Origin of the sequence: Azospirillum sp. B21, from assembly GCF_008364825.1 — a bacterium.
Classification (GTDB): domain Bacteria; phylum Pseudomonadota; class Alphaproteobacteria; order Azospirillales; family Azospirillaceae; genus Azospirillum.
In genome coordinates this window covers 1-57,053 of sequence record NZ_VTTO01000023.1, presented here as the reverse complement: position 1 = coordinate 57,053, position 57,053 = coordinate 1, and the positions used below count along the sequence as shown (strand labels likewise).

The 57,053-nt window shown below is 66.7% G+C and carries 48 protein-coding genes and 1 pseudogene (1 of these 49 running past the window's edge); 11 read left to right on the top strand and 38 right to left on the bottom strand.

Features of this window, described 5'->3' with window-relative positions; all coding sequences use genetic code 11:
* On the bottom strand, positions 1 to 1,045 hold the 5' portion of the coding sequence (locus tag FZ983_RS30325) for a PLP-dependent aminotransferase family protein (RefSeq protein WP_149228280.1). 446 nt of this gene lie to the left of the window's left edge; the window shows 1,045 of its 1,491 coding nt (coding positions 1-1,045); it begins with the start codon at positions 1,043 to 1,045; the stop codon falls past the left edge of the window.
* Between the two features lie 120 nt (positions 1,046 to 1,165).
* Between FZ983_RS30325 and FZ983_RS30320 the strand changes: the two genes are divergently transcribed.
* Positions 1,166 to 1,825, top strand: coding sequence for a pyridoxamine 5'-phosphate oxidase family protein (locus FZ983_RS30320; RefSeq protein WP_149228279.1), 660 nt, complete (start codon positions 1,166 to 1,168; stop codon positions 1,823 to 1,825).
* Positions 1,826 to 1,948: 123 nt separating this feature from the next.
* Here FZ983_RS30320 and FZ983_RS30315 read toward each other — a convergent pair whose 3' ends face one another.
* From FZ983_RS30315 to FZ983_RS30285, 7 genes are all read right to left on the bottom strand, one after another.
* Positions 1,949 to 2,545 carry an OmpA family protein gene (locus tag FZ983_RS30315; RefSeq protein ID WP_149228278.1) on the bottom strand — a complete coding sequence of 199 codons (597 nt, stop codon included), beginning with the start codon at positions 2,543 to 2,545 and terminating at the stop codon, positions 1,949 to 1,951.
* Between the two features lie 170 nt (positions 2,546 to 2,715).
* Positions 2,716 to 3,252 (bottom strand): gamma carbonic anhydrase family protein, encoded by a 537-nt coding sequence (locus tag FZ983_RS30310; RefSeq protein WP_149228277.1) that lies wholly within the window; start codon positions 3,250 to 3,252, stop codon positions 2,716 to 2,718.
* A gap of 166 nt (positions 3,253 to 3,418) precedes the next feature.
* A complete protein-coding gene (gene argC / locus FZ983_RS30305; RefSeq protein WP_149228276.1) occupies positions 3,419 to 4,495 on the bottom strand; it encodes an N-acetyl-gamma-glutamyl-phosphate reductase in 1,077 nt (358 codons plus the stop codon).
* Positions 4,496 to 4,618: 123 nt separating this feature from the next.
* A complete protein-coding gene (rpsI, locus tag FZ983_RS30300) occupies positions 4,619 to 5,107 on the bottom strand; it encodes a 30S ribosomal protein S9 (protein ID WP_014187881.1) in 489 nt (162 codons plus the stop codon).
* Between the two features lie 2 nt (positions 5,108 to 5,109).
* Positions 5,110 to 5,574, bottom strand: a complete 465-nt coding sequence (gene rplM, locus FZ983_RS30295; RefSeq protein ID WP_149228275.1) for a 50S ribosomal protein L13 — start codon at positions 5,572 to 5,574, stop codon at positions 5,110 to 5,112.
* Between the two features lie 182 nt (positions 5,575 to 5,756).
* On the bottom strand, positions 5,757 to 6,281 hold the full coding sequence (locus FZ983_RS30290) for a PaaI family thioesterase (protein ID WP_247884044.1): 525 nt from the start codon (positions 6,279 to 6,281) through the stop codon (positions 5,757 to 5,759).
* 88 nt (positions 6,282 to 6,369) lie between these two features.
* A complete protein-coding gene (locus tag FZ983_RS30285) occupies positions 6,370 to 7,143 on the bottom strand; it encodes a glycine zipper 2TM domain-containing protein (RefSeq protein ID WP_149228274.1) in 774 nt (257 codons plus the stop codon).
* A 187-nt stretch (positions 7,144 to 7,330) separates the two neighbouring features.
* Here FZ983_RS30285 and FZ983_RS34405 point away from each other — a divergent pair, with 187 nt between their 5' ends.
* A complete protein-coding gene (locus tag FZ983_RS34405) occupies positions 7,331 to 7,498 on the top strand; it encodes a hypothetical protein (protein WP_188092579.1) in 168 nt (55 codons plus the stop codon).
* Between the two features lie 96 nt (positions 7,499 to 7,594).
* Here FZ983_RS34405 and FZ983_RS30280 read toward each other — a convergent pair whose 3' ends face one another.
* Entirely contained in the window at positions 7,595 to 8,116 is a 522-nt protein-coding gene (locus tag FZ983_RS30280; protein WP_149228273.1) for a ferritin-like domain-containing protein, read from the bottom strand.
* A gap of 242 nt (positions 8,117 to 8,358) precedes the next feature.
* On the opposite strand from FZ983_RS30280, the gene FZ983_RS30275 reads away from it, so the two are divergent.
* On the top strand, positions 8,359 to 9,330 hold the full coding sequence (locus FZ983_RS30275) for a formylglycine-generating enzyme family protein (protein WP_149228272.1): 972 nt from the start codon (positions 8,359 to 8,361) through the stop codon (positions 9,328 to 9,330).
* Between the two features lie 22 nt (positions 9,331 to 9,352).
* Here the strand turns inward: FZ983_RS30275 and FZ983_RS30270 are convergent, their stop codons facing one another.
* Positions 9,353 to 10,252, bottom strand: coding sequence for a LysR family transcriptional regulator (locus FZ983_RS30270; protein WP_149228271.1), 900 nt, complete (start codon positions 10,250 to 10,252; stop codon positions 9,353 to 9,355).
* Between the two features lie 108 nt (positions 10,253 to 10,360).
* Between FZ983_RS30270 and FZ983_RS30265 the strand changes: the two genes are divergently transcribed.
* From FZ983_RS30265 to FZ983_RS30255, 3 genes are all read left to right on the top strand, one after another.
* Positions 10,361 to 10,993: a glutathione S-transferase gene (locus FZ983_RS30265; protein ID WP_149228270.1), complete on the top strand. Its 633-nt coding sequence runs from the start codon at positions 10,361 to 10,363 to the stop codon at positions 10,991 to 10,993.
* A 36-nt stretch (positions 10,994 to 11,029) separates the two neighbouring features.
* Complete coding sequence (locus tag FZ983_RS30260) at positions 11,030 to 11,926, top strand: pyridoxamine 5'-phosphate oxidase family protein (RefSeq protein WP_149228269.1); 897 nt, start codon at positions 11,030 to 11,032, stop codon at positions 11,924 to 11,926.
* 83 nt (positions 11,927 to 12,009) lie between these two features.
* On the top strand, positions 12,010 to 12,891 hold the full coding sequence (locus FZ983_RS30255) for an HAD family acid phosphatase (RefSeq protein WP_149228268.1): 882 nt from the start codon (positions 12,010 to 12,012) through the stop codon (positions 12,889 to 12,891).
* A gap of 39 nt (positions 12,892 to 12,930) precedes the next feature.
* On the opposite strand, the gene FZ983_RS34400 is transcribed toward FZ983_RS30255, so the two are convergent.
* From FZ983_RS34400 to urtA, 7 genes are all read right to left on the bottom strand, one after another.
* Entirely contained in the window at positions 12,931 to 13,083 is a 153-nt protein-coding gene (locus FZ983_RS34400; RefSeq protein WP_188092578.1) for a hypothetical protein, read from the bottom strand.
* A gap of 187 nt (positions 13,084 to 13,270) precedes the next feature.
* A complete protein-coding gene (locus FZ983_RS30250) occupies positions 13,271 to 13,666 on the bottom strand; it encodes a hypothetical protein (protein WP_149228267.1) in 396 nt (131 codons plus the stop codon).
* Between the two features lie 112 nt (positions 13,667 to 13,778).
* On the bottom strand, positions 13,779 to 14,474 hold the full coding sequence (gene urtE, locus FZ983_RS30245) for an urea ABC transporter ATP-binding subunit UrtE (protein ID WP_149228307.1): 696 nt from the start codon (positions 14,472 to 14,474) through the stop codon (positions 13,779 to 13,781).
* A gap of 14 nt (positions 14,475 to 14,488) precedes the next feature.
* A complete protein-coding gene (urtD, locus tag FZ983_RS30240; protein WP_149228266.1) occupies positions 14,489 to 15,235 on the bottom strand; it encodes an urea ABC transporter ATP-binding protein UrtD in 747 nt (248 codons plus the stop codon).
* Between the two features lie 3 nt (positions 15,236 to 15,238).
* Positions 15,239 to 16,402 (bottom strand): urea ABC transporter permease subunit UrtC, encoded by a 1,164-nt coding sequence (gene urtC / locus FZ983_RS30235; RefSeq protein WP_149228265.1) that lies wholly within the window; start codon positions 16,400 to 16,402, stop codon positions 15,239 to 15,241.
* A gap of 3 nt (positions 16,403 to 16,405) precedes the next feature.
* Positions 16,406 to 18,043: an urea ABC transporter permease subunit UrtB gene (gene urtB / locus FZ983_RS30230; RefSeq protein WP_149228264.1), complete on the bottom strand. Its 1,638-nt coding sequence runs from the start codon at positions 18,041 to 18,043 to the stop codon at positions 16,406 to 16,408.
* Between the two features lie 191 nt (positions 18,044 to 18,234).
* A complete protein-coding gene (gene urtA / locus FZ983_RS30225) occupies positions 18,235 to 19,542 on the bottom strand; it encodes an urea ABC transporter substrate-binding protein (RefSeq protein ID WP_149228263.1) in 1,308 nt (435 codons plus the stop codon).
* Positions 19,543 to 19,897: 355 nt separating this feature from the next.
* Between urtA and FZ983_RS30220 the strand changes: the two genes are divergently transcribed.
* Entirely contained in the window at positions 19,898 to 21,403 is a 1,506-nt protein-coding gene (locus tag FZ983_RS30220) for a L,D-transpeptidase family protein (protein ID WP_149228262.1), read from the top strand.
* 199 nt (positions 21,404 to 21,602) lie between these two features.
* Here FZ983_RS30220 and FZ983_RS30215 read toward each other — a convergent pair whose 3' ends face one another.
* From FZ983_RS30215 to FZ983_RS30160, 12 genes are all read right to left on the bottom strand, one after another.
* Complete coding sequence (locus FZ983_RS30215) at positions 21,603 to 21,830, bottom strand: formate dehydrogenase subunit delta (protein ID WP_012975453.1); 228 nt, start codon at positions 21,828 to 21,830, stop codon at positions 21,603 to 21,605.
* A gap of 23 nt (positions 21,831 to 21,853) precedes the next feature.
* Positions 21,854 to 22,681 (bottom strand): formate dehydrogenase accessory sulfurtransferase FdhD, encoded by an 828-nt coding sequence (fdhD, locus tag FZ983_RS30210; protein ID WP_149228261.1) that lies wholly within the window; start codon positions 22,679 to 22,681, stop codon positions 21,854 to 21,856.
* A 20-nt stretch (positions 22,682 to 22,701) separates the two neighbouring features.
* Positions 22,702 to 25,557 (bottom strand): formate dehydrogenase subunit alpha, encoded by a 2,856-nt coding sequence (gene fdhF, locus FZ983_RS30205; protein ID WP_149228260.1) that lies wholly within the window; start codon positions 25,555 to 25,557, stop codon positions 22,702 to 22,704.
* Between the two features lie 23 nt (positions 25,558 to 25,580).
* Positions 25,581 to 27,161 (bottom strand): NADH-quinone oxidoreductase subunit NuoF, encoded by a 1,581-nt coding sequence (locus tag FZ983_RS30200; RefSeq protein ID WP_149228259.1) that lies wholly within the window; start codon positions 27,159 to 27,161, stop codon positions 25,581 to 25,583.
* Positions 27,158 to 27,706 (bottom strand): formate dehydrogenase subunit gamma, encoded by a 549-nt coding sequence (locus tag FZ983_RS30195; RefSeq protein WP_149228258.1) that lies wholly within the window; start codon positions 27,704 to 27,706, stop codon positions 27,158 to 27,160. The genes FZ983_RS30200 and FZ983_RS30195 overlap by 4 nt, the downstream gene beginning before the upstream one ends.
* 182 nt (positions 27,707 to 27,888) lie before the next feature.
* A complete protein-coding gene (locus tag FZ983_RS30190) occupies positions 27,889 to 28,839 on the bottom strand; it encodes a LysR family transcriptional regulator (RefSeq protein WP_149228257.1) in 951 nt (316 codons plus the stop codon).
* 2 nt (positions 28,840 to 28,841) lie between these two features.
* The gene (locus tag FZ983_RS30185; RefSeq protein ID WP_149228256.1) at positions 28,842 to 29,747 is read right to left on the bottom strand and encodes an SMP-30/gluconolactonase/LRE family protein; all 906 of its coding nucleotides are present in this window, start codon (positions 29,745 to 29,747) and stop codon (positions 28,842 to 28,844) included.
* Between the two features lie 179 nt (positions 29,748 to 29,926).
* A complete protein-coding gene (locus FZ983_RS30180; RefSeq protein WP_149228255.1) occupies positions 29,927 to 30,622 on the bottom strand; it encodes a hypothetical protein in 696 nt (231 codons plus the stop codon).
* A gap of 168 nt (positions 30,623 to 30,790) precedes the next feature.
* The gene (locus FZ983_RS30175; protein ID WP_149228254.1) at positions 30,791 to 32,713 is read right to left on the bottom strand and encodes an AAA family ATPase; all 1,923 of its coding nucleotides are present in this window, start codon (positions 32,711 to 32,713) and stop codon (positions 30,791 to 30,793) included.
* Positions 32,658 to 33,215, bottom strand: coding sequence for an ABC-three component system middle component 5 (locus FZ983_RS30170; RefSeq protein ID WP_149228253.1), 558 nt, complete (start codon positions 33,213 to 33,215; stop codon positions 32,658 to 32,660). Before FZ983_RS30170 ends, FZ983_RS30175 begins: the two co-directional genes overlap by 56 nt.
* The gene (locus FZ983_RS30165) at positions 33,212 to 33,868 is read right to left on the bottom strand and encodes an ABC-three component system protein (RefSeq protein WP_149228252.1); all 657 of its coding nucleotides are present in this window, start codon (positions 33,866 to 33,868) and stop codon (positions 33,212 to 33,214) included. The genes FZ983_RS30170 and FZ983_RS30165 overlap by 4 nt, the downstream gene beginning before the upstream one ends.
* A 618-nt stretch (positions 33,869 to 34,486) precedes the next feature.
* A complete protein-coding gene (locus FZ983_RS30160; RefSeq protein WP_149228251.1) occupies positions 34,487 to 37,654 on the bottom strand; it encodes a response regulator in 3,168 nt (1,055 codons plus the stop codon).
* A gap of 239 nt (positions 37,655 to 37,893) precedes the next feature.
* On the opposite strand from FZ983_RS30160, the gene FZ983_RS30155 reads away from it, so the two are divergent.
* On the top strand, positions 37,894 to 39,882 hold the full coding sequence (locus FZ983_RS30155; protein ID WP_247884043.1) for a HAMP domain-containing sensor histidine kinase: 1,989 nt from the start codon (positions 37,894 to 37,896) through the stop codon (positions 39,880 to 39,882).
* Between the two features lie 171 nt (positions 39,883 to 40,053).
* Complete coding sequence (locus tag FZ983_RS30150; protein WP_149228250.1) at positions 40,054 to 40,638, top strand: hypothetical protein; 585 nt, start codon at positions 40,054 to 40,056, stop codon at positions 40,636 to 40,638.
* An 88-nt stretch (positions 40,639 to 40,726) separates the two neighbouring features.
* Here the strand turns inward: FZ983_RS30150 and FZ983_RS30145 are convergent, their stop codons facing one another.
* From FZ983_RS30145 to FZ983_RS30130, 4 genes are all read right to left on the bottom strand, one after another.
* Positions 40,727 to 42,280: an ABC transporter substrate-binding protein gene (locus FZ983_RS30145; protein ID WP_149228249.1), complete on the bottom strand. Its 1,554-nt coding sequence runs from the start codon at positions 42,278 to 42,280 to the stop codon at positions 40,727 to 40,729.
* A 158-nt stretch (positions 42,281 to 42,438) separates the two neighbouring features.
* Positions 42,439 to 43,293, bottom strand: a complete 855-nt coding sequence (locus tag FZ983_RS30140; protein WP_149228248.1) for a ParB/RepB/Spo0J family partition protein — start codon at positions 43,291 to 43,293, stop codon at positions 42,439 to 42,441.
* Positions 43,283 to 44,305, bottom strand: a complete 1,023-nt coding sequence (locus tag FZ983_RS30135; RefSeq protein ID WP_149228247.1) for an AAA family ATPase — start codon at positions 44,303 to 44,305, stop codon at positions 43,283 to 43,285. The genes FZ983_RS30140 and FZ983_RS30135 overlap by 11 nt, the downstream gene beginning before the upstream one ends.
* Positions 44,306 to 44,398: 93 nt before the next feature.
* Positions 44,399 to 45,346, bottom strand: coding sequence for a replication initiator protein A (locus FZ983_RS30130; RefSeq protein WP_149228246.1), 948 nt, complete (start codon positions 45,344 to 45,346; stop codon positions 44,399 to 44,401).
* 1,064 nt (positions 45,347 to 46,410) lie between these two features.
* Between FZ983_RS30130 and FZ983_RS30125 the strand changes: the two genes are divergently transcribed.
* Positions 46,411 to 47,205, top strand: a complete 795-nt coding sequence (locus FZ983_RS30125) for a helix-turn-helix domain-containing protein (RefSeq protein WP_247884042.1) — start codon at positions 46,411 to 46,413, stop codon at positions 47,203 to 47,205.
* Between the two features lie 34 nt (positions 47,206 to 47,239).
* Here FZ983_RS30125 and FZ983_RS30120 read toward each other — a convergent pair whose 3' ends face one another.
* The 3 genes from FZ983_RS30120 to FZ983_RS30110 all read right to left on the bottom strand — a co-directional run bounded on the left by FZ983_RS30120 (position 47,240) and on the right by FZ983_RS30110 (position 50,073).
* Complete coding sequence (locus FZ983_RS30120) at positions 47,240 to 47,596, bottom strand: hypothetical protein (protein ID WP_149228245.1); 357 nt, start codon at positions 47,594 to 47,596, stop codon at positions 47,240 to 47,242.
* Between the two features lie 156 nt (positions 47,597 to 47,752).
* Complete coding sequence (locus tag FZ983_RS30115; protein WP_149228244.1) at positions 47,753 to 48,040, bottom strand: DUF2218 domain-containing protein; 288 nt, start codon at positions 48,038 to 48,040, stop codon at positions 47,753 to 47,755.
* Between the two features lie 35 nt (positions 48,041 to 48,075).
* Positions 48,076 to 50,073 carry a TonB-dependent receptor gene (locus FZ983_RS30110; protein ID WP_149228243.1) on the bottom strand — a complete coding sequence of 666 codons (1,998 nt, stop codon included), beginning with the start codon at positions 50,071 to 50,073 and terminating at the stop codon, positions 48,076 to 48,078.
* Positions 50,074 to 50,282: 209 nt separating this feature from the next.
* Between FZ983_RS30110 and FZ983_RS30105 the strand changes: the two genes are divergently transcribed.
* Positions 50,283 to 51,314, top strand: a complete 1,032-nt coding sequence (locus FZ983_RS30105) for an AraC family transcriptional regulator (protein WP_149228242.1) — start codon at positions 50,283 to 50,285, stop codon at positions 51,312 to 51,314.
* 217 nt (positions 51,315 to 51,531) lie between these two features.
* Here the strand turns inward: FZ983_RS30105 and FZ983_RS30100 are convergent, their stop codons facing one another.
* Complete coding sequence (locus tag FZ983_RS30100; RefSeq protein WP_149228241.1) at positions 51,532 to 56,361, bottom strand: NAD-glutamate dehydrogenase domain-containing protein; 4,830 nt, start codon at positions 56,359 to 56,361, stop codon at positions 51,532 to 51,534.
* Between the two features lie 498 nt (positions 56,362 to 56,859).
* A pseudogene (locus FZ983_RS30095) lies at positions 56,860 to 57,053 on the bottom strand (aldolase/citrate lyase family protein); the annotation flags it as partial.

Here is a 57,053-nt window from a genome sequence, read left to right as displayed (position 1 = left end):
CCACGACATAGCCGAGCCGCAGCGCCGGGAACATCACCTTGCTGAAGCTGCCGACATAGATGACCCGGCCGGCACCGTCCAACCCCTGGAGGGCGGCCAGCGGCGGGCCGGCATAGCGGAACTCGCTGTCGTAATCGTCCTCGACGATCCAGGCGTCGCGGGCCGCCGCCCAGTCCAGCAGGCGCAGGCGCCGCGCAAGGCTCATGGTCACGCCCAAGGGGAATTGGTGGGAGGGGGTGACCAGCGCCAGCCGGGCGTCGGCCCCGCGGGCCATGCCGGCGGCGACGTCGATGCCCTCCCCGTCCACCGGCACCTGGACCAGCCGCGCCCCGGCCCCCAGCAGGGCGGCGCGGTTGCCGGGCCAGCCCGGCTCCTCCACCCAGGCCTCGTCGCCGGGGTCGAGAAGCAGTTGCGCCAGCAGCGCAAGCCCCTGCTGCGCGCCGGAGACGATGACGACCTGCTCCGGCTCGCAACGGACGGCGCGGACGGCGCGCAGATAGGCGGCGATCTCCGCCCGCAGCGGAGCGTGGCCCAGCGGGTCCGGCTCGGTCGCCAGCGCCCGTCCGCCCTGGCGCCAGCAGCGTCCGAGAAGCTGCGCCCACAGGGCGAAGGGAAAGACGCCGAGATCCGGCGTGCCGAGCGCGAAGGGCCGCCCCACCCGATCACGCGCGATGGCCGGCGCCTCGGCCAACACACGGCCGCGGACGGACAGGCCGACACCCCGGCGGACTTCGTCGCGGGCGGGAATGCTGCCGGGCGCCGCATCGGGAAGCGAGGCGGCGACGAAGGTGCCGACCCCCACCCGCCCGGTGACGTAACCCTCCGCCAGCAGCGTGTCGTAGGCGGTCACCACCGTGTTGCGTGACAGCCCCCAGTCGGCGGCGAGCGCCCGGCTGGGTGGCAGTCGCTCCCCCGGACGCAGGCGGCCATCCAGCACCGCCTGACGCAGCGCGCGGTAGAGTTGGCGGTGCAACGGCTCCGCTCCGTCACGGTCGAGCGCCACCGGCCCGAGGCTAGACAGAACCGGAACTGCCGACCTGGCCATGACGGTCTTCCCTGGGGCGAGTGGATTGGTCCCTATGAAATCGACATTCCGGACCTTTCGGCAGAACCATTTTGCCGGTCATTCTCGGCCATCGCAACAGTTCCGGCCTTGAGCACGACAATGACCAGCCTTCCCGCCGATTCCTCCCCCGCTTTGGCTCAGACCCCGCGCACCCGGCCGATTCGGCTGGGCGACCGGGGCAGCCATGACGTCGCCCTGATCCACGCGATCATCGACGAGGCGCCGATCTGCCACGTCGGCTTCGTCGACGACGCCATCAAGGGCCACGGCACCCCCTCCCCCATGGTGATCCCGACGGTTCCGTGGCGCGTGGGGGACGAACTGATGATCCACGGCGCGTCCTCCAGCCGGATGATCCGGCGGCTGCAGGAGGGGGGCGAGGCCTGCATCACCCTGTCGCTGATCGACGGCTGGGTGCTGGCGCGCTCGGCCTTCCATCACTCCGTCAATTACCGCTCGGTCATGCTTTTCGGCCGGCCGCGGCTGGTGATGGAGGAGGCGGAGAAGCGCGCGGCCCTGGATGCCCTGATGGAGAAGATCGAACCCGGCCGCAGCGCCAAGGTGCGGGCGCCCAATGCACAGGAGCTGAAGGCCACATCCGTGCTGGCCTTCCCGATCGCCGAGGCGTCGGCCAAGCGGCGCTCCGGCCCGCCAAGCGACGATCCGGAGGATATGGCCCACCCGGTGTGGGCGGGCGTGGTGCCCTTGCGGCTGACGGCCGGGGAGCCGGAACAGGACCCGGCCCAAACAGGAGCCTGAGAGCAGGCTGGAACGGAAAAAGGCCGCGACGGGGAAACCCCGTCGCGGCCTTTTTCTTGCGGATTCTTCCGCTGGCGAAAAGGCCGTTCCGAAACCCCCGGAGCGGCCCCCTCCCATCCGTCCTTAGGACGACGGAGCGTTCAGCAGGCGCGGCAGGATCTGCGCACGACGGTTGGACGGCTCACGCACGTTCGGGCCGGTCTGGACCAGCAGCTGGCTCTCGCCCTTGCCTTCGGTCGTGATGTTGGCAGTCTGGATGCCCTTGGCGACCAGAGCCTTCTTGACCGCGTCGGCACGACGCAGCGACAGCTTCTGGTTGTAGGCCGGCGAGCCCGACGTGTCGGTGTGGCCGACGACGTGGATCTTGGCGCCACCGTTCTTCAGGATGGCCGACACCGCGTCACCGATCACGCGATCGGCGGCCGGGGTGATGGTCGACTTATCCCAGTCGAAGAACACCAGATATTCGCTCTGGACCGCAGCGACGGCGGCCGGAGCCGGAGCAGCGGCGGCCGGCGGGCACGGATAGCTGCCCTGATGGATGACGTAGCCGCCGTCACCGGTGCGGGCGGCGACGTTGCCCCAGCCGATGACCGGGTTGCACCACTCGGTGCCCTTGCCGACCAGGCTCGCGTCCTGGGCATTGGCGGCCGCCGACAGACCGAAAGCGACGATGGCGGCCGGGATGGCAGCCAGACCCGCGCGAACAATAGTCTTCATTGTCTTCACTCCCTTCCAGAACCCTTCCCCATCAGAGTGCCTGCGGGGGATGAACCTATCAACCGAAGCATCCGCCCATGTGCAAGCGCGGCAGCGACCATCCCAACATGTGGTGTGCGGTGGTGTTCCGACACCTCAGCCGATTGGCCGAACCGTACCTGTTCTTGGACCTATGCTCCACTTCCATAGCAGCTTTTCCGGTAGGATTCCGCCAAATCCGTGTAACGGTGGCTGAGAACCGGAAAAACCGCGAGATCGCGCTCCGTCAGCTCGCGAACCGGTCTAGCAGGGCTGCCGGCCCACAAGAATCCGGACGTCACCCGCTTTCCGGGCGTCACCAGAGCACCGGCGGCGACCATCGCCCGCGACTCGACATAGGCCCCATCCAGGATGCAGGCCTTCATGCCGATGAAGCAGCCGTCTTCCAGCGTGCAGGCGTGCAGCAACGCCATATGGCCGACGGTGATGTCGTCTCCGATGTAGGTGCCCTGCCCTTCAGAGGCCACGTGGATCACGGTGCCGTCCTGAATGTTGGTGCGAGCGCCGATTCGGACCTCGTTGACGTCTCCACGCACGGTGCAGCCGTACCAGATGCTGCTGTTCGCCCCGATCACGACATCACCGATCACCGCCGCCGTTTCCGCGATGAACGCGGTCGGGTCGATGGTGGGCAGAATGCCGTTGAAGGCGCGGACAAGGCCGGTCATCAGGTCGTACCGAAGTCGTGCATGACGGGCGGGATTGAAACACCGTAAGGCTTAAGGCACCACCTGATTTCGCATTGACAGGGCAAAGCAAATCCCGATTGGTGCCTCCGTGCAACAGTGCGGACAGGGGGCCACAACGCTGTCACAGCCCCCTCGTGCGGAGTTGTTACGGGAAAAGCGGCGCCTGATCGATGCCGGTGGTCTCACCCAGACCCATCATGACGTTCATGTTCTGGATGGCCTGGCCCGAGGCGCCCTTCACCAGATTGTCGATCACCGACACGATGATGGCACCGCGCGGGGTGCGGTCGGCGACCACGCCGATCAGATTGTGGTTGGACGCGCGGACATGACGCGTCGCCGGAACCACGCCGGCGGGCGTCACCCCGACGAAGGGTTCGTCGGCATAGCGGGCGGCCAGCGTTGCGCGCAGGTCGTCGGCGGTGACGCCATCGGCCATGCGGACATAGATCGTCGCCATCATGCCGCGGTTCATCGGCACCAGATGCGGGGTGAAGGAGACGGTGACCGGCCGGCCGGCGGCCAGCCGCAGCTCCTGCTCGATCTCCGGCATGTGGCGGTGGTGGCCGACGCCATAGGCGTTGAAGCCCTCCGACACCTCGGTGAACAGGTTGGCCTGCTTGGCGTCGCGGCCGGCCCCCGACACGCCGGACTTGGCGTCGATGATGATGCCGCCCGGCTCGATCTGGTTCTCCAGCAGCAGGGGCAGCAGGGGCAGCAGCGAGCAGGTCGGGTAGCAGCCCGGATTCGCCACCACCCGTGCCTTGCGCACGCCCTGACGGTTGAATTCGGTCAGGCCGTAGGCGACCTCCTTCTGCAGGTCGACGGCGCGGTGCTCATGCCCGTACCAGGTGGCGTATTCGGCCGGGTCGCTCAGACGGAAATCGGCGGACAGATCGACCACCTTCAGCCCGCTGGGCAGGCCGGCGATCACCTCCTGCGTGGTGCCGTGCGGCAGGGCGCAGAAGATGAAGTCCAGGCCGTCCCACTTCAGCTGCTCGATCTTCACCAGATCGGGCAGGCCATAGCCGCCCAGATGCGGGAACACCTCCGCCATCGGCTTGCCGGCCTGTCGTTCGGCGGTCAGGGCGGCGATCTCGACGTTCGGGTGGCGCAGCAGCATGCGCACCAGTTCGGCGCCGGTGTAACCGGAAGCGCCCAGGATGCCGACGCGGATTTTCGAACCGCCGGGAGTGCTGCCCGGAATGCTGATCGAGGCCATGGAGGCGATGTCCTTCGCTTGACGGGAGGAACGCTTGATTGGTGATACCGGGACAAAAAGAAAGGGGCGCCCCTTTCGGGACGCCCCTCGCTTGTACCGTAAAGCCGCGGGCCCGTGTAGGGATTAGCGCTTCGAGAACTGGAAGCTGCGGCGGGCCTTGGCGCGGCCGTACTTCTTACGCTCGACCGTACGGGCGTCGCGGGTCAGGAAGCCGGCGGCCTTCAGCGGCGGGCGCAGGGCCGGCTCGAAGTAGGTCAGCGCCTTGGAGATGCCGTGACGGACGGCACCGGCCTGGCCCGACAGACCACCACCGGCGACGGTGGCGACGACGTCGAACTGGTCCAGACGCTCGGTCACGCCGAACGGCTGGGCGATCATCATGCGCAGCACCGGACGGGCGAAGTAGACCGACTGGTCGCGGCCGTTCACGGTGACCTTGCCGGTGCCCGGCTTGATCCACACGCGGGCGACGGCGTCCTTGCGCTTGCCGGTGGCGTAGGCGCGGCCCTGGGCGTCCAGCTTCGGAGCGGCCAGCTCTTCGGTGACGGTCGCGGTGGCGGCGGCGCCCGTCAGATCCTTAAGGCTGGAGAGGGTGGTGGTGACCTGAGCCATGCTTACGCGCTCCGCTTATTCTTCGGGTTCAGGGCGCCGATGTCGAGGGCGACCGGCTGCTGCGCATCGTGCGGATGCGTGGCGCCCTTGTAGACCTTGAGATGGGTCATCTGCTGACGGCCGAGCGGACCGCGCGGAACCATACGCTCCACGGCCTTCTCGATCACACGCTCCGGATACTTGCCGTCCAGGATCTGGCCCTTGGAACGGCCCTTGATCCCGCCCGGATAGCCGGTGTGCCAGTAGAAGATGTCGGCTTCGCGCTTGTTGCCGGTCAGCTTCACCTTCTCAGCATTGATCACGACGACATGGTCGCCGCAATCCATGTGCGGGGTGTAGGTCGGCTTGTTCTTGCCACGCAGGATGTTCGCCAGGATGCTGGCGAGCCGGCCGAGAACGAGGCCGTCGGCGTCGACGACGTACCACTTCTTCTCGATATCGGTCGGCTTCAGATTGAAGGTCTTCATCGCCACACTCGTTTCTTCGAATACGGATCGGCAGGCCGCCGAATCCGGGGCGCCGAAGCGGACGGCTTTCTAAGGGCAGCGGCATACCTCTGTCAACCGAAAAATTTCCCTTTTAAATCAGCATGTTGCCGTCACGGTAATTAGATACCGCTTCAGCAAACCCATTGATAGCAAACAGATTTTTATGAGGCCCCATCCACACGGTAATGAGATACCGCAACGGTGACGGGATCGTGCGGGGGGATGGAGTAGGTGCCGGTGACATGCGCGACCGGCTCCGGATCGCCTTCGGAGAACAGCAGGATCTCGCCATAGGCCAGCCGCTTGCCCAGCTTCAGGACGCGCGCCTCGGCGATGATGGCGACGGGAGGCGGGCGGCGCAGGAAGTTGATGGTCATGCTGGTGGTCACCGCCAGTTCCACCCGCCCGATCAGGCTCAGCACCGCGCCATAGAGCGCAACGTCGGCCAGCCCGAACATGGCAGGGCCGGTGACGGTGCCGCCGGGCCGGACGAAATCGTCCTTGTAAGGCAGCCGCAGGCGGATCGTGCCGGCGCCGAGGCTGTCGACGACGATGCCGAAGTTGCCGACAAGGGGAACCCCCTCGCGGATCAGCTCCTCCAACTCCTCCCTGGTCATTGCCGGAATGGGGGCGGGAGCGGCGGGCGGAGTGGGGGCGGCGCTGTGTGCGGAATCGACGGCGGACATGGACCCTCGGCCGGTGATCTTACGGTTGGATCACCGGACTGTGCGCCATCCCGTCCATTCGGACAAGTATGGAGCTACAAGCATGGAGCTACTCGGCCGGCTTCGACTCTGCCGAAACGGGAGCCGGAAGAGGGTCGGAGGGCGGGGCCGAAACCACAGGCGCCGGGGCATTGCCGGCAGGGGCGTTGTCGGTAGGAGCGTTGTCGGTGGGTGCGGTCAGGCGAATGGGGCCGCCGCCGCTGGACGGCGCGGGCCCGGCGGCGGATTCGGACGCGGCGGATGCGGGGGGCGGGGCGAGCGGCACCGCCCTGATGTCCGATTTCGGCGTTTCCGGCTTCGGGGGCTCCACCGCGGCCTCCGTCTTGGCCGAATCGGCTTTGACGGCCGCGGACTCTGCGGGCGACGAATAGTCTGGCACGATGCGGGCCTGGCTGCCGGTGATGACCAGAACCTTCTGGCCGATGGGCAGTGGCTGCGGTTCCTTCTGGGTCAGCGACAGCAGGTCGCCGTTGGATTTGCGGACGATGTATTCCCAGCCGGTGGTGTCGCCGGCGATATGCTCCATCGCCGTGCCCAGCAGTCCGCCGATCGCCGTGCCGCCGACGGTGCCCAGCGCGGCGTTCATGCCGCCGGAGCCGACCTGCGCCCCCAGGATGCCGCCGGCCGCCCCGCCGCTGACGGCGCCGACCGTGCCGTTGGCGCTGATCGCCACCTGACGGAATCCGACCACGACCGCCGGCTCCACCTTGTTGGCCTGCTGGACCGCGCTGGAGGAGTAGGTGTTGGGGGAATAGTCGGAGGTGCAGCCCGCAAGAGCGCCGGCCGCGGCGACGAACAGGCAAAGGGAAACCGATCTGAGCACGGGGGATCCATCCGTTTTGAGACCCGCCCTGTCTCTTACGGCAAAGCAAGCCTGCTCGTCACCGGGCAAAATCCGGACAAGGCCGGAAGGCTGCATTGCGGTGCCGCGATGTCCGGTGACGGATCGTCGGCAACGGCTGCGCCCCTGCGCTGTTGGGAAGGCATCGTCACAACCGGGAGCAACCACGATGAACGATGCATCCAAGCAGGAAAAACCGGAAAGCGATCAGGCCAAGGCCGGCAAGCCGTCCACTGCGGGCACCGACCAGGACCGTGACAAGACGCTGACCGAGAAAGCGGAGGAACAGGCCGGCGGCGCCAACAAGAAGACCCCCGGCCCGATCTACGACGTCTGAATTCCGCCCGGTGTCACGGACGGGATGCAACGGAAAACGGCCGGGGAAGAGCCTGTCTTCCCCGGCCGCCTCATTGCGGGCGGATCGGGTCCGGCGTCAGCGGCCGGCGGTCTGGTCGGCAGCTTTCAGCGACAGGTATTTCAGGGTCAGGGTCGGCACATTCTCGATCACCCAGGAGGCCATCGCCTCCTCCTCGCGCAGCGAGGTCTGCAGAAGCGGGACGGCGAAGGCGAAGTTGCCGGCATCCGCCACCGTCAGCAACGACCGGTAGCTCGCCACCTCGAAATTCTCGAAGGCATAGTTGGCGAAGGAGTTCTTGAGGATTTCGTCCTCGGCGAAGCTGTGGCCCAGCGCGGCCAGATTGCCCATGATCGACAGGGCGGTGTCCTTCAGGCCCGAATGGCTTTCCTGCAACTGGTCCAGAATCTGGTCGAGACGGGTGATCTGCGCCTCGGTCTCGCCGCGGTGCATGCGCAGATGGTCGGAGACTTCCGGGTAATTCACCAGACGGTCAAGCTGGCGGTCCATCAGCGCAAGCGCCTGCTGTTCGACCGCATGGGCGTTGCGCAGACCGGTGACGAACAGCGCGCGCGTGAGATCCGCGGGATAGGCGGCCATGAGTATGCTCCTGTGGTGTCAAAGTTCCGTTGAACGTCTGCCCGCACCAACAGGGCGGCCACGCTTTCGACGCCCCACCGCTTTCGACCTACCCCGATGGCACAGGCGGACGGTCCCTCGGCTGCCGGACCGGGCGGGAGGTGCCCCGACCAGGACACGGACGCACGGTTGCCGGGAACGGGTTGCACCGGGGAAATGACGGGATGACCCACTGCACCTCTCTTGCAAAAGACATCCGCACCATGAGATGCGCCCTGCCCGGTTCGCTGGGCGCCGTGGCCCTCTTGATCCTTCTGCTGGCCGGGCTGACCGCCTGGCGCCGGGCCGAACCGGAGGATCTGACCGGATGGCGCGACGAGCGGCTGGCTGCTTTTCAAGGCTGGCAGGCTGCCGGCCCGGCGCGCGAGATCTGGGACCATCCCGACGCGCCGGTGTTGGTGACGGTGCCGGCCGGCAGCTACCTGCAGGGTGCGCCGGAGACGGAGGCGGAACGCTTTCCGGAGGAGTCGCCGCAACGGACGGTGTCGATCCGGCACCCGTTCGCGCTCGGCAAATATCCGGTCACCCGCGGCGAGTACGCCCGCTTCGTCGAAGACAGCGGTTACCGGTCACGGACCATTTGCCGCGGCTACACCGGCGAGACCGAGCTGCTGCCGCGCTGGCATTTTTCCTGGCGCCGGCCTGGATTCGACCAGACGGACCGCGACCCGGCCGTCTGCATCAGCTGGCACGACGCCCAGGCCTATGTGGACTGGCTCAGCCGCCGGACCGGCCACGCCTATCGCCTGCCGACGGGAGAGGAATGGGAGTATGCGGCCCGTGCCGGCACCCGGACCGCCCGCTGGTGGGGCGACGACCCTGCGACGGGATGCGACGCGGCAAACGGCGCCGACCTGAGCGCCAAGGACCGCTTCACCGATTGGGAGGTGGCGAACTGCCGCGACGGCGCCCTGTTCACCGCCCCCGTCGGCAGCTATCGGCCCAACGGCTTCGGCCTTTACGACATGCTGGGCAATGTCTGGCAATGGGTGGAGGATTGCGCGGCGGACGGATCCGCGGATTCCGAAGAGGCCGGGCGAAATTGCCCGCGTCGGACGATGCGTGGTGGGTCATGGCACAGCCACCCGCGCTATGTCCGCTCCGCCGTGCGGCGGGTGGATGGGGCGGAGAGCGGATATGCCGCCTACGGATTCCGCGTCGTCCGCGAGCCTTGATCCTCCGGCCAAAGCCCTGCGCTCAGCTTCGCAGCACGGTGAGCGTCGACAGCCCTTGCACCGCATGATCGAGGAAGGCGCGCACCCGGCCGGGCATCAGCCGGGCCGTCGGCACCACGACATGGACCGGCAGTGGCGCCGGTTCGGCATGCGGCATCAGGCGCACAAGGGTTCCGGCGGCGATGTCGTCGGCCGCCTGGTAGGACAGCGGCCGGGCGATGCCATGCCCGTCCCGCGCGGCGAGCAGGGCCGGCTCGATGTGGCTGACCGCCAGCCGCGGGGTGACCCGCACCACCCGCTCCCGCCCGTCGACCAGAAAGCGCCAGTCCGGCGGACCGGGACGGGCGGTCGACAGGATGATGTCGTGGCCGGCCAGATCCTCCGGCATCGAGAGCGTGCCGCGACGCTCCAGATAGCCGGGGCTGGCGACCAGATAGCGCGCGACCTGCCCCACCCGCCGGGCGACGAGGCCGGAGTCGGGCAGCGGACCGATGCGGATGGCGACGTCCAACTCCTCCTCGATCAGGTCGAGATTGCCGTCGGACAGCACCAGCTCGACCCGGATGTCGGGGAAGGCTCGCATGAAGTCGAGGACCAGCGGCGTCACATGCTTGCGCCCGAACATCACCGGAGCGGTGACGCGCAACCGCCCGCGCAACGGCCGGTCGGTGCCGGTGGCGGCCAGCGCCTCGTCATAGTCGGCCAGCAGCCGGCGCGCCTGCTCCGCCAGCCGACGCCCGGCGTCGGTGGGGGCGAGGTTGCGGGTGGTCCGCTCGATCAGCCGCAGGCCCAGCCGCTCCTCCAGCCCCGACAGGGCGCGGGTGACGGCGGGCGCCGACCGCCGCAGCCGCTTGGCCGCCCCGGCGAGGCTGCCGGCCTCCAGGATCGCGACGAAGATCGCCAGTTCGTCCAGCCGGTCCACGATTATTCCGTTTTCCGAAAGAGTGCCTTTTGATCAAAGCGCATTCCTGCGCCGGGATGCAAGTGGTTGGCTATGGGCATCCGCGATCCGAGAGAGAGGAGCCCTGTCATGAGCATCAGCACCCAACCCGCCATCACGCTCTACGGCACGCCGCTGTCGGGCCATGCCCACCGGGTGGAGGCATTCCTGAACATCCTCGGCCTGCCATACCGTTACGTCGATGCGAATGCCGAGGTGCGGAAATCGGAGACCTTCCTCGCCCTGAATCCCTTCGGGCAGATCCCGGTGCTGGTCGACGGCGACCTCGTCCTGCCGGACTCCGTCGCAATCCTCGTCTATCTCGCCGACCGCTACGACGGTTCCGGCCATTGGAAACCGAAGGCGCCGGAAGAGGCGGCGCAGGTGCAGCGCTGGCTGTCGATCGCATCCGGCGACCTGCGCTTCGGGCCAGCGCTGGCGCGCATCCTGACGCTGTGGGGCGGGGCCGGTTCGCTGACCGATGCACAGAGAATTGCGGAGCGCGTCCTGCGCTTCATGGACGGTCATCTGGCCGGCCGCGACTGGCTGGCGGCGGAGCGGCCGACCATCGCCGACATCGCCTGCTACGCCTATGTCGCCCGCGCCCCGGAAGGGCACATCCCGCTCGATCCCTATCCGGCGGTCCGCCGCTGGCTGGAGCGGGTGGAGGCGATCCCGGCTCTGACCCCGATGCCCCAGAGCGCCATCCCGCAATCCGCCTGAACGCCTTCCCGCCATTCCGAACAAAGGAGCACGGCCATGGACCAGGACCGCATCCCCGATCCCTTCCATACCGGCGAGCGGGAGGCGCAGGCGCGGGCCGGGTTCCGCGTGCCGTCGGCGCCGATCCGCGACCGGCTGATCCCCCAGCACCAGGAGTTCTATCCGCTGCTGCCCTGGCTGCTGGTCGCCGCACGGGACGAGGCCGGCGACCCGTCAGCCGGCGTGCTGACCGGCGCCCCCGGCTTCGTCGCCGCGGCCGATCCGCGGACGCTGTGGGTGCGGCCGGAGGTTGGCGCGTGGCAACCCTGGCCGGCCGGGCCGGCGGTCGGGGAGCCGGTGGCGGCGCTGGGAATCGACCTCGGCACCCGCCGCCGCAACCGGGTGAACGGCCGGGTGGCGGCGCGCGACGGGCAGGCCTTTGCGATAGGGGTGGAGGAGAGCTTCGGCAACTGCCCGCAATACATCCATGTGCGCCGGGTGGAGGCCGCACCCCCCTCCCCCGCCGGAGCGGTGGAAGCACTGTCCGGATTGGACGGAGAGGCACGGCGCCTGATCGGTGCGGCGGACACCGCCTTCATCGCATCCACCTCGTCAGCGGGGAAGGATGGCCGGCTGGACGTGTCGCACCGGGGTGGGCCGGCCGGCTTCATCCGCATCGACGGCGACCGGCTGATCGTGCCGGACTATGCCGGCAACCGCTATTTCAACACGCTGGGCAACATGGTGCTGAACCCGCGCGCCGGGTTGCTGCTGGTCGATGTCGCCAGCGGCGACGTGCTGCACCTGACCGGGGCGGCCGGCATCGATTGGCAGCCCGACCCCGAACTCCCCCACGCACAGCGAAGCTGGAGCCTGCATGTAGAGCGCGGGTGGCGGCGGAAGGCCGCGATCCCGCTGCGTTGGAGCGAACAGGAGCGTACCGGGACACCCTGACGCAAGCGTCACTGGACCATCGCCAAGCACCCGAAACTGTGCTTCGATGACGGTTCCATGACACTTGATGGATGGGTGTGTCGATGCGCAAATCCGCCTGTTCCGGGCGCTGGTCGCTGCTGCCCGGTGCGGTTGTCCTCTCCCTTCTCGCCGGTCCAGCCCTTGCCGCCGATCCGGCTCCACAGGGCCCGGTGCCCCAGAACGACCTGCTGAACGCCGAGCTGTGGATGCAGCGGTCGGTCGAATACAAGGCCAACGCGCTGGCGGTCTATGCGCTGGGCAGGATCCAGCTGGACAAGGCGCTGGCCGACAAGACTTGGACCGCGGCGACCGAGCAGGCCGGCAATTACCAGGATCTGCCGCCGGCCGTGGTGCTGGACCTGGACGAGACGGCGATGGACAACTCCGCCTACCAGACCGGCCTCGTGACCACCGGCACCGACTTCTCGCCCAAGACCTGGGACGCCTGGGTGAAGGCGGAAAAGGCGACGGCGGTGCCGGGCGCGGTGGAGTTCACCCAGTATGCCGAGTCGAAGGGCGTCAAGGTCTTCTACGTCACCAACCGCAGTGCCGACCAGGAAGAACCGACCCGCCGCAACGCGCAGGCGCTGGGCTTCCCGATGGGCGGCAACGTCGATACCTTCCTGATGTCCAAGGAAAAGCCCGACTGGGGTTCGGCCAAGAGCACGCGGCGCGCGGCCATCGCCAAGGATTACCGGATCGTCCTGCTGTTCGGCGACAATTTCGGCGACTTCTCCGACGCCTACAACGGCAGCGACGCGGAGCGGCTGAAAGCTTACGAGGCGGCGAAGGAGCATTTCGGACGCGACTGGCTGATGCTGGCCAATCCCGGCTACGGCTCGTTCGAGAGCGCGCCCTACGGTCACAATTTCAAACTCTCGGCCGACGAAAAGCGGGCCAAGAAAATCGGTGCGCTGGAACCCTGGGTGGCGCAGACCCAGTAAGCACGTAAGGTAGGGGGTGCGCCGGTCTGAGATGAACTCTCAGAAGATCAGGCGCACCGCCTGCACGATCACCACCCACGGGGCGCCGATCATCACCGTCCACACGGCCAGACGCGGCAAACCGCGCATCTTGCGGATTTTTGGCTCGGCGGACGGGGCGGCTTCGAAAGAGGTGGCGTTGTAGATCGACATGGCCTGCTGCTCCATGAGCAAGATGACGGTGACGCCATCATGCGGTTTCGATCCTTAACGACCTTTAAAGAGCACTGCCCGCCAAGTCGACGTTTGCGCATTACCTCGACCGGATAAGTATGCTCCCGACGAACACGGCGTCCCGGCGCTGAGCGACCGTCGCCGTGACGCCGCGATGGAACGGACGTTACGGCTTCGCCACGTGCCAGACGTTGTTCACCCCGTCACCGGTGGTGTCGCCGGGCTTGGCGTCCTTGGCCCAGGTGTAGAGCGGCTTGCCGTCGTAGGCCCATTGCCGGGATCCGTCGTCGCGGGTGACGACGGTGTATTTGCCCATCGGCTTGGCGGAGGCGGGAGCCATCAGCGGCGGCCAGTTCGTCGCGCAAGGCCCATTGCAGGCCGACTTGCCCGCCGTATCCTTGTCGAAGACGTAGAGCGTCATGCCCTTCGCATCGGTCAGGACGGGACCCATCGCGGTCTTCCCCATCATGGCCGGTTCTTTTTCCTGAGCGAAGGCCGGGGCGGCGAACAGGACGGCCCCCAGGCCGACGGCGGCGACGCTAGCACGGATTGCGAACTTCATTGCGCAGTTCCTCCCGAAACAAGCCCGCCGGACGGCAGGCCCGATGGACCAAGGACGCAATGGAAGGCCGAATATTCCGCAGTTCACCGGCCGAAGATCGCGGCCATCGGCATTATACCGTCAGGTACTTGCGCACCTCCTGCTCGTCCAGGCCGTTGCGCGGACCGGACAGCATCACCTCGCCGCGCTCCATCACCACCCAGTCGTCGGCAAGGTCGCGGGCGAAGTCGAAATACTGCTCCACCAGCAGGATCGCCATGGTGCCCTTGTCGCGCAGGTAGGAGATGGCGCGGCCGATGTCCTTGATGATGGATGGCTGGATACCCTCGGTCGGCTCGTCCAGAACCAGCAGGCGCGGGCGCGTCACCAGGGCGCGGCCGATGGCGAGCTGCTGCTGCTGACCGCCGGACAGGTCGCCGCCGCGGCGCTCCAGCATGGATTTCAACACCGGGAACAGCTCGAACACCTCGTCGGGGATGGAGCGTTGCGACCGCGGCAGCGGAGCGTAGCCGGTCAGCAGGTTTTCCCGCACCGTCAACAGCGGGAAGATCTCGCGCCCTTGCGGCACATAGGCGATGCCGCGGCGCGCCCGGTCGGCCGGCGCCATCTTCGTCACGTCGGCGCCGTCCCAGCCGATGGAACCGCCGGACACCGGCTTCAGCCCGACGATGGCGCGCAGCAGGCTGGATTTGCCGACACCGTTGCGGCCGACCAGACAGGTGACCTTGCCGATTTCGGCCTTCATGGAAACGCCGCGCAGGGCCTGTGCGGCGCCGTAATGCAGATCGAGGGAACGAATATCCAGCATCATGGTGGCTCCCGTCAGCGGCCGAGATAGGTGTCGATGACTTGGGCGTTGGCGCTGACCGAGTCCAGCGAGCCTTCGGCCAGGACGGAGCCCTCGGCCAGCACCGTCACCTTGACGCCGAGAGCGCGGACGAAACTCATGTCATGCTCCACCACGATCACCGAATGCTTGCCGGCGATGCTGCACAGCAGCTCGGCCGTCTGTTCGGTCTCGGCATCGGTCATGCCGGCCACCGGCTCGTCCACCAGCAGCAGCTTGGGGTCCTGGGCCAGCAGCATGCCGATCTCCAGCCACTGCTTCTGCCCGTGCGACAGGCTGCCGGCCTGACGGCTGCGCAAGGGCGACAGGCGGGTGATGTCGAGGATCTCCTCGATCCGGCTGCGGTCGTCGCGGCTGATGGCGTAGGTCAGCGTCTTCAGCGGCCGGCGCGGCGCCTTCAGCGCCAGTTCCAGGTTGTCCCACACCGTGTGCGGTTCGAAGACGGTGGGGCGCTGGAACTTGCGGCCGATGCCGAGATTGGCGATGGCGGCCTCGCGCAGGCGGGTCAGGTCGGTCTGGCCCTCGAACAGGATGGTGCCGGTGTCGGGGCGGGTCTTGCCGGTGATGACATCCATCATGGTGGTCTTGCCGGCGCCGTTGGGGCCGATGATCGCCCGCATCTCGCCCGGCATCATCACCAGCGACAGACTGTTCAGCGCCTTGAAGCCGTCGAAGCTGACCGATACGCCGTCAAGATAGAGAAGGGTCGATTCCGCGCTCATGGGTCAGGCTCCCTTCTGGCCAGCGGTCTGGTTTGCAGGTTGGGCGTTGGGAAGGGGCGAGGCCTTGTTGCGGCGGGGAAGCTTCGCGGTCAGCTGGCCCCACAGCCCCAGCAGGCCCTTGGGCAGGAACAGGGTGACCGCCACGAACAGGCCGCCGAGCGCGAACAGCCACAGTTCCGGCAGGGCGCCGGTGAAATAGCTCTTGCCCATGTTGACCAGCACCGCGCCGAGGATGCCACCGGCCAGCGTACCGCGCCCGCCGACCGCGACCCAGATCACCGCCTCGATCGAGCTGGCCGGGGCGAATTCCGATGGGTTGATGATGCCGACCTGCGGGACGTAGAGGGCGCCAGCCACGCCGGCCATGCAGGCAGACAGGCTCCAGGCGAACAGCTTGTAGCTTTCGGTGTCGTAGCCCATGAAGCGGACGCGGCTTTCGGCGTCGCGCAGGGCCACCAGCACCTTGCCCAGCTTGGACGCAATGACGCCGGACGCGATCATGTAGGAGAGCGCCAGTGCAGCGACCGTCGCCACGAACAGCGCGACGCGGGTGGTATCGGCCTGGATGTCGTAGCCGAGGATGTCCTTGAAGTCGGTCAGGCCGTTGTTGCCGCCGAAGCCCATGTCGTTGCGGAAGAAGGCCAGCAGCAGGGCAAAGGTCAGCGCCTGGGTGATGATCGACAGGTAGACGCCGGTGACGCGGCTGCGGAAGGCGAACCAACCGAAGGCGAAGGCCAGCGCGCCCGGCACCACCAGCACCATCAGCGCCGCGAACCAGAACTGGTCGAAGCCCCACCAGTACCAGGGCAGTTCCGTCCAGTTCAGGAAGACCATGAAGTCGGGCAGTTCCGGGTTGCCGTAGACGCCGCGCGGGCCGATCTGCCGCATCAGGTACATGCCCATGGCATAGCCGCCGAGCGCGAAGAAGGCTGCATGGCCGAGCGACAGGATGCCGCAATAACCCCACACCAGATCCAGCGCCAGCGCCAGCAACGCGAAGCACAGGTATTTGCCCAGCAGCGAGACGGTGAAGACCGACAGGTGGAAGGGCGAGTCCGCCGGCACCCACAGCGTCATCACCGGGACGGCCACCGCCAGGATGGCGAGGATCGTCAGGACGATTCCGGCCTTTCGGTCCAGCCCCATCAGGAAAAAGCGCAGCAACATCGGTCAGGCCTCCACCGAGCGGCCCTTCAGCGCGAACAGGCCGCGCGGACGCCGTTGGATGAACAGGATGATGAAGATCAGCACCAGGATCTTGCCCAGCACCGCACCGGCATAGGGCTCCAGAAACTTGTTGATGGAGCCCAGCGTCAGCGCGCCGACCAGCGTGCCCCACAGGTTGCCCACCCCGCCGAACACCACGACCATGAAGCTGTCGATGATGTAGCCCTGCCCCAGGTTCGGGCTGACATTGTCGATCTGGCTCAGCGCCACCCCGGCCAGCCCGGCGATGCCGGAGCCGAGCCCGAAGGTCAGCGCATCGACCCGCGCGGTGCGGATGCCCATGGCGTTGGCCATCGGCCGGTTCTGCGTCACGGCGCGGATCGACAGGCCGAACCAGGTGCGCTTCAGAGCCACCAGCAGGGCCGCGAAGACGGTGAAGGCGAAGATGACGATCCACAGCCGGCCGTAGGTGATGGTCAAGCCGCCCAGTTCGAAGGCGCCGGACATCCAGCTGGGCGCGCCGACCTCGCGGTTGGTCGGGCCGAAGATGGAGCGGACGGCCTGCTGGAGCGCCAGCGACAGGCCCCAGGTGGCGAGCAGCGTTTCCAGCGGACGGCCATAGAGCCAGCGGATCACGCTGCGCTCGATGATGATGCCGACGCCGCCGGAGACGAGGAAGGCGGCAGGCAGCGCCACCAGGATCGACAGGTCGAACAGGCCGGGAGCGTAGGCGCGGAAGGCCTCCTGCACCATGAAAGTGGTGTAGGCGCCGATCATCACCATCTCGCCATGGGCCATGTTGATGACGCCCATCACGCCGAAGGTGACGGCCAGCCCGATGGCGGCCAGCAGCAGCACCGAGCCCAGCGACAGCCCATACCAGAGATTCTGCAGCGCAGCCCAGAAGGCCAGCTTCTGTTCCAGGGTGGAGACGGCGGCGGCGGCCGACCGCTTGGTGATGTCCGACGCGCCGGAGCCGGCGACCATGTTCAGCAGGACCAGCGCGTCGCGGTCGCCACGGGCGGTCAGCGTGTCGGTCGCCGCCTGGATTTCGGCGTCGGTCATCTTCGACGCGGCCTCGCCGGTCAGCAGGATGGCGGCACGCGCCTGCTCCATGGCGGCGCGGATGCCCTTGTCCTGCTCCTTGGCGATGGCGGCGCTCAGCGTCTCCAGCGCAGAGGCGTCGCGGCTCTTGAACACCGCATCGGCGGCGGAGCGGCGGACACCGGCATCTGGGCTCATCAGGGTGAGCGCACCGAGCGAGGCGCTGATGGCGCGGCGGAGCGCATTGTTGATGCGGATCTTCTCGACCGCGGCGGCCGGCGCATCGCCGAGCGCGGCGCGGGTCAGCGGGTCGGTCAGGGTGAAGGCGTCGCCGGCCTTGCGGGCGATGACGACGGCGCCGTCGGCCTTGCGCACATGGAGGTCGCCGGCCTGGAGCGCCTCGATCACCGGCACGGCGGCGGGGTCACCGGCCTCCGACAGTTGCGCCAGGGCCTTTTCGGTTCCGGAATAGCCGCCGCTGCCCAGGGCCTGGACGAGCGGGCGCAAATCAATTGCTCGGGGGTCGGCGGCATAGGCGGCGGTTGATGTGGCGACCACCACACAGAGCGCCATCAGCCAGCGGAGAGCGCGTCGCATCGCGGGTCCTTCGGTGCGGGGGTGTCTAACAACGCGAAACGCTTGCCCCCACCCTAACCCTCCCCCGCTGGGCGGGGGAGGGGATCTCTCCCTCCCTTGCGTCGGACCGACCTTCGATCGGCCGAGAGCGGGGGAGGGTCGGGGTGGGGCAAGCGTCGCGACCACTCAAATCAGAGGACGGACACCAGCCCTCACGACCCCTTGCCGCCGCACTTGCCGGTCTTCACGTTGAAGTTGCCGCAGGACATCGGCTTGCGCCAGTCGGCGATCAGGTCCTTGCTGTCCGGCAGATAGTCCGACCACTCGTCGCCGGGGACCAGGCCCGGGGTCTTGGAAACGACGTCGAACTGGCCGTTCTCCTGCACTTCGCCGATCAGGACCGGCTTGGTGATGTGGTGGTTCGGCAGCATCGCCGAGTAACCGCCGGTCAGGTTGGGGACCGACACGCCGACCATGGCGTCGATGACCTTGTCCGGCTCGGTGGTGCCGGCCGCCTCGACCGCCTTCACCCACATGTTGAAGCCGATGTAGTGGGCTTCCATCGGGTCGTTGGTAACGCGCTTGTCGTTCTTGGTGTAGGCCTTCCAGGCCTTGATGAAGTCGCTGTTCGACGGCGTCTCGACCGACTGGAAGTAGTTCCAGGCGGCCAGATGGCCCAGCAGCGGCTTGGTGTCGATGCCGGCCAGCTCTTCCTCGCCGACCGAGAAGGCGACGACCGGGATGTCCTGCGCCTTCACGCCCTGGTTGCCCAGTTCCTTGTAGAAGGGAACGTTGGCGTCGCCGTTGATGGTGGAGACGACGGCGGTCTTCTTGCCGGCCGACCCGAACTTCTTGATGTCCGCCACGATCGACTGCCAATCGGAATGACCGAACGGCGTGTAGTTGATCATGATGTCCTCGGGCTTGACGCCCTTGCTCTTCAGGTAGGCTTCGAGGATCTTGTTGGTCGTGCGCGGATAGACGTAGTCGGTGCCGGCCAGCACCCAGCGTTGGACCTTCTCCTTCTCCATCAGGTAATCGACGGCCGGGACCGCCTGCTGGTTGGGGGCGGCGCCGGTGTAGAAGACGTTGCGGGAGGACTCCTCGCCCTCATACTGGACCGGGTAGAAGAGGATGTTGTTCAGCTCCTCGAACACCGGCAGCACCGACTTGCGGCTGACCGAGGTCCAGCAGCCGAACACGGCCGACACCTTGTCCTTGCTGATCAGCTCGCGCGCCTTTTCGGCGAACAGCGGCCAGTTGGAGGCGGGATCGACCACCACCGGCTCCAGCTTCTTGCCCAGCAGGCCGCCCTTCTTGTTCTGTTCGTCGATCAGCATCAGCATGACGTCCTTGAGCGTCGTCTCGCTGATCGCCATCGTGCCGGACAGGGAATGCAGGATGCCCACCTTGATCGTGTCCTGCGCCATCGCCGGCGCGGACATCGCAGCCATCGCGCCCATGGCCAGACCGGCCAGCGCGCTGATCCCGAAGCTCGACGTCAGTTGCTTGGTCCGCATGAAGTTGCCCCCTTCCTTTGGCACCCCGGTTGCTCCGGGGCTTCGCCACATCGTCGGAAGAAAGGCTACCGCGCATGCGAAAGACCGTATCTACGTCAAATGACACATACGGCCACGCCCGAGCATTTCAGGCGGTACCACCGGCGGCGGTTCGGAATAAAACCGATGCGGCGGCGTCCACCTGTCTGATGAACGCGTGTAACGATGATGGGCGCCTGCGAGTGACGCGGCGATGCACGGGAGCAACAGTGTGAACAGCAGAGCTGACGACACCAAATGTCGCTTGCGGATCCCGGGTGGCTCGCTGAAGGATACAGCGCTCGATCCTATCCGTTCACGTTCCGGTCCCATCGCCATGCATGATCACCGCCGCCTGATCTCCCGCCGCTCCGCCGCCCTCTGCATGGTCGGCGGGCTGGTCGGCGTCATCCTGAGCGGTCCTGCGCTGGCCGCACCGCAGAAGGAGGCGGCGCAGGCCGCCAAGCCTCCGCTGGTCGCCGGCTGGGCCGCGGCGCTGGAACGGCGCGCGCTGGAAATCCAGAACGCGCCCAAGGTGCAGGCCACCCGCATCGGCTATGGCGCCGTCGTCAAGAAGGGCGACGGCGGCATGATCGAGAGCGTCGCCCCGGCGGTGGAGTTGCCGCCGGCGGAGGTCCAGCAGGCCCAGGCCCCCACCCTGCCCGGCCTGGAACCGGTGGAACCGGCACCGCCGGTGGTCATCACCGTGCGCTCGCCGCTGGCCGACCGCGTCGGCCGGGTGTCGCGCCGCCTGATCGAGCTGGGCTTCCTGCCCGCCGACAAGTGGACCGACAGCTTCAACGACGATGTCGAGACCGCCGTGCGCGCCTTCCAGCTGGCGGAAGGGCTGCAGCCCGACGGCAAGGTGGGCGAGGTGACGCGGCAGGCGATGGACCGCACCCCCGCCCAGACCGTCGCGCTTCTGCGCCGCGCCGCGGCGGCGATGCGGGCGCAGCAGGCCTCCATCCCCGAGACCACCGTTCTGGTCAACCTGCCCGGCCAGTCGGTAACCCTGATCGAGCACGGCCGCCCGAGCTTCACCATGCGCGCGGTGGTCGGCCGCCCGTCGCGCAAGACGCCGCTGCTGCAGGACAAGATCACCAGCGTCACCATCAACCCGACCTGGACCGTTCCGCCGACGGTGCTGAGCGAGGACAAGCTGCCGGCCCTGCGCAAGAAGGGCACCACCGGCATCAAGAACGCCGCCGTCTATCTGGACGGGACGGAGGTCGTCAACACGCAGTCGATCAACTGGTGGGGGGTCGATCCCGGCCGTGTCCGCATCGTCCAGAAGCCGGGCGACGACAACGCGCTTGGCCGCTTCCGCTTCAACCTGACCAACGGCGACGGCATCTTCCTGCACGGCACCAACGATCCGCGGCTGTTCAGCCGCGACCTGCGCGCCGCCAGCTCCGGCTGCGTGCGGCTGGAGGATGCCCGGATGATGGCGGAAACGCTGCTTGGTGCGGCGAAGATCACGCCGGCCAGCATCGGCCAGCAGCTCGACACCGGAGAGACCAAGACGATCCGGCTGCCGAACGCCATCCCCGTGCGCTTCGTCTACTGGAACGCCTCGGTCGACACCGCCGGCGTGGTGCGCGTCCATCCCGACATCTACGAGGATCCGCCCACCCTCTCCACCCCCGTCGGCCAGTCGGGTTCTGCCGCTCCCGCGATGTCGGCCAATCCGGGGGGTAGCGCTGCCGCCACCCCGGTGTCGACGCCGCGCCCGCTGTCCAAGCCGGCGCCGCTGCCGGTCCCGGCCGCCCATGCGCCGACGCCGCTGTCCTCCGCTTCGGCGCCGGCGCTGGCCAAGCCGCTGCCGGCACCGACGGGAATGTAAGGAAGGGCGAATCCCCCTCTCCCCCGCTCTCGCGCAAACTTCGTTTGCGCTGACGCGACAGGCGGACCATAGGTCCGCCGAAAGCGGGGAGAGGGTCGGGGTGAGGGGGGTCGCGCCGCGGGACCTTTGGGATAGCCACACGATGCATCCCCCTCACCCTAACCCTCTCCCCGGGGGGGAGAGGGGATTGTCTGTTACCTCACCGCGCCTGCAGCACGCCGACCGCGCCGCGCGCAACCTCGTGCAGGTCGGCTTCGCCGCCGGCTTGGACATGGGCGAACAGGCCGGCGCGCATGCGCGGATCCCAGAATTTGCGGATGTGGGTCGCAGTCTCCGTCACCGCCTCCTCATGCGGGTAGGTGGCGAAATGGACGGCGATCTGGTTCGCCATCCGGACCAGATCCTTGGCATGGTTCGTGTGGCTCATCGGTGTCTCCGGATTGGTTGATTTCAACGGAACAGGATGACGGTGTCGCGGCGCGACAGCGCGCCCAGCGTCAGGTTGGCGTTGCGCGCCAGTTCCAACGCCAGCGCCGTCGGGGCCGAGATGGTCGCCAGTAGCGGGATGCCCACGGCGGCGGTCTTCTGCACCAGTTCAAAGCTGCAGCGGCTGGTCATCACCACGAAGCCGGTGCCTGGGTCGGCGCCCGAGCGGACGACGGCGCCGATCAACTTGTCCAGCGCGTTGTGGCGGCCTACATCCTCGCGGGCCATGCGGATGGCACCGTCCGGCGCGCACCACGCGGCGGCATGGACCGAGCGGTTAGCCCGGTTCATCGGCTGGTGATCCGGCAGGGCACGGAAGGCGGCGGCCACGGCGGCCGGCTCCACCTCCAGCGAGGCTTCGATCTTGCGGGGCTCCCGAACGGCGTGGACAAGACTGTCCACGCCGCACAGGCCACAGCCGCTCCGCCCCTCCATGGAGCGGCTGCGAAGGCTTCCGCGCAGGAGACGCAGCGGGTCGACGGTCAGGTTGACGACGAAGCCCAGCGGCGTTTCCCGCACGGCGATGTTCTCGATATCGGCGGCGGACCCGACGATCTCCTCGGCAAGGCTGAAGCCCAGCGCGAAGTCCTCCAGATCGGCGGGGGTCGCCATCATCACGGCATGGGACCGGCCGTTGTATTCGAAGGCGACTGCGGTTTCCTCCGGCACCCGCCATTCGACGTCAGCGCCCTCCTCCACCCCGACACCGGCGGAAAAGCCGGTGCCGGTGACGGCGATGGAGCACATGAGGCTGTCGTCAGGACGGATGGAACCCGAAGGCATCGCGGTCATGCTTCCCACTCCTCAGGACGTTATTCTGCAGCGAGGACATTGGCGGCAGCGATGCGCTTGCGCTCGACGTCGTTCTTCGCGTAGTCGACCTGCCAGTCCGACGGCTGGTTGCTGCGGGCGACCTGCACCGCCGTCACCTTGTATTCTGGGCAGTTGGTCGCCCAATCCGAATTCTCGGTGGTGATGACGTTGGCGCCGGTCACCGGGTGGTGGAAGGTGGTGTAGACGACGCCGGCCGGCATGCGGTCGGAAATGACGGCACGCAACGTCGTCGCCCCCATGCGGCTGGCGAGCGACACCATGTCGCCGTCCTTGACGCCGCGGATCTCGGCGTCCACCGCGTTGATCTCCAGCACGTCCTCCGGATGCCAGGCGACGTTGGCGGTGCGGCGTGTCTGAGCGCCGACATTGTAGTGGGCAAGGATGCGCCCGGTGGTCAGCACCAGCGGGTACATCCGCGTGGTCCGCTCGTCGGTCGGCACATATTCGGTGATGACGAAGCGGCCGAGGCCGCGGGCAAAGCTCTCGCCATGCATGATCGCCATGCCGGTGTCGTCGTCCTCCAACCCGGTGCAGGGCCACTGGACGCTGCCGACGCGGTCGAGCTTCTCGAAGCTGACGCCGCGGAAGGTCGGGGTCAGACGGGCGATCTCGTCCATGATCTCGGACGTGGTCTCGTAGTGCATCGGGTAGCCCATCGCCGTCGCCAGCGCGCAGGCGACCCAATGCTCGTCCTTGCCGACCTTGGACGGCATCGCCTTGCGGACGCGGTTGATGCGGCGCTCGGCGTTGGTGAAGGTGCCGTCCTTTTCCAGGAAGGAGGTGCCGGGGAAGAAGACATGGGCGAAGGCCGCCGTCTCGTTCAGGAACAGGTCCTGGACGATGACGATGTCCAGCGATTCCAGCGCCGAGGTGACGTGGGTGGTGTTGGGGTCGGACTGGACGATGTCCTCGCCCTGCACGAACAGGCCACGGAAGCTGCCGTCATGGGCGCTGTCGAACATGTTGGGGATGCGCAGGCCCGGTTCCGGATCCAGCGTGACACCCCAGGCGGCCTCGAACTCCTGGCGGACGAGATCGTCCGACACATGGCGGTAGCCCGGCAGCTCGTGCGGGAAGGAGCCCATGTCGCAGGAGCCCTGCACGTTGTTCTGGCCGCGCAACGGGTTCACGCCGACGCCCTCGCGGCCGATGTTGCCGGTCGCCATCGCGAGGTTGGCGATCGCCATCACCGTGCTGGAGCCCTGGCTGTGCTCGGTCACGCCCAGGCCGTAATAGATCGCGGCGTTGCCGCCGGTGGCGTAGAGGCGGGCGGCGGCGCGGACCTGATCGGCCGGGACGCCGGTGCGCGATTCCAGATATTCCGGCGAGTTGCGCTGCTCGGCGATGAACGCCTCCCACTTCGCGAACTCCTTGGAATCGCAGCGTTCCTCGACGAAGGAGCGGTTCACCAGCCCTTCGGTGACGATGACATGGGCGATGGCGTTCACAACCGCGACGTTGGTGCCGGGCTGGAGCTGGAGATGGTATTCGGCCTTGACATGCGGGCTGCGCACCAGATCGATGCGGCGCGGGTCGATGACGATCAGCTTGGCGCCGGCGCGCAGCCGCTTCTTCATGCGCGAGCCGAACACCGGGTGGCCGTCGGTCGGGTTGGCGCCGATGACCAGGATGACGTCGGACTTGTCGACGCTCTTGAAATCCTGCGTGCCGGCCGAGGTGCCGAAGGTCTGCGACAGGCCGTAGCCGGTCGGCGAATGGCAGACGCGGGCGCAAGTGTCGATGTTGTTGGTGCCGAAGGCGGCCCGGATCATCTTCTGGACGACATAGACCTCCTCGTTGGTGCAGCGCGACGAGGTGATGCCGCCGATGGAGCCCCGGCCGTACTTGGCCTGCACCGCCTTCAGCCGCTCCGCGGCGTAGGCGATCGCCTCCTCCCACGACACCTCGCGCCACGGGTCGGTGATCTTCTCGCGCACCATGGGCTTCATGATGCGGTCCTTGTGGGTGGCGTAGCCCCAGGCGAAGCGGCCCTTGACGCAGCTATGGCCCTCGTTGGCGCCGCCATTCTTCCACGGCGTCATGCGCACCACCGTGGTGCCCTGCAGCTCCGCCTTGAAGGAGCAGCCGACGCCGCAATAGGCGCAGGTGGTGATGACGCTGTGCTCCGGCTGGCCGTGCTCGATGATCGACTTCTCGGTCAGGGTCGCGGTCGGGCAGGCCTGGACGCAGGCGCCGCAGGACACGCATTCGCTGTCCATGAAGCTTTCCTTGGCGCCCGGCGACACCGTGGAGGCAAAGCCGCGCCCGTCGATGGTCAGCGCGAAGGTGCCCTGGGTTTCCTGGCAGGCGCGGACGCAGCGCGAGCAGACGATGCACTTGGAGGCGTCGAAGGTGAAGTACGGATTGCTCTCGTCCTTCGCGGCAGCGCGATGGTTTTCGCCGTCGAAACCGTACCGGACGTTGCGCAGGCCGACGGCACCGGCCATGTCCTGCAACTCGCAGTCACCGTTGGCGGCGCAGGTCAGGCAGTCGAGCGGGTGGTCGGAGATGTACAGCTCCATCACGCCGCGGCGCAGCTTGGCCAGCTTGTCGGTCTGGGTGTGGACCTTCATGCCCGGGGCGACGGGCGTGGTGCAGGAGGCCGGAGTGCCGCGGCGCCCCTCGATCTCCACGGCGCAGAGGCGGCAGGAGCCGAAGGGCTCCAGGCTGTCGGTCGCGCAGAGCTTCGGCACGGTGATGCCGGCGTCCATCGCGGCGCGCATCACGGAGGTGCCTTCGGGAACGGTGATGCTGCGGCCGTCGATCTCCAGCGTCACCAGGGTCTCGGAGACGCGGGCGGGGGTGCCGTAGTCGGTCTCGTGGATGAGGGTCATCTCGGGTGCTCCTGGGTCGCTCGTTATTCGGCGGCGATGTGGGTGACGCGGACGGCCGGGGTCTTTTTGCGGAAGTCTTCGGGGAAGTGCTTCACCGCGCTGCGCACCGGATAGGGCGTCATGCCGCCCATGGCGCAGAGCGAGCCGTCCACCATCACGTCGCAGAGGTCGGCGAGCAGTTCGAGGTTCGCGTCGACATTCTTGCCGGCGATGATCTTGTCCAGCGTCTCCATGCCGCGGGTGGAGCCGATGCGGCAGGGGGTGCATTTGCCGCAGGATTCGGCGACGCAGAATTCCATGGCGAAGCGGGCCTGCTGGGCCATGTCGACGCTGTCGTCAAAGACGACGATGCCGCCATGGCCGACCATCGCCTCCTGCGCGGCAAAGGCCTCGTAATCCTTGGGCAGGTCGAACTGCGAGGGCGGCAGATAGGCGCCGAGCGGGCCGCCGACCTGCACCGCGCGGATCGGCCGGCCGGTGATGGTGCCGCCGCCATACTCGTACAGCAGTTCATGCAGTGTGATGCCGAAGGCCTTCTCGACGATGCCGCCGTTCTTGATGTTGCCGGCGAGCTGGAAGGGCAGCGTGCCGCGCGACCGGCCGACGCCGAAGTCGCGGTAATACTCGCCGCCCTTGTCGAGGATGATCGGCACTGAGCAGAGCGACAGCACGTTGTTGACCACGGTCGGCTTGCCGAACAGGCCCTCCAGCGCCGGCAGCGGCGGCTTGGCGCGGACCATGCCGCGCTTGCCCTCCAGGCTTTCCAGCATCGCGGTTTCTTCGCCGCAGATGTAGGCGCCGGCGCCGACGCGAACGTCGAGATGGAAGCTGCGGTTGGTGCCGTGGATGTTGTCGCCGAGCCAGCCCTCGTCATAGGCCAGCTTGATGGCGTGGCGCAGGGTCGCCGTGGCGTGCGGGTATTCCGAGCGCATGTAGACGTAGCCGGAGGTGGCGCCCACCGCGATGGCGGCGATGGTCATGCCCTCGATCAGGCAGAAGGGGTCGCCTTCGATGATCATGCGGTCGGCGAAGGTGCCGCTGTCACCCTCGTCGGCATTGCAGCAGACGAACTTCTCGTCCGCCTTGGCCTGCATCACCGTGTTCCACTTGATGCCGGTGGGGAAACCGGCGCCGCCGCGGCCGCGCAGGCCGCTGTCGGTCACCGCCTGGACGATCTCCGCCTGGGACATCGCCAGCGCGTTCTCCAGACCGCGGAAGCCGCCATGGGCGCGGTAGTCCTCGACCGACAGCGGATCGATGATGCCGCAGCGGGCGAAGGTCAGGCGCTCCTGCTTCTTGAAATAGGGGATTTCCTCGGTCAGGCCGTGGCCCAGCGCATGCTCCCCGCCGGTCAGGAAGCCGGCGTCGAACAGGGCGGGCACGTCGGCCGGGGTGACCGGGCCGTAGGCGACGCGGCCTTCCGGGGTTTCGACCTCGACCAGCGGTTCCAGGTAGAGCATGCCGCGGGAGCCGTTGCGGACGATGCGCACCGGCAGGTCGCGCTTGGCGGCCTCGGCCCGGATGGCGGCGGCGACCGCATCGGCGCCGACCGACAGAGCGGCGGAGTCGCGCGGGACGAAGACGGTGATCAGGTGGCCGCTCATTGCGCGTGACCCTTGTGGGAGTGGCTGAGGGCCCCGTGGAGTTGCCGGGGGATCTGTTGGTGGGCCTGCGGGTTGGTCCGCGTCTCCGCCGCCAGTTCGTCGAAGCGGTCGGGCGAGACCCGGCCGTGCAGGTTCTCGTCGATCATGACGGCGGGGGAGAGGGCGCAGTTGCCCAGGCAGAAGACCGGTTCCAGCGTGAAGGCGCCGTCGGCGGTGGTGCCGTGGAAATCGACCTGCAGGCGCTTCTTGATGTGGTCGACCAGCGCGTTGGCGCCCATCGACTGGCAGGCCTCGGCCCGGCAGACCTTGATGATGTGGCGGCCGGGCTTTTCGCGGCGGAATTCGTGATAGAAGGAGACGACGCCATGCACGTCGGCGCGCGAGAGGTTCAGCTCCGTCGCCAGCAGGGGGATGGCTTCCTCGTCGATATAGCCGAACTCTTCCTGCAGGGCGTGAAGGATCGGCAGCAGGGCGCCGCGCAGATGCCGATTGTCTTCGACAATCGTCCTGGCGCGCTCAGCGCTCCACGGATGGCTAGCGTTCACGGGTTTCCCTCCTTGCGATCGTCCGCGCCGCACTTGGGGTGGGCGTCGTTCTGGCTTGGCTCTGTTGGCTTTTTCCAGACGTCTCTCAGCGCCCGGCACCGTCAGAGTGGCGGAGGATACGGAATGCCAGCAAATTGTATTTTCCGATTGGCTGATAGCTTTCGGCTATCAAGAGCGGCCCGTCAGCGGATCGCCACCCGCCAGGGGATCATCGCCTCGGCGACGCTGATCGCCACGCGCTGGGCGATGTCGGCGTCGGATGCGGCCACCGCCAGCGCCTTGGCCAGCGGCGGCGGCGGGTCGCGGTCGGCATAGGCGAGGCCGACGACGTGGCTCAGCTCCGGATCGACCAGCGGCAGGGCGACGATATCCGGATGAGGGGGCACGAAGGTCAGCAGCTGGCCGGGAACGATGCTGGCGCAGCTGCCGGCGCGGACGATGGTGTAGAGGGTGACGATGGAGTTGGTCTCCATCGCCGGCTGCACCGTCCGCCCGGTCATGCGGAAGGCGGTGTCGGCGATGCGGCGGTTCTGCATGTCCGGGGTCAGCAGGCAGAGCCGGAGACCGGCCGCCGTTTCCCAGGTCACGGCACCCTGGGCGATCTGCTCGTCGGACAAGTCGTGGCGGTGGGCCAGCAGGTGGTAGCGCTCGGTGTAGAGCGGCAGGGTGCGGACGTTGTTCAGCGGTTCGTTGTCGAGATAGGTGATGGCGGCGTCGAGTTCGAATTCGTCGAGGCCGCGCTGGATCTCGCGCGAACTGAGCGACACGACGGTGGAGCGGATGTGCGGGAAACGGGTGGTGAAGGGCGTCAGCACATGGGGCACCACCGGCAGGGCGGAGGGAATCGCCCCCACCCGTAGATGGCCGGTGACGCCCTGGGCCAGGGCCAGCAGCTCGTGGCGCAGGTTGTCGCGCTCGCCGACGATGCGGCGGGCGTATTCGAGGACCTTCATCCCCTCCGGCGTGAATCCTTCGAACTTCTGGCCGCGCTCGACGATGGGGACCTGAAGCTCCTCCTCCAGCTGGCGGATGGCGTTGGAGAGGGTGGGCTGCGAGACGTGGCAGCTTTCCGCCGCGCGGCCGAAATGCTTCTCGCGCGCCAGGGCCAGCAGATAGACGAACTTGCGGAACATCGTCAGGCCGCCGGGTCGAAGGGCGGGACCGGCAGGCCCGGCACATCGACCGTCATGGCGAACAGGCCGCCGGACTGCGGCAGGCGCTCCAGCTCGTCGGCGGGGCGGCCGGCGCTGGCGGTGGTGACGTAGAGGGTGCGCAGGTCGGGACCGCCGAAGGCCACCATGGTCGGGCAGCGCGCCGGCACCGGATGCTCCGACAGCAGTTCGCCGGCGGGGGAGAAGCGCGCGACCCGCCCGCCCTCGTAGAGCGCCGACCAATAGCAGCCATCGGCATCCACCGCCGCACCGTCCGGCCGGCCGCGGTCGCCGTCCTTCGGCTCCAGCCGGACGAAGACCTCGCGGTCGGAGACGGCACCGGTGGCGGGATCGTAGCGGTAGCGGTAGACGGTGAAGGTCGGGGTGTCGGAATGGTACAGGGTCCGCCCGTCCGGGCTGAAGGCCAGACCGTTGGAGGTCAGCAGCCCGCCGGCCAGCACCGCCAGCCCGCGCCGGTCGTAGCGGTAGAGATGCGCCTTGCCGCCGGCCTTGGGCTCGTCCAGCGTGCCGGCCAGATAGCGGCCGGCGGGATCGGTCTTGCCGTCGTTGAAGCGGCTGGCGCCCTGGTCCTCCGGATTGGCGGCGAGACAGGTGACCAATCCCCCCTCCCCGTCCAGCTGCCACAGGCCGGAGCGCAGGCCGGCGATGAAGCCGCCGCCCTTGCGCGGGGCGACGCAGCCGATCTCCTCCGGCAGAGACATTGCATGATTGGTCCCGGTGGCCGGATCGAAGCGGTTCAGCGCCCGGCCCTTGATGTCGACCCAATAGAGCGCCTGCTCGTCCACCGACCAGACCGGCCCCTCCCCCAGCTTGGCACGGGCGTCGAGCACACAGGTGAAGCCTGGGGTGAAGGCGGGGCCGGCGGTCATCGCGTGATCCTCGGGTGTTCGAACGGACACGCAGGGTCGGACAGATCGGCGGCGCGATCAAGCATCCCGGTCGGACAGTCCGGCGGGGCCGGTCACGGTGGGCTTATCGGCGGACTCATCAGGGGGGTGGAACGGCGTGGAACAGGATTCGGCGGATGTTGCATCGGCCGGCGGAGCCGTCAGCGCGGATGGGAGAAGGGGCCGGCGGCGCGGCGGCTGACCGGGCCGGGGTTGAGGTTGGGGAAATGCTCGTACTCGTTGAGGGTCCAGGGGAAGACGCCCTTCGGACCCTCGCCCTCCGGACGGGCCAGGATGGCGGCGACCATGGCGGGATCGGGCGCCATCCGCTCGCGCAGTTCGCCGGGGATGTCGTCGTCCAGTTCGGGGATTGTGACGGCGGGCGGATCCTCCGGTCTGGGGGCCGGCCGGGGTGCCGGCGGCGAGTCCTGGTCGGCGGCTTGCCGCCTGGAGGCCGGACGGTCGAGGCCGTCGAACAGGCCGAGCCGTTCGGCCATCCAGCGGACGGTGGTGCCATCGCCGGAGGTGACCAGCCGCTCGATCTGCTCGGCCACCAGGATGCGCAGCGAGGACAGGCGCAGCTCGGCCTCGCGGTTCAGCGCCTGCCGCTCCCACCACACCCTGTGACGGAAATCCTTGGAGCCGTAATAGGCCCGCCAGAGCGTGGTGCGGCTGCACCCCATGGCGCGGGAGACCTGAAGGAAGCTGTTGCCGCGCGCCAGCATGCCGGCGGCCATGATCCACTGCTCGTCATGGAACTGCGAACCGGGGACCAGCGAGCCTTCGGACGGCACCGGCGGTTCTTCGGCCCAGGCGGGGAAACGGTCGTTCTGGAAGGTACGGCTATCGAGGGGCATGGTGGGGCTCCGCGAAGGGGTTGGACCTGGGCGGAGAGGGTATAGGAATTTGGTCCGGCGTTGGGGGAGTTTTGTGAAAATTCCTGAGCGTAGCCGAATGTAGAGACATCCGCTTCAATACGGAAGCGGATGTCTGCCTAGAACTGTAATACGCTAGAAGCAAATCATCTAATGAGATGCGCTTCCTTCGAATAGCAATGTCGGCTCGTCACGCGTGAAGAATCGTCCGACAGTATAGGCTTCGTCATCTGCATCAGGACTAATATTAGCTGTCGCGAATATTATTTGCGCGTCAACTTTCGTTTCTGCGAAATACTCGAGCAGAATGTTTTGAAAATTCTGGCTCCTTACCGGCTCGATTCCATGTTCTTCGATAGTGTCCATGATGAAAAAGCGTGGATGCCGGAATTTTTTATCTTCCATGGCAGCGAGAAGGAAGGCGGCAAAAAATGTATTTTTCAATATTACGCGAGAGCTTGCTGAAAAGTACTCTTGATCATTGACTGTTATGCGATTACCACCGAAGTCAAACCACACATCATCAGCATATTCAAATGCATCTTGCCTTCTGAGATCTTTTCTAAGAATAATCTTTATATGCGATGCGATGTGGTTTTTAGCTTCCTGATATCTGGATTCCTGAGCCAGCATGAGGTTATAATTGCGCTCTTGCAACCTACTAATATTTGCATTAATCTTCTCTTTCCGATCAGAAATTTGAGTGAGCTTCTTAACAATCTTCTCTCGCGATTCAATGTTCTCAAGTTGACCTTGAAGGTATCCAATTCTACGATTTGCTTCCGATATAAGTTGATCGCTTTTGGAGCTTGGCGCAGCGCGCACTTCACCGTATGCCGTTGCCAACTGACGCCACTCGTTCAAGGCTACAGTTTCAGAAGCCTCGATTTTCTTCAGCTCTTCAAAGCGCTCGCGCTGAAGAATTTCGGATTGTCTAATCTGAATAGTTACATCATTAAGTATATGGATAAAACGATTTCGTCCCGCGTTTTCACTCAAAGGCTGATGGCAAAGGTGGCAGTGGCTATGCTCTTGATGTTTTATGGGTTCCAGACAAGCTGGGCATGATATAAATTCTACAGTGCCAAACGCATTACTTGCAGCAGAAGCTTCTTGAAGGCTTTTGAGTTTTGATTTTTGGTGATTGATAAAAGCATCTGAATCAGCTATTTCCAATATCAAGGCATTTTTATCCTCCCGAACTTTCGATACAGTGCCCTGAGCTTTCTCCAAGGCAGCATAAACCTGCTCAGCCTGCTCAAGCGAGAGTGCATGCATTTCTTGTTCGACGAGAGATGCCTTTCTGGCCTGCTCGACATCCGAGCGTGCTTGTCCAATCATGTTAATAATCTTTTGCCGTTCTTCTCGAACGGAATGAAGTGAGAGACTCTCACCGACTTGACCTAACACCGAGTAAAGGCTGCGCAACTCCGCAGAGACCTCATCATATTCCTTCTGCATCCGCCGAAGATAAATCTGGTTTTCATAGAATTCGGTATCAAATGCGCCGCAAAGCAACCTTCCAACGGCTTCACGAATAGTAGCTGTATCGAAAGGCTCGATGCGGAATAGGCTTTCTATCGGGCTTAGCTGGTCAGAATAGAGTATTCTTAAAAGCTGATGCATAGTTAGTCCACCAGAATTTTCATTATAAACTTCCGGTATACCCAAAAGCCTAAATAGAGCCTGCGAAAAACTTTCTCGGCTCTCTGTACGCAGGTATCCATATTTTATCCATTGAGAGACTGGACTAATAATAGCTTCATCATAAGCTCCACCATAAATTTCCATTGGCTGGCGCGTGTCCTTTTGTATTGAGCGAAAAAGCGTTGCAACGTTGCCATTTATTAAAACTTCCACAAAAACACCATCGCAACGTAGTGCCGCATCGCTCCACTGTGGGGTGAAGCCGCCAAGTCCATAGAAAAGAATATTCAAAAGAGTTGATTTTCCAGAAGAGTTTTCTCCACGAATAATGTTAACCCCAGAATGGAAATTCTCGTCAAAAACAGAAACGTTACGGCAGCGAATTACGAGACGACGCACCTGAAGTGTTGGAGTGAATAGAGTCATACCTGTGCTCCATAAGTCCTGTTCTGTGTTTTATTCCATTTACGCCATCAAGGGGATAGGCTGAAATCCTCTGCATGGCATCGAATAGTAATACATTTTGCTCGTTGCGCTCCCTAACCATTTCTAGCAGTTTATTATCTATCTTCTTAGCAGTTCTTGTCAGATAACCCACTATATATTGCTCCCGCTCTACGTACCCTTGAACAACGAGCGTCTGCACTGCAGCATCATGGAATGGACGCATATTTTCAAAAAGTGCTATTTTACTTGGCAGACGGACGTAGGAGTCTTTCCGATACAATTTAGATAAGCTTCTCCTGAAGTGCGCAATCTCTCGCGGATACCGAATCTCAGTCATAAAGTGGGGAAATGCAATAAAGAACGAACAAATGCGAGAGAATGGAAGCGTAGCAGACCTGTGTTCCAATGCATAAAGAAGTTGCACAAGGCGAAAAAGCGAATGGTAAGCATCGTATGCCGGTTGATAAGAAATCTGCGTCATTTATGCCACCTGATATGACATTGTTCAGCGAGCCAATATACCATTCCTGTTGTCGTGCGCCGATCCATGTCGAGTTCGCCGCCCCCAAATTGATCAGAAATAGGAATTACAATTCTCTCTGTAACAAGTCGGTCTATCGTCTCGAGAGGTAATTCTTCTACTAAGGGGTGTATGTAGTCGTTATATTCCCCTTCGGCGTCGGCCAAGCACCTCCCTAGTATTCGTTGCGCAGAAGGATATAAAGACCATTCATCAAGAACTTTAACAAATGACTCTTTAAACCTAAGCGCTCTTGTTATCTGAGCCTCGCGACCAGCATGATTCAGCTTTTTCACAAGCCCATCAATGCCGTCAACGGAATGATTATCATACCAACATTCTAAGCAACTAAGCTTCCCCTGGATTTGGGTGTTCTCCTTTACTTCATTGTCCAGCTTCTGGAGGAGGCGCTGAATCGGGGTAAGGTTAGTCGGCAGGTTTATCTCTGCTTTAGCAATCTTATTGTTAACGGTCGGTTGTGCCCCAGTGACATTCTGGACAGCGTTGGTCGCGTTGAACTGATCACCTTCAATTTTGTTACCCGCTACATAATCTTGTATGCTCCCAAGCGGTAGCTTCGCGTTTTGGCTGAGCGGAATGAGTTCGTTGGCCATGGCTGCGTCAAATGAGCCTAGCGATTGACATTTATGTCTCGGGCGAGGACCTTGTTCCCACCCACTTTGTCGCCACCGATCTTATCGCCATTGATCATATCTCCCCCAGTCCTGGAGCCAGACAGATCCACGATGGCCCCCCCGGTAGACGCTCGATTGCTTTTCGTAACAGTGTAAGTGACGGTTGCTCCAGCGAGGATGCCGATGAGGCCCGACACGATCTCAGACAGATAAGGCTTCAAAAGGGCTACAACGTCCATTGTCACTTCCCCAGCACCGTAAGGGTTTCGGCGTATATCCCATGACTAGCTTGGGTTACAATAACTTAGTTTACATTGTATGAACAATACAGGATGGCCGGCAGCAGTCTTTTCCGGACATTGCCATCATACATCGGTATGCGATAGCTGATCCCACATCCCTGAATCTCACTCTGCAAGGCTCACAGATAATCGCAAGCGAAGCGGATACGGGAACCACCGTGTGCATATGGATCTATATTCCGAACTGCGTCACGAGTACTGCTGCCTTTCCTTACGCGAAGCAGACTTCATCCACAATTCGCCAATCGGCAGTTCTCCGGTCATCTGCAAAGGTCGGACCACGCCATTTCACCCCCTACCCCTCCCCCATAGCCTCCACCGCCCGCCGTGACGCGACGCAGCGGGCGATCTCGGTCAGCAGCAGCACGCGGTCGATGGGCTTGGGCACATGGCAGTCCATGCCGGCCTCGTAGCAGCGGGCGATGTCGTCGGGGAAGGTGTTGGCGGTCAGCGCCACGATGGCGACGCGGCCGGCCGGGCCGGGCATGGCGCGGATGGCGCGCGTCGCCTCCAGGCCGTCCATCACCGGCATGTTCACGTCCATCAGGATCGCGTCGAACGGCTCGCGCCCATCCACCGCCCCTGCCGCCGCAACCGCCTGCGCCCCGTCCTCCACCGCCGCGACGCTGTGGCCGGCCTGCTTCAGCAGGGTGACGGCCAGCAGGCGGTTCATCTCCACATCCTCCGCCACCAGAATGCGCAGGGAGCCCGGCGCCGATGCCGCGGGGCCGGGCGTTGACGCGGGCTGCGGGGCGGGCGGCGGGGCTGGAGGCTCGGCCGCGGCCCCGGTCATGGTCTCGGGCACGGGCTTGACGATGGGCTCGGCGATGGGCGGCGGCGGGGCTTCCGCGGCCGGCTGGACCGGCGGGGCGGGCGGCTCGGGGGACGGCTGCGGCGGAGACAGGGGTGGGGCCGGGGGTGAGGCCAGGGGCGGAGACGGGGCCAGCGGGTGCAGGCGGGCCAGACGGTCGCGCAGCTCCAGCGGGTCGTAGGGCTTGGCGATCAGGTCGTAGCCGCCCAGCGCCACGTCGTCGGCCACCACCGCATGGGCGGCGAAGCCCGAGGCCAGCAGAACCGGAAGGTCGGGGCGCAGGCGACGCGCTTCGCGCGCCAGCTCCGCCCCGTTCATGCCCGGCGGCATCACGATGTCGCTGAACAGCAGGTCCAGCGGCTCGTCCCCGCGCAGCACCACCAGGGCCTCGCCGGCGCCGGACGCGCCGATCACCCGGTGGCCCCAGCTGCGCAGCAGGGCGCAGCCGTGCTCCAGGATGTTGTGGTCGTCCTCCACCATCAGGATCGACAGGCTGGGCCGGTCCGACGGCGGGCGGGCGGTGCCGCCGCTCTCGTCGGCCAGACGGTCGGGCGGGAAATGGAGGGTGACGGTGGTGCCCTCCCCCACCCGGCTCGACAGGGTCATGGTGCCGCCATGCAGCTCCACCAGCCGGCGGGTCAGCGGCAGGCCCAGCCCGGCGCCCTCGGTCTGGCGGTTGGCCGGACTCTCGACGCGGGTGTAGGCCAGCAGGACACGGCCCAGATCCTGTTCGGGGATGCCGATGCCGGTGTCGCGCACCTCCAGCAGCAGGCCGCCGTCAGGAGCGGGGCCGGCGGTCAGCGAGACGGCGCCGCCGGAGGGCGTGTATTTGACGGCGTTGGACAGCAGGTTCAGCAGGATCTGGCGGAGGCGCCGCTCGTCGCCGCGCAGGAAGCGGGCGGCGGGGTCCACCGTCGCCGACAGGACGATGCCGGCGCGGGCGGCGCGCGGGGTCAGCAGGCGGATGGCGAAGGTGGCGGCGGCGTCGAGGTCGACCGCCTCGTCGTCCAGCACCAGCTGCCCGGCCTCCGCCCGCACATAGTCGAGGATCTCGTTGATCAGCTCCAGCAGGTGCTGGCCGCTGTCGCGGATGTTGACGGCGAAGTCGCGGTAATGGGCGTTGCCGACCGGCCCTTCCGACTCCCGCGCGATCAGGTCGGCGAAGCCGATGACGGCGTTCATCGGGGTGCGCAGCTCGTGGCTCAGGCTGGCCAGAAACTCGGTCTTGCTGCGGCTGGCCGATTCCGCGGCCTGGCGGGCGTCCTGAAGCTCCGCCTCCATGATCTTGCGGGCGGTGACGTCGCGCTCGACGCTGACGTAGTCCTGCGGGGCGCCCCAGTCGTCGGTGACCAGCCGCACCGCCGCCTCGATCCACACCCAGCGCCCATCGGCATGGCGCAGCCGGTAGGTGGTCTTCAGGGTCGGGCGGTTGGGCGTCAGGCGGGCCAGACCGGCCGACAGCGCGTCGCGGTCGTCGGGGTGGACCCGCTCCACCAACGGGCGGCCGATCAGGTCGGAGGGCGCGCAGCCCAGGCTGTCGCGCGTCGCCTCCGAACAGAAATGGCGCACGCCGTCCAGACCGATGCGGCCGATGATGTCGGTGACGCCGCGCGCCAGCAGGCGATAGCGCGCCTCGCTGGCGCGGATCGCGCGTTCGGCCTCGTGCCGGCGGGTGATGTCGCGGGCGCCGACCGACAGCATGACGATGGCGCCGCTGTCGTCGCGGATCGGCACCTGCGACACCTCCCACCAGCGGGTGACGCCGTCGTGGGTGTGCTGCTCCTCGAAGCGGGTAGGGGCGCCGGCGTCGATGCAGGATTGCAGGTCGGCCATCGCCTTGGCGGCCAGATCGGGCGGCAGCAGGCTGTCCAGCGGCTTGCCGGCCGCGTCGGCGGCGCGGTCGCCCATCGCGCGCTGGGCGGCGGCGTTGGCGCTGTGCAGGATGAAGCCGCCGTTGTCGCCAACGCGGATGATCGCCAGGCTGTCGGCGGAGCTGTCGAACACGGCGCGGAAGAGGGCGGCGTTCTCGGCCAGCGCGTTCTCGTCGGCGACGCGGCGGTGCTCGCGCGCCAGCATGGTGCCGAGCAGGCCGATGCCGAGCGCGGTGAAGGCGGTCAGCGGCAGCGCCGCCTCCGCCAGCCCCCGCAGGGCGAGCCCCAGGTCGGGCAGCAGCAGGAAGGCCAGCAGGGTCAGCGGGGTGATGGCGAGGCCGAACAGGGCCAGCAGGGCGAAGCCGTAGGCGCCCTTCCCTTCTCCGCTGTTGCCGGCGGCCCACCGCTCCATCGGCCGGGCCAGCAGCGGCGCCGCCAACGCCGTCAGCAGGATGCCGGCCAAGCCGGTCAGCGAGCCCATGCCGCCCAGCCACAGCCGCACCCCGCCGGCAGCAAGGGCGGAGATCAGGGCGGCCGGCCAGCCGCCGAACAGCCCGGCCAGCCCGATCATCGCGTTGCGCAGGTCGACCAGCACCCCGCCCTCGACCGGGTAGGCGTCGAGCATGGAGATGGCGGCGGCCACGCCGAACAGCAGGCCGGACAGCAGGGCGAAGGGCAGGCGCCGCGCCCCGAACCGCCGCAACACATAGCGGTAGGCGAGCAGGACCAGCGCCAGCAGCCCGACGCCGTGCGCAAGGGCGATGATGATGCCGGTTCCCATGCTCCGCCCCCCAGCGGCAATCCCGATCCCGTCCCAATTCCGCAGTCCGAAATCCGGAGCGAACTTTTACACAGGCAATCAAACAAGAAAAAGAAGCGATTCGAAACAGTCATATGGGCTTTTTATATAGTCCTGCCGCTGAAAGCGGGCGAACCGCTCACCTGTCAATGCCGGCGGCGGGACCGGCACCACGCGGCTGTCGTGTTCGGCTGCCGATTCGGTTAGGATGACCCGCGCGAATGGTTCGTGGTCGTCGTGTTTTCGTGGGCTTCGGCATGCTGTTCAAGGTTTTTTCACGGAGCCTGGTCGCCCGGACGACGGCATCGGCGGTGCTGCTGGTGTCGGTGCTGATCGCCGTGCCCATGGTGGTGCTGATCCAGGCCGACGTGCGCAACACGCGGGCCGAACTGGCCATCCGGGCGGAGATGGCGACCAGGATCGTGCTGGACGACGTGGCGAACGCGCTGTGGGACCTCGATCCCGAAGAGGCGGTGACGGCGCTGATGCCGCTGCGCTCGATCGACAGCTTCGCCGAGGCGGTGATCCTGGGGACCCATGGCGAACGCTTCGCCACCTTCCGCAAGCCGGGCGTGACCATCCTCAGCGAAGCCGCCGCAACGGCGGCAACCGTGCCGCTGACCCACCTGGACCGGACCGGCGCCGTCCGCAGCATCGGCACACTGCTGGTCCGGCTGGACACCGGCCCGACCGACGCGGCCATCCGCCACCATGTGCTGGTGCTGGGCGGGACCGGCGCCGTCACCCTCCTGCTGGTGGTCCTGGGGGTGGTGTGGGCGACGCGCGGCATGACCCTGCCCATCGCCGGCATGACCCGCGCCATGGCCGATCTGGCGGCGGGCGACGTGTCGGTGGACGTGCCGGTGCGCCACCGCGACGACGAGATCGGCCGCATGGCCAAGGCGCTCGCCACCTTCCGGCAGAACGCCATCGACCTGCGCGTCGCCAAGGAACGGGCCGAGCAGGCGGTGGCGTCGAAGGCCAAGTTCATGGCCGCCGCCAGCCACGACCTGCGCCAGCCGGCCCAATCGCTGCTGATGCTGACCGCGATGCTGCGCGCCACCGCCCCCACCCCGAAGGTGGCGGAATCGGCGCGCAAGATCGAACAGGTCGTCATGACCCTGAAGCAGCTGCTGGACGAGCTGCTGGAGGTGTCGCGGCTGGACGCCGGCGGCGTCACGGCGAACAAGGCCGTGCACGAGGTCGCCGACCTGTTCGACGCGCTGGACTCGCAATACGGCCCGGTCGCGCGCAACAAGGGGCTGGCCTTCGCCGTGCCGCAACACCGCGCGCCGGTGGTGACCGACCGCATTCTGCTGCAACGCCTGCTGGGCAATCTGATCGACAACGCGATCCGCTACACGGCCAGCGGGCAGGTTCAGGTCGCCTGCCTGGAGTCCGGCGGCACCCTGATCGTCGAGGTGCGGGACACCGGCATCGGCATCCCCGAAGACCGGCTGGACGCCATCTTCGAGGAGTTCCACCAGATCGGCAACCCGGAGCGCAACCGCGACAACGGCATCGGATTGGGGCTGTCGATCGTCAAGAGGCTGGCGACGGTGCTGGACCACCCGGTGAAGGTGCGCTCGACGCTGGGCAAGGGATCGGTCTTCTCCGTCACCATTCCGCTGGCCCCGGTGGAGACCGCCGCGGTGGAGAACGTTGCGGTGGAAACCGCCGCGGTGGAGCCTGGAGCCACTGTTCCGGTGGTCCGGCCGGCCGCCTCCGCCGCTCCACCCGCCCCTGCCCCTACCCCTGCGGCACCGATGGCGACGCTGGCGGACGCCCCCAAGGACGGGGAGATCGCGATCCTGGTGATCGACGACGACAGCTTCGTGCTGTCCGCCATCACCATGTTCCTGACCAGTGCCGGACATCGCGTCGTCGGCGCCTCCACCGTCTCGCAGGGACTGCGGGCGGTGGAGGACGGAACCGTCCGGCCCGACGCGGTGATCGCCGACTATCACCTGTCCGCCACCGAGAACGGCCTGGATTTCATCGCCGAGGTATGGACGCGGCTGGGCCTGCGCATTCCGGCGGTGCTGATCTCCGGCCGGCTCGACGGGGCGGTGACCAGCCGGGCGGCGGAGATGGGCGTGATCGTGGCCGCCAAGCCGATCATGCCCGACCGCCTGTCGACGCTGGTGGAGGCGATGACCGCCTCGCGGCCGGCCCTGTCCGTCGCCGCCGATACCTCCCGCCCCGCATAAGACCCTCGTCGATCCCCTGGTCGGCAGAAGTCATCGGCCGGGCGCCGGATGCTTAGGACCAAAAATAAACTCACATATCCGGCTGTGCTGTGGCACAACATTAACGCCATGCCCGGAACCAGTCCTGCAACCCGTTTCACGGGCTGGAAACAAGCAAACTCGGAGGATTCCATGCGCGGCGCCACCACGACCGACATCACGCGTGCCCGGAACATCATCGCCGGTTTCGACTTCGGCTATGTGGTCGACCGGGCGGTCGCCGCGGGCATGACCCGCGCCACGTCCGAGATCGCGCTGCACCAGTTGAAGGCCTTCCTGCTGGCCTGCGCCGAGCATCCGGACCGCGACATCGTTCCGCAGTCCGCCGCTTGCGACGATCTGTGGCACGAGTTCATCGTCGCCGACACCCGCGCCTACTTCCGCTTCTGCGAGGCGGTGTATGGCGAGTACCTCCACCACAACGGCGTCGCCGTCCCCGCCGACCGCATGGCCGCCGCCCGCGCCGACAGCGCCAACCTGTTCGCCACCGCGGATTGCCTGCGCGAAGCCAAGGCGGCGGACTGCCTCCGTGAGGCGAAGGCCGCTGATTGCCTCCGCGAGGCCAAGAGCGCTGATTGCCTCCGTGAGGCCAAGAGCGCCGACTGCCTGCGCGAAGCGAAAGCTGTCGACTGCCTCCGCGAGGCGAAGGCCGCTGATTGCCTCCGTGAGGCCAAGAGCGCCGACTGCCTGCGTGAAGCGGGATCGCAGGACGCCTGACGCTACCCGGCGGCTTCAGCGAAAAGCCCCTGTCCGTCAGCCGGACAGGGGCTTTTTTCTTGCCCGCGTCACCCTGCCCTATGCCGGTTCAGCCGAAGTTGAGGCCGCCGAACGGCGTGATGAAATTGTCGCTCAGCACGTTGCCGCGCAGAGCCACGTAATCCGGCACCACCAGCGGGATCACCGGCATGTCCTTCATCACCAGGCACTCGGCGTCCTTGTAGACCTCGGCGCGGCGGTCGGGGTCCGCGATGGCCATCGCGCGTTCGACCAAGCCGTCGAACTCCGCATTGGACCAGCCGACGGGATTGAAGCGGCTGCGGCTGCTGAACAGCTCGTCCAGGAAGTTCATCGGGTCGGGGTAGGTGGCGGTCCAGCCGAACAGGAAGGAATCGTAGTCGCGCCGGCGAGAGCGGGCGATGAATTCCTGCCGCGGGGCGGTGACCAGCTTCGCCGGAATGCCGGCATTGTTCCATTGCGACACGTAATAGACGAACTCGCGCCGGTATTCCGGAATGACGCTGACCGTGAAGGGATCGATGCCACGCCCCGCCGGATAGCCCGCCTCTTCCAGCAGGCGCGCCGCCAGCGTCGGGTCGTAGACGAGCGGCTCCAGCTTTTCGTTCGACAGCAGAGCCGGCGGAACGACGCCGTTATGGACGGCAGCCACGCCGCGGAAGAAGCGCTCCGCCACCGCGTTGCGGTCGATCAGCAGCGACATCGCCCGGCGGACCCGGAGATCGGCAAAGGCCTTCACCCGGCGCAGATCAAGCGCCACCACCCGCATCTGCATCCGCTGCACGTTGGTCAGCGACCGCTTGAAGCCGGGATCGTCCATCACCCCGCGCAACGCATCGGTGTCGACGAAGGTGAAATCGATCTGGCTGTCGTTGAACAGCGTGATGCCGTCATTGCCGATGCCGGTGGCGAGGAAGGACACCCGCTCGAATGGGACGGCACCGCCGCGCCAGCCGGGATTGGCCTCCACATCGATGCGGATGCCCTCGGTCGAGCGGGCCAGCCGGTAGGGTCCGGTGCCCGCCGACATGGTGCGGAACCAGTCGGGGCCGGCCTGCTCGGCCGCCTCGACATCGACGATGTGGATGCGGGCGAAGGGGAAGACGGCGTTGGGTTCGTCGCAGACCACCTCCAGCGTCCGGTCGTCGATCACGGTGACGCCCGACAACCCGCTGGTCGTCTTTGCCCGCAATTCCCGAAAGCCGCGGACCTTGGACAGGGCCAGCACCGCGAAGTTGGCGCCGTCACCCGCCAGAGCCGCTTCGAAACTGCGTTTGACGGCGACGGCGGTGAAGGGGCGTCCGGTGTGGAAGGTCACGCCGTCGCGGATCGTCAGCCGCCAACGCCGCGCGTCCTCCGAGGCTTCCCAGGCGGTGGCAAGACCCGGCAGGATGCGGCCCTGCGTATCGACACTGGTCAGGCTTTCATACATCGAGCCCAGGATCTGCCGCGCGACCAGATCGCTGACGGTCAGCGGATTGAGCGCCGCCGGCAAGGATTTCAGCCCGATGCGCAGGGCTCCGGCGGCGGCCAGCGCCGGCCGCGGCAGCGCGCCGGACAGCGCGGCGGCTCCGAGAAAGCCTCCGAACGCGCCAAGGAAATGTCGTCTCTGCACAGCCGGCATCGCTGATCCGTCGCGTCGTAGTCTTGCCGGCAATCCTTACCATGGGGCAGGGCAGGCGGTCACCCTGGACGACCGCCAGAGGCTTTCGCGTTCGAAAGCAACCGGCGGTCGCGCGTCCTCTCCGAAGCAACTGAAACGTGCTTTCGCGTTCGAAACCCTCAGCCGTTCAGCAGGGCATCGATGCGGTCGCGCAGGGCCTGCAGCCTTTCGCGATGTTCGCGCTGCAAGGATTGGGCGACCGTGTCGATGGCGGCCAGATCCTTGTCCATGCGGTTGATCGCCTTGCCCAGCACCCGCATCGGCTCGGCCGTGGAGGATGCCGCCGGACGGGCCGCCCGCACGGCACCGACCGTCAACCCGCCGGTGCGGGCCGTCTGCCAAAGCCGGCGCAGCTCCGCCTCGTCCTCGACGAAGGCCAGTTCGACCAGGGCGGAGCGGGAGACCGCGTCCGGGTTGGCGCGATAGTCGGCCAGGATGTCTTCGGGCAGGCGCAGCACCTTCAGGCGCTTGGACACCTCGGCCTCCGAACAGCCGACGGCCGCCGCCACCTCCGCCTGGGTGTAGCCATGCGCCTCGATCAGCTGGGACAGGCCGCGGGCGAGGTCGATGGCATCCAGATCCACGCGCTGGACATTCTCGATCAGCGCGATTTCTTCCGGACGGCCCTTGGTGATGATCGCGGCGATGGTGCCGCGGCCGAGCAGCCGGTGGGCGCGCAGCCGCCGCTCGCCGGCAACCAGCCGATAGCGGCCCTTTTCCGCCCCCTCCTGGACCAGCACCGGTTGCTGCAACCCGTGACGGTCGATGGAGTCCGCCAGCGAGCGCAGGGACTCGTCATCGAAGACCGTGCGCGGCTGGCCGGGGTTGGTCTCCACGGCGTCCAGATCGACCTCGACCAGCCGGGGCAACACACCGCTCAGTCCGAACATGCGGTCGGTTTCGGCGGCAAAGCCGGCTTCCTTGGCCTGGAGCACGGTGGCGGCGGTCTGGCGGGTCAGCTTCTTAGGCGGCATCGACGGTCTCCTGCAGGCGGCCCATGGCGGTCAGCAGCGCGGCGGCGATGGCGGCATAGCTCTCCACACCGGGGGCGCCGATGTCGGCATCCAGCGTGATGACGTTGGCGCCGGCCGCCTGGGCGTAGATGGTCGCGCGCGGCACCGGCGGGAACACGCGGCGGGTGTCGCCCCACAGGCGCTGGATGTCGTCGAGCGACGACTTGTCCTGGGTCTGGCGCGGATTGACCATGGTCGGCAGGATGCCCAGCACCTCCAGCCGCGGGTTCAGCCGCCGCTGGATCTTCGCGACGGTGTCGAGGAAGGCGCTGACGCCGAGGATGGCGTGCGGCTCCGCCTGGCAGGGCACCAGCACGTAATCGGCGGCAGTCAGCGCGTTGATGGTCACCGCGCCGAGGTTGGGGGCGCAGTCGATGACGATCACGTCATAGCGCTCGCGTACGCCGTCCAGCATCTCGGCCAGCGCGGTCTGGGCGTTGGTCAGGTTGCCCGGCAGCTCGGTGTCGGCGCTCGCCAGCGCGATGCTGGACGGAACGACGTCCAACCCTTCGACGCTGGTCGGTCGGATCACCGCATCGAGCGGGGTCTTGCCCATCAGCGCGTGGTAGAGGACCTTCCCGGCCTCGGTCAGCGCCACCACGTCGGTCTGCGGCACGCCGACATGCACGGTGGCGTTGCCCTGCGGATCGGCATCGACCAGCAGCACGCGGTTGCCGGCGCGCGCCAGGATGAAAGCGAGATTGATGGAGGTCGCGGTCTTGGCCGTGCCGCCTTTCTGCAGTCCGACGGCGACGGTGGTGCCGCGGCGGGGCAGGGGGCTTTCCGGCCGTTCCAGATCCAGCAGCAGAAGCCGTCCCAGCACGTCGCGGGGCAGGGCCTCCTTGCCGGTCTCCCACTTGCTCAGCCGCTGCTTGTCGTATTTGCGGCCGGTGAGTTCGTTGACGAACGCCGCCATCTGCGTCTGGGTCAGGCCGCGCCGTTCCCGCAACGCCTTCAACTGTTCCCCTGTCACGCCCCGTCCTCCTGCCCCGGCACCGGTTGCGGCGACCCTATCAAGTCGTCGCCACTCCGGCAACGGGTGTCTACCGGATGGGGAGGGGGAGATTCACACCGTCTCGTCGTACTCCACCTTGGGAACGTCGATCCAGTTCTCGGGCTGGCCCTGGTCCTTCTTCCAGAACAGCACCGGCAGGTCGGCGTTCAGCACGCGGCCCAGAACGGCGCCGCGCGCCTTCATCGTCTCCTTGTATTCCGCCGTCTCGACGATGCGCACGCCGTAGCCGGGAATGCGGTCGGCGGCCAGGACCGGACCCAGCGCGTTCTTGAACTTGCGCAGGTCGTTGTCGGAGCCGACGCGTTTGCGCAGCGGCTCCAACGCCATCCAGAAGGCATGGCCGCGGGCGAGGTGGGCGCGCGCGATCTCGTAGAGCCGCTTCTCCACCGGCTTCAGCGCGAAATACTGGTCGTCGTAGCTCAGCAGATTGTGGCCCAGCGCCGCGCGCGTGACCCAGCCCGACAAGGTCAGCTTCAACCCGCGCACCGCGCGCTCGCCGTCCTTCTTGCGCTGGTAGAGCAGCTTGTAGTCGGAAATCCACGAGAAGGCGCCGCTTTCGCCCTCCCCGCCGGTTTCCAGGTTGGTCTTGATCTGCGTACCCTGCAGCCGTTCCAGCGCTCCTTCGATCTTGTCATAGGCGCTGCCGCCGGCGGTCTTGCCGACGATGCGCTGGAGGTCGCTGGTGGTGAAGTGAAGCTCGCCCAGCTTGGACGGACCCTTGCCCGATTCCATCTTCTCGCGCAGCAGAGAGATGGCGTAGAGCAGCACCGCCTTGTCCCAGATGGTGGCGACGCCGACATTCTTCGGCGCCCGCACCTCGATCCGCACCTTGCCGTCGTCATAGGTCGGCAGCGATTCCGCCTTGTCCTTCGACAGGCCGAACAGGCTGTAGACCATCATGTGGCGGTCGTTCTGGACATCGCCGGTCAGCGGTGAATCGAGCCGCAGAGCCAATTGCAGCGGCCGGTCGAGCAGCTCGGCGTTGGTGGTCTGGGACATGCGATCTCTCCGCGGGTGCTGTGCGGCTTCAAATGGGTTGCAGCCATAATCCACAAGCCCGCCCCTCTGTTCCACAGCTCCGGCTCAAACGTCGCCGTTCTGCCGAAAGATTCCCGTCAACGGCGCGATTTGCTCCTGCGAACGTCGCCGTTCTGCCAGTTTTCCCGATCGGGGCTGGCGGGAGGCGACGAGAGGCGTTCGGGCGTGCGTCCGAGGACTCTCACCCGGCCGGTGACAGCGTCAACGTCTGCGTTCTGCCGTGCCGGAGGGTGGCGGGATGGGCAGCGTTCATCATAAGTGATTGTTTCTGCTCGGTTATAATGCTGCATCACTGCCCGGGTCAGGGTCGGAATGCCCCCTGAACGGCCCCTGACTGGCAGAACGACGACGTTCGGACGATCCGCCGGAGGGCCGATTCCCGCCCGATTCTCCGCCGATTCTGGCCGGCTGGTGGTGGAGTGGGGGAGGGGAGGGCTCCATTATTCGGCAGAACGGCGACGTTCGGAACCAGGATCCGGCCGACACAAAGCTCTCATTCTCAAGAATCTTTCGGCAGAACGGCGACGTTCGGACCCGAATCTTTCGGCACAACGGCGACACCCGCAACGGGACAGCCGACGACATGCCGCCATAAGCGATTGATTCCCACCGAAGAATCCCGCCGCCGCCCATTGCAGCGTCGCTGATGTGCCACTTTCCGAAGACCGTGGACAGACGCGCAACGGCACGTACACATTTCAAAAAACGGGCGAAAACCGCCCTCACGCCATCAACCTGCGTCCATGCCAGTTTCTGGCCGGCGCCACGGTTTGCTGCACCTTGAAGGAGAGCATCATGACGTAACGGAGGACCGACCTCCGCAAACACAAAAGGCCCGGATTGCTCCGGGCCCTTCGTGTCGGACGGAGGAGACCGAGGGAAACCCGGGCACCCCACATCTGGCGGTTTGGCGACTCCATGATGGCAGGGCAGCCCCGTGATGCCAAGCGGATTCATCCCGAGTCCGTCGACGCTCTCCCCTTGTCTCCACCCGTCCACGGATCGACCGACAGACGGGTGTCTCAATGAAGCCATACATCGACATGTACAGGCGCTGGATTGCCGTGCCCGGCATCCAGGCCGCCGACATCGCGGTGTTGTCCGCGCTCTATGCCCATGCCGACCGCGACGGTGTCTGCACCGCCACGCAAGGTGAACTGGCGGAGGAGCTTGGGCAAAGCCGTGCCTGGTTCAATGCCGTGCTGAAGGGCCTGCAGGCGCCGTCGGCTGCGCTGGTCTGCGCCCAGTCGCGGCGCGGCCTGCGCGGTTTCGCCTATCGGCTGACGGGTATGGAGGGCGTCACCGCCGGCCTGTCCTGTCAGCCGGCTGACATCGGCGGTTCGCCGGCCGGCTTCTCCTTGGAATCCCAGAATCCTGATTCCTCCTCCTCCCAATCGGGTGGGAAGGATGCGCGGCAGGATGAGGCATTGCCCGCCGACTGGCAGCCCGATGCCGCCGATCTCGCCTGGGCGGCGCTGGAACGTCCGGAGGTCGATGCCGGCCGGGTGACCGCGAAGTTCGTGGCGTGGTGCCGCAAGGCGCATACCCGCAACGGCTACCGCCCGCCGGATCCGGGGGCCGCATGGCGGCGCTGGATCCTCCGGGAACTGGTCGCTCCGCCCGATGTGTCCCGCGACCCCGCCGCCGAAGCCTCTCCGTCCATTCCGTCCGCCGTTCGCAACCATCGCCGGGAGCCCCGCCATGACCGCCGTTCCATCCTTCCCCGCAGCGGATCCGCGCCCGATGCCGGGTCCAATGCTGCCATCCGCAACCGCGAAACCCTCGCTGCCCTGCGCCTTCGCCTCGCTGGCCAGTCTTGAGGTCGCCGACCTGCGGTTCGAGACGCAGGATCTGTCACCCGACGAGATCGGGGCGCTGGCCGAGCGGGTGGAGCAGGCCATTGGTACTCTGACGCCGCCGATAGGCATCGAGAATGTGCTGATCGGGCTGGAAAAGCTGGCCGACCGCTTCGCGCTGGAACTGCCGGACGCCGAGCTGCTGGAGGCCGACGTGCGGGCGATGGCCGATTGGCCGGCCGACCGCTGGATGGCGACCTTCGACGCCGTCTGGTCGAATTTCCGCAGCGGATGGAGCCGCTTCCCGACCCTGGGCGATTTCCGCGACGCTCTGGCTGCCCTGCCGGCGGTGGGGGAGAGCCGGGCCGCCGACGATCTGCGGCGTCTGGCCTCGCGCCTGCGGCAGGAACAGCAATTGCGCGCCCGCACCGAAGAGCAGCGCCGCCGTGCCCGTGCCCGCGAAGCGGCGCTGGCCGAGCGGCAGCGGGAACTGGCGCGGTGCCGGCTGGCGGATCCGGCGGCCGGTGAGGATCGCCGGGATCCGGACCGGCCGGTGTCGGACCTGGGGGCGTCAGCCGGCGGGAGTCCAGTCCGGCTTCAGCCCCTCCTTCCAGGCGAAGCGGACCAGATGGTCGTCCACCACCGCCTTGACGCGGGCCAGCGCCTCGGCGTCCGCCGCCTCGGCCCGCAGGGTCAGCAGGCCGTCGGAGGCCGTCATCGCGCAGCGTCCCCAGGGGAATTCCGCCTCACCACTGGCGGCGTCGTACCGCACCGCGATCTTGTGGGCGAAATGCTTGCAGAGCTGCTGCAGGTACCGGCTGGCAAGGGCCGTCGGGATCGTGGCCGTTTCGGTCAGCATGGATGCGCTCCCTATCGTGACGGGGTCCGGCCCGCTCAGAACTTGACGGTGGAGGTGAGATAGAAGGTCCGCCCCTCCGCCAGCGCCGGCTGCACGGTGGAGGTCTGGCCGTAGCTCGACCGGCTGACATAGACGGCGTCGAAGATGTTGTTGGCCTCGGCCCGCAGGGTCCAGTTGGGCGCCGTCTCCAGCGGCTTCCATTCGGTGAAGAGGTTGACGACCTGATAGCCGTCGATGGAGCGGAAGCCGTAGGCCCGCAGCGCGTCGTCCTCGACCTTCAGCGCGATCTCCGCCGAGGCGCCCAGCGTCAGCCGCAGATCCTCGAAGCCGTAATGGCCGCGCAACGCGAAGAGGTCGCCGACCGGGACGGCTGTGTTGTAGTCGGACGACAGCGCCATGCGGTTGCCGTACTTCACGTCGGTGTGGGTGTATTTCGCGCTGATCCCGGCATTGCTCCAGTCATAGCCGGCGGTCAGGTCGAAGCCCCGGCTGCGCAGATCCTCGCCGTTGACGCGGGTGTAGGTGGTGTAGTTCCAGGCGACCGGGTTCTCCATGTAGGTGAGGAAGGCCGCCACCTCCAGCCGCAGTCCCTGGTGGGCATAGCGCAGGCCGGCGCGCATGTTGTGGGCGGTCACCGGCTCCAAGTCGCTGGAATAGCGGTAGTTGGCGGCGTGGAACAGGGCGGCTTCCGCCATCTCCAGCCCGCCCCAGTTGTAGCTGTAGCCGCCGAAGGCGGTGAGCCGGTCGGTCACGGCATAGTCGGCCGACAGGTTGGGGCTGATGCCGGTGTTGTCGAAGGTCTTGTGGTCGACCGACCGGTAGCTCTGATGGTCGATGCGGACGCCGGTGGACAGGCGCAGCCGCTCCACCGGGGCGAGGCGGGCCTGCAGGAAGCCGCCGACAGTGGTGATCCGCTCGTCCGCGTCGGTGGTAAAGTGGAAGCGGTCGATGTGGATGTCGTCGCGGGACAGGTCGAAGCCGGCGGTCAGGGTGCCGGTCGGGATGGCGAAGCTGTTCTTCACCGTCAGGCCGATGGTGTCGACCTCGCTGTCGAAGGCGCCGTGCGCGGTGGTGCGGCGGTTCTCGTTGGGCCGCTCCAGCCGGTTGCGGGTGTAGGAGACGGTGACGCCGGGATTGAACCAGCCGGTCGGCTGCATGGTCTCGTAGCTGACGACGGCGGTGGTGCGGGTCGCGGTGTTGCTGTTCATCAGCGGCCCGGTCGGTCCGCCGACGATGCCGAGGTTGGAGCGCAGGCGGCGCACCGCGTCGTCGCGCACATGCTCGCCCGACACCGAGATGCGGTGGCCGCCGTCGGACTCATAGGCCAGCTTGCCCAGGCCGCTGACCAGATCGGTGCCGGTGCCGGCCTCGGTCACGCCGTTGCCGTTCTCGTAGTTCCTGCCCCGCGACAGGGTGCCGATGCCGAGGATCTCGAAGCCGTGCTTGGCGGCATAGCCGGCGCCGGTGGTCCGCCAGGTTTTGGAGTTGGTGTCGTAGCCGAGGATGGCGGTGGCGCCGACATCCTGCCCCGGCAGGAGCATATCGGTGGCGTCCTTCGTCTTGAAGGCGACCGCACCGCCGAGCGCGCCCGGACCGGCATCGGCGGGCGACACGCCTGGGTCGACCTCGACCGACTTCAGGAAGGTCGGGTCGAGCGTCAGGTTGCCGTTGTGGTGCCAGATGCCGGCGCGCTGGGCGGCACCGTCGATGGTGACGTTCAGCTTGCTCTGGTCGATGCCGTGCAGATAGATCTTCTGCGCTGCGGTGCTGCTGCCGGGGACGGTGATGCTCGGCTCGCCCTGGAACAGGTCGCGCAGGGTCTGCGGCACCTCGCGGTCGATGGTCTTCCGGTCGATGACGGTCGCCGCCTCCACCGGGCGGGGCGCCTCGCCCTCCACCGCGACGGAGGGGAGGGTGACGGCCTTGTCGGTCGGACTGCCGGTCTGGGCGAGGGCGGGGACCGCCTGCGCCATCAGCGACAAGGTTAGAAGGGCGGTCGTGCTGGTGATCCGGTGACGGAATCGGCTGGTCATGGTCGGCAGTCCATCCTTTCGCGTCACCCCCGGATCACGCCCGCTGGACCATCGGCCCTTGCTGTGATATCCGAGAATGCGACGCATTCGCAATATAGTTCCGGCGTCCTGGACGCTGTTCACGCTGGTATAGCCCGCGCTGCGCCGACGATGCCTTTGCGTGCCGGTCAAACTCCTTTGCCGGTTCGCCAGATGACGGGAATGGGCCGATGACGGATGGCGACGTATTGAGGGCTGAAAGCCCGCTCCGCTGGCGGGATCTGGTGGCGCGCGGCAACCGCGGGGGCGAGGCGCTGCCGGCGATAGTGCCGTCGCTCGATCCCGACGACATCGTGCTGCGCGGCCGGTTCCGCATGGAAATGCTGCGCAGTGGTTTGTCGCTGCATGCCACCGATGCGGTCGATCTGCGCGACATGACGACGGCCGCCGCCGCCGGGCCGGGGCTGACGGTTGCGCTGTTCTTGCGGGGCGAGGTCGACATCTCGCTCGGCGAGCGCCGCTATGCCTTGTCGGCGGCGCGGGAGCCCATCCTGTTCCTGCTGTCCCGCACCGAGGAGGACCGGTTCCAGCGCCGCGCAATGCGCGGCAATTGGGTACGCAAGATCACGCTGGGCCTGCCGCCGGACTGGCTGGACGGTGACGGCGGCCCGGTCTGTGCGCCTGCGGCGGGGGAGGGGGGGCTGTGGCGCTTCCGCCGGACGCATGGCGCCAGCCTGACGCTGCGGCCGACGCCGCGGCAGGTGGCGCTGGCGGAACGGCTGACCGGACCCATCGCCTGCCCGCCGATGCTGGAAAGCCTCTATCTGGAAAGCCACGCGCTGGAGATCGTCGCCGACGCGCTGGGCATGGTCGACTTGCCCGCCACCCACCCCTTGAGCAGCCGGGACCGTGCCCGCCTGCGCATCGCCTGCGAGTATCTGGAAAGCCGCGACCCGGACGACGAAGCGCCCTTGCGGCTGGAGGAGGTCGCCCGCCATGCCGGGATGAGCGTCAGCACGCTGCACCGCCTGTTCCGGGCCGGTCATGGCATGTCGGTGTTCGAGTATGAGCGGGCACGGCGGATGGAGCGGGCGCGGACGGCGCTGGAGTGCGACGGTGTCAGCGTGACGGAGGCGGCCTATCTCGCCGGCTATTCCAGCCCGGCCAACTTCGCCACCGCCTTCAAGCGGCGCTTCGGCCGCTGTCCGCGGGAAGCGCGGGCGACCCGCATCGCCCTTCCGCCGGCTGCGGGCAGAAGTTGAATCGCGGAGCGGTTCGTCTTCCGCATAAGTTGCTTTCGAAATAGAAAATGGGCGGATCCACGGTGAAGCGGATCCGCCCGAGGCAAGGAGACTGAAAGCCGGCGCCCGAACGTGCCTGCAAAGGCGCCAGCGTTCCGGCGGCCCGGCTGCGCGAGGAAGCGAGACCGGACCGTCCGAACCGAGCGTCTCCTATTCCTGTGTCGTCATCACTCCGCAATCACCCGGCGATCAGGCCGCGCAGCTGCCGGTTGGCGACCGCCAGCATGGCGAGGTCGACCGCGGGCTGGGCGCGCAGTTCGGCCAGCAGCTGCTCGACGCGTTCCACCACCAGACTGCGGCTGGCGATCCAGGCATCGACCGCGGCGGACTCGGCACCTTCGCTCTCCAGCACGCGGATGGTCAGCGCGCTCTGGTGGGCGAACAGGTCGTCGATGATTGCGGCGACCGCCTGACGCTGCCAGTGGTTGTCCACCTTGGCGCCATCGGCGCGGTCGCGCAGCCATTCCAGCCCGAAGCGGCGGCCCAGCCCGAAATAGACCGATGCGACGCCTTCCACCGCACGGCCGGTGCGTTCGGCGATCCGCACCAGATCCGGGGCGGCGGCCAGTACCGGCAATGCGGCGACCCGGCGGGCCAGATCCTCCGGCACGCCCTGGGCGGTGGCGTCGGCGACGCGGGCGGCAAGGCGGGAGGATTCCTCTGCGTCGAGGAAATGGTCCAGCCCGGCGGCCAGGGTTTCCACCCCCGGACGGAAGGCGGCGGATTCGCGGCCGAGATCCAGCGGGTGCGGGCTGTGCGCCAGGAACCACGCCACCGCACGATCCATCAGATGGACCGTTTCCAGCATCAGCGTGGTCTGCAGGGCGGCCGGGACGGCATTGTCCAGACCGTCGATGGCATCCCACAGCGGGCGAAGCTGGAACACGTCGCGGGTGATGGCATAGGCGCGGGCGACGTCCGCCGGGCCGAGACCGGTCTTCTCCACCATGTCGCGGACGAAGGTCGGGCCGACGCGGTTGACCAGGCTGTTGGTGACGGCGGAGGCGATGATCTCGCGGCGCAGGCGGTGGCGGAAGATCGCCTCGCGATGGCCGTCGCGCAGCGGCTGCGGGAAGTAGCGCAGCAGATCCTCGACCGTCGCCGGATCATCCGGCAATTCCGACGCCAGCAGATCGTCGTACAGCGTGATCTTGGCGTAGGCCAGCAGCACCGCCAGTTCCGGCCGGGTCAGGCCGCGCCGCTCGGCCATGCGCTGGGCCAGCTCCTCGTCGGTCGGCAGATACTCGATGGCGCGGTTCAGGCGGCCGTTGCGCTCCAGGTTGCGGATGAAGCGTGACTGCGCCTCCAGCAGGGTGGCGCCTTGCGCCTCGGCGATGGTCAGGGCGCCGGTCTGCCGGTAGTTGTCGGCCAGCACCAGCCCCGCCACCTCGTCGGTCATCGCCGACAGCAGGGTGTCGCGCTGCTTCAGCGTCATGTCGCCCCGCGCCATGACGTCGCCCAGCAGGATCTTGATGTTCACCTCATGGTCGGAGGTGTCGACGCCGGCCGAATTGTCGATGGCATCGGTGTTCAGGCGGACGCCCTTGCCGTCGCGGCCCTTCTGCGCCGCTTCGATGCGGCCGCGCTGGGTGACGCCCAGATTGGCGCCTTCGCCGACCACCTTGGCGCGGATCTGGCCGCCATCGACGCGCAGCGCGTCGTTGGCCTTGTCGCCGGCCTCGGCGTTGGTTTCGGTCGACGCCTTGATGTAGGTGCCGATGCCGCCGAACCACAGAAGATCGACCTCTGCCGTCAGCAGGCGGCGCATCAGCTCGGTCGGGGACAGATGGGTCTGCTCGATGCCGAAGCAGGCGCGAACCTCCGCCGTCAGCTCGACCGTCTTGGCGCTGCGCTCGACGATCATGGCGCCCTTCGACATCAGGGAGCGGTCATAATCCGCCCAGGAGGAGCGGGGCAGGGCGAACAGCCGGTTGCGCTCCTCCCAACTGGATGCTGCGTCAGGATCGGGATCGAGGAAGATGTGGCGGTGGTCGAACGCGGCCAGCAGGCGGATGTGGCGGGACAGCAGCATGCCGTTGCCGAACACGTCGCCCGACATGTCGCCGACGCCGACCACGGTGAAATCGGTGGCCTGGATGTCGGTGCCCATCTCGCGGAAATGGCGCTTCACCGATTCCCAGGCGCCGCGGGCGGTGATGCCCATCGCCTTGTGGTCGTAGCCGGCCGAGCCGCCCGAGGCGAAGGCGTCGCCCAGCCAGAAGCCATGGTCGACCGACACCCCGTTGGCGATGTCGGAGAAGGTGGCCGTGCCCTTGTCGGCGGCGACCACCAGATAGGGGTCGTCGGCATCATGGCGCACGACATCCTTGGGCGGCACCACCGAGCCGTCGGCGGCCAGATTGTCGGTGACGTCCAGCAGGCCGCGCATCAGCGTCTTGTAGCACTCGATGCCTTCGGCGAGCGCCGCCTCGCGGCCGGCGCTCACGGGCGGGGGACGCTTGACGACGAAGCCGCCCTTGGAGCCCACCGGAACGATGACGGTGTTCTTCACCATCTGCGCCTTCATCAGCCCGAGGATCTCGGTGCGGAAATCCTCGCGCCGGTCAGACCAGCGGATGCCGCCGCGGGCGACCTTGCCGCCGCGCAGATGGACGCCTTCCATACGCGGGCTGTAGACGAACACCTCCACCCACGGGCGGGGCAGCGGCAGCTCTTCGATGGAGCCGCTGTCCAGCTTGAAGGACAGGTGGGGCTTCGCCGTGCCGTCGGCAGCCGCCTGATAGGCATTGGTGCGCAGGGTGGCGCGGATCAGGTTGACGAAACGGCGCAGGATGCGGTCGTCGTCCAGGTTGGTGACGGCGTCCAGCGCGTCTTCGATCTGCTCCAGGATGGGCGCTTCGTCGGCCCGGTTCTTCGGGTCGAAGCGGGCGGCGAAGAGCCGCGACAGCAGACGCGCGATCTGCGGATGGCCGGCCAGCGTCGTCTCGATGGTGTCCTGGGCGTAGGCGAAGCGGGCCTGCTTCAGGTACTTGGCATAGGCGCGCAGAACCGTGACCTCACGGGCCCCCAGACCGGCGCGCAGCACCAGACGGTTGAAGCCGTCATCCTCCATCCGGCCGTCCCAGATGTCGGCGAAGGCCTCCTGGAAGGTCTGCTTGACCTTGACGCAGTCGACGGGCAAGCCGGTCTGGGTGCGGGCGGAGAAGTCGTGGATCCAGACCGACGGGGAACCGCCGGCCGGCCGAACCTCGTAGGGCTGCTCGGTGATCACCTTCAGGTCCATGTGCTCCAGCATCGGCAGCACGTCGGACAGCGGCACCGGCCGGCCCTGGTGGTAGATCTTGACGTGCAACTCGTCGCCGTCAGCCTCCAGCGGGTGGAATAGCACGATGCCGAGGCGCTGTTCGGAGAGCACCCGTTCGACGCGGTCGATGTCGTGGACCGCGGTTTCCGCCGTGAAGGTCTCGCGGTAGCCGGCCGGGAAGGCGTCGGCATAGCGGCGCAGGCGGGCGTTGCCGATCTCCTCGCCATGCGCCTCGACCAGCGCGTCGCGCAGGCGGTCGGCCCAGCTGCGGGAAACCTGGACCAGCCGCGCCTCGATCTCGCTGATGTCGGCGGGCGGGATCTTCCCCGGCTCCGTCTTCACCATCAGGTGCAGGCGGGCGAGCGCGCTGTCCGACAGCTGGGTGAAGTAGGAGCTGCAGGTGCCGTGGAAGGCGGTTTCCAGCACGCCCTGGATCTTGCGGCGGAGTGCGGTGTCGTAGCGGTCGCGCGGCACGAAGACCAGCGCCGAGACGAAGCGTTCGAACGGGTCACGGCGGACGAAAAGGGCAAGGCGCTGGCGTTCCTGCAGGTGCAGGATGCCGACCGCCGTCTCGAACAGCTCGTCGGACGGGGTCTGGAACAGCTCGTCGCGCGGATAGGTTTCCAGGATGTTCAGCAGCGCCTTGCCGTCATGGCCCGACGGATCGAAGCCGGCGCGGCCCATGACGCGGGCGACCTTGCGGCGCAGGAACGGGATCTCGCGCGGGCTGCGGTTGTAGGCGACGGAGGTGAACAGGCCGACCGCCAGCGTGACGCCGAGGACATTGCCTTGCCCGTCGAAGCGCTTGACCAGAATGGCGTCCAGCGGAACCGACCGGTGCACGGTGGCCTGCCGGGTACCCTTGGTGACCAGCAGCGCGCGCGGCTGGTGCAGGAAGGCACGAATTTCCTCCGGCAGAACGGCGGCGTGGCCGTGCTCGTCGAAGACGGTGATCTCCGGAGCGCGCAGCACGCCGAGACCGCTGCCCTCGACCAGCTCCAGCCAGGGTTCGCGCCCGTCGCCGCCGATGGTGGCGGTGTAGAGGCGGCTGCCCAGCAGGGTCATGTTGCCGTCGTCGACCCAGGTCAGGAAGTCGGTGGCTTCCTTGGATTCCTCTGCGTCGGGGGCGTGGGCGATGTCGTCGCGGGCGGCGCGGACGCGCTCGCGCATCGGGTTCCAGTCCTCCACCGCGGCGCGGACATCGGCCAGCACCCGCTCGATCCCCTCACGCAGACGGGCCTGGGCGGCCGGGTCCGACAGCGGGTCGATGGAGCAGTGCATGAAGGATTCGTCGCGCGCGCCGTCCTTCTCTTCACCGGCTTCCAGAAGCTCGACGATGCGGCCCTCGGCGTCGCGGACGACGCGGGTGACCGGGTGGATGACGAGGTGGACGGTGACGCCCTGCCGGTTCAACTCCGCCGTGACGGAATCGACCAGGAAGGGCATGTCGTCGTTGACGATCTCCACCACCGAACGCTCGGACTGCCAGCCATGCTCGTCCAGCCGCGGCGCATAGACCCGGACCTTGGGCTTGCCGGGCGTGCGCTGCTGTGCCCATTGCCACATCGCGAGCGCCGCGCCGTAAAGCTGTTCCGGTGTGCCGCGCAGCAGGTCGTCGGGGGGCACGTTGGCGTAGAAGCGCTTCACGAAGCGCTCCGCCCGCGCGTTCGGAACCCGGCTGCGCACCAGCTCGGCCAGCTGTTGCCGCAAGTCGCCCGCCAGATCCTTCGTCGCCGTCCGCATGATGGTGGATGTCTCCTCTCGGGTTTTCTTTGGATTGGTAGTACCATCCCCATCCGATCAATTCGACGGCAAATAAACGGCAGGATTTCTGACCAAGCGGCGATTTGCACTCCTTTCGGGTTATTTCTCCAAAGATTCGGACAACCCAGTGACATAGTCGCCGAATTTATCCATAGCCCGTTCACATCCCCGCCACCCCCCTCCCGCCGCCAGTACCGCGGCAAAGGCGCACAGTGCCCTTCTGCCGCATCTCCCGGTGGTCGCGGGGGGCCTGCGGGCATGGGGAAGCCGAATCGATTCGGGTGGTTCGGCCTTCTGCCGGCAAATCCGCGGAATGTCTGGAAAATGGCGCGGCAAGAAGGTCAGCGGCGCTGACTGAACGGCGGTTCCGATCTCCACCGGAGCATTTTGCGACAGGGTATCGATGGAAGGGCGTGCGTGCGTGGAAAGTTCGGAAAAATCGCGCGCACGCCAATCCTTGGGACGCGGTCGCAGGCGTCAGGCGTTCGTCTTGAACTTTGCGGCGAGCTGTTCGGAGGTGCGCGCGAGGATGCCGAGGTCGGAGCCGACGGCGACGAAGCTGCAGCCGAGTTCGATGTAGCGCCTGGCCAGCGTCTCGTCCGCCGACAGGATGCCGGCCGGCTTGCCGCAGGCGCGGATGCGGGCGATGGCGTCCTCGATCGCCGCCTGCA

What these genes read in the sequence shown, in the direction of transcription:
- FZ983_RS30320 (WP_149228279.1), top strand. Translation starts at nt 1,166, where the DNA reads ATGACCAGCCTTCCCGCCGATTCCTCCCCCGCTTTGGCTCAGACCCCG.
- FZ983_RS30315 (WP_149228278.1), bottom strand. Translation starts at nt 2,545, where the DNA reads ATGAAGACTATTGTTCGCGCGGGTCTGGCTGCCATCCCGGCCGCCATC.
- FZ983_RS30310 (WP_149228277.1), bottom strand. Translation starts at nt 3,252, where the DNA reads ATGACCGGCCTTGTCCGCGCCTTCAACGGCATTCTGCCCACCATCGAC.
- argC (WP_149228276.1), bottom strand. Translation starts at nt 4,495, where the DNA reads ATGGCCTCGATCAGCATTCCGGGCAGCACTCCCGGCGGTTCGAAAATC.
- rpsI (WP_014187881.1), bottom strand. Translation starts at nt 5,107, where the DNA reads ATGGCTCAGGTCACCACCACCCTCTCCAGCCTTAAGGATCTGACGGGC.
- rplM (WP_149228275.1), bottom strand. Translation starts at nt 5,574, where the DNA reads ATGAAGACCTTCAATCTGAAGCCGACCGATATCGAGAAGAAGTGGTAC.
- FZ983_RS30290 (WP_247884044.1), bottom strand. Translation starts at nt 6,281, where the DNA reads ATGTCCGCCGTCGATTCCGCACACAGCGCCGCCCCCACTCCGCCCGCC.
- FZ983_RS34405 (WP_188092579.1), top strand. Translation starts at nt 7,331, where the DNA reads ATGAACGATGCATCCAAGCAGGAAAAACCGGAAAGCGATCAGGCCAAG.
- FZ983_RS30280 (WP_149228273.1), bottom strand. Translation starts at nt 8,116, where the DNA reads ATGGCCGCCTATCCCGCGGATCTCACGCGCGCGCTGTTCGTCACCGGT.
- FZ983_RS30275 (WP_149228272.1), top strand. Translation starts at nt 8,359, where the DNA reads ATGAGATGCGCCCTGCCCGGTTCGCTGGGCGCCGTGGCCCTCTTGATC.
- FZ983_RS30265 (WP_149228270.1), top strand. Translation starts at nt 10,361, where the DNA reads ATGAGCATCAGCACCCAACCCGCCATCACGCTCTACGGCACGCCGCTG.
- FZ983_RS30260 (WP_149228269.1), top strand. Translation starts at nt 11,030, where the DNA reads ATGGACCAGGACCGCATCCCCGATCCCTTCCATACCGGCGAGCGGGAG.
- FZ983_RS30255 (WP_149228268.1), top strand. Translation starts at nt 12,010, where the DNA reads ATGCGCAAATCCGCCTGTTCCGGGCGCTGGTCGCTGCTGCCCGGTGCG.
- FZ983_RS34400 (WP_188092578.1), bottom strand. Translation starts at nt 13,083, where the DNA reads ATGTCGATCTACAACGCCACCTCTTTCGAAGCCGCCCCGTCCGCCGAG.
- FZ983_RS30250 (WP_149228267.1), bottom strand. Translation starts at nt 13,666, where the DNA reads ATGAAGTTCGCAATCCGTGCTAGCGTCGCCGCCGTCGGCCTGGGGGCC.
- urtE (WP_149228307.1), bottom strand. Translation starts at nt 14,474, where the DNA reads ATGCTGGATATTCGTTCCCTCGATCTGCATTACGGCGCCGCACAGGCC.
- urtD (WP_149228266.1), bottom strand. Translation starts at nt 15,235, where the DNA reads ATGAGCGCGGAATCGACCCTTCTCTATCTTGACGGCGTATCGGTCAGC.
- urtC (WP_149228265.1), bottom strand. Translation starts at nt 16,402, where the DNA reads ATGTTGCTGCGCTTTTTCCTGATGGGGCTGGACCGAAAGGCCGGAATC.
- urtB (WP_149228264.1), bottom strand. Translation starts at nt 18,043, where the DNA reads ATGCGACGCGCTCTCCGCTGGCTGATGGCGCTCTGTGTGGTGGTCGCC.
- urtA (WP_149228263.1), bottom strand. Translation starts at nt 19,542, where the DNA reads ATGCGGACCAAGCAACTGACGTCGAGCTTCGGGATCAGCGCGCTGGCC.
- FZ983_RS30220 (WP_149228262.1), top strand. Translation starts at nt 19,898, where the DNA reads ATGCATGATCACCGCCGCCTGATCTCCCGCCGCTCCGCCGCCCTCTGC.
- FZ983_RS30215 (WP_012975453.1), bottom strand. Translation starts at nt 21,830, where the DNA reads ATGAGCCACACGAACCATGCCAAGGATCTGGTCCGGATGGCGAACCAG.
- fdhD (WP_149228261.1), bottom strand. Translation starts at nt 22,681, where the DNA reads ATGACCGCGATGCCTTCGGGTTCCATCCGTCCTGACGACAGCCTCATG.
- fdhF (WP_149228260.1), bottom strand. Translation starts at nt 25,557, where the DNA reads ATGACCCTCATCCACGAGACCGACTACGGCACCCCCGCCCGCGTCTCC.
- FZ983_RS30200 (WP_149228259.1), bottom strand. Translation starts at nt 27,161, where the DNA reads ATGAGCGGCCACCTGATCACCGTCTTCGTCCCGCGCGACTCCGCCGCT.
- FZ983_RS30190 (WP_149228257.1), bottom strand. Translation starts at nt 28,839, where the DNA reads ATGTTCCGCAAGTTCGTCTATCTGCTGGCCCTGGCGCGCGAGAAGCAT.
- FZ983_RS30185 (WP_149228256.1), bottom strand. Translation starts at nt 29,747, where the DNA reads ATGACCGCCGGCCCCGCCTTCACCCCAGGCTTCACCTGTGTGCTCGAC.
- FZ983_RS30180 (WP_149228255.1), bottom strand. Translation starts at nt 30,622, where the DNA reads ATGCCCCTCGATAGCCGTACCTTCCAGAACGACCGTTTCCCCGCCTGG.
- FZ983_RS30175 (WP_149228254.1), bottom strand. Translation starts at nt 32,713, where the DNA reads ATGACTCTATTCACTCCAACACTTCAGGTGCGTCGTCTCGTAATTCGC.
- FZ983_RS30170 (WP_149228253.1), bottom strand. Translation starts at nt 33,215, where the DNA reads ATGACGCAGATTTCTTATCAACCGGCATACGATGCTTACCATTCGCTT.
- FZ983_RS30165 (WP_149228252.1), bottom strand. Translation starts at nt 33,868, where the DNA reads ATGGCCAACGAACTCATTCCGCTCAGCCAAAACGCGAAGCTACCGCTT.
- FZ983_RS30160 (WP_149228251.1), bottom strand. Translation starts at nt 37,654, where the DNA reads ATGGGAACCGGCATCATCATCGCCCTTGCGCACGGCGTCGGGCTGCTG.
- FZ983_RS30155 (WP_247884043.1), top strand. Translation starts at nt 37,894, where the DNA reads ATGGTTCGTGGTCGTCGTGTTTTCGTGGGCTTCGGCATGCTGTTCAAG.
- FZ983_RS30150 (WP_149228250.1), top strand. Translation starts at nt 40,054, where the DNA reads ATGCGCGGCGCCACCACGACCGACATCACGCGTGCCCGGAACATCATC.
- FZ983_RS30145 (WP_149228249.1), bottom strand. Translation starts at nt 42,280, where the DNA reads ATGCCGGCTGTGCAGAGACGACATTTCCTTGGCGCGTTCGGAGGCTTT.
- FZ983_RS30140 (WP_149228248.1), bottom strand. Translation starts at nt 43,293, where the DNA reads ATGCCGCCTAAGAAGCTGACCCGCCAGACCGCCGCCACCGTGCTCCAG.
- FZ983_RS30130 (WP_149228246.1), bottom strand. Translation starts at nt 45,346, where the DNA reads ATGTCCCAGACCACCAACGCCGAGCTGCTCGACCGGCCGCTGCAATTG.
- FZ983_RS30125 (WP_247884042.1), top strand. Translation starts at nt 46,411, where the DNA reads ATGAAGCCATACATCGACATGTACAGGCGCTGGATTGCCGTGCCCGGC.
- FZ983_RS30115 (WP_149228244.1), bottom strand. Translation starts at nt 48,040, where the DNA reads ATGCTGACCGAAACGGCCACGATCCCGACGGCCCTTGCCAGCCGGTAC.
- FZ983_RS30110 (WP_149228243.1), bottom strand. Translation starts at nt 50,073, where the DNA reads ATGACCAGCCGATTCCGTCACCGGATCACCAGCACGACCGCCCTTCTA.
- FZ983_RS30105 (WP_149228242.1), top strand. Translation starts at nt 50,283, where the DNA reads ATGACGGATGGCGACGTATTGAGGGCTGAAAGCCCGCTCCGCTGGCGG.
- FZ983_RS30100 (WP_149228241.1), bottom strand. Translation starts at nt 56,361, where the DNA reads ATGCGGACGGCGACGAAGGATCTGGCGGGCGACTTGCGGCAACAGCTG.